The following is a 55552-nucleotide window of genomic DNA, read 5'->3' as shown; positions in this document are numbered from 1 at the left end:
CCAGCGGCGTCGAGGCGAAAGGTCCATGCCTTGTTTCGATCCTTGGTCGGGGAAACCGCGACGATAGCGATGGCCTCGGGGTGGGGCAATCTTTCTTTTCCCGTTGCAGGGGCCATTGCATTTCCGTTTCCGCGGTTGCATTATGCGCATTATGCAAAAACGCAACGTAGCCTCCGTACTCAGAGAACTGCTCGCCCGCCACGGCCTGTCCCCTACAGAGCTGCATCGGCGCACGGGTGTGCCTCAATCCACACTGTCGCGGATTCTCAGCGAGAAGATCGTCGATCCTTCGGACAAGCACGTCTCGAAGATCGCCGAGTACTTCGGCGTGAGCACCGACCAGTTGCGCGGCCGCGTCGAACTGGGCGAGTCCCGCGACGCGGCCCCGCTCGCCCAGGGCCACGCAGCCCTGAGCGATATCAGCCTGTGGGACGATGAAACCCCCGTCGAGGACGACGAGGTGTCCGTTCCTTTTCTTCGTGAGGTCGAGTTGGCAGCAGGATCAGGAAGATTCGTCATCGAGGAAAGCGAGAACGCTCGCTTGCGCTTCGGCAAACGCAGCCTGCGCCACAATGGCGTGCAGTTCGACAACGCCAAGTGCGTGACGGTGCGCGGCAACAGCATGCTGCCGGTACTGCGCGATGGCGCCACGGTCGGGGTCAATACCGGTAAAAGCACCATCGGCGATATCATCGACGGTGACCTTTATGCCATCAACCACAATGGCCAGTTGCGGGTGAAACAGGTGTACCGCCTGCCTACCGGCATTCGCCTGCGCAGCTTCAACCGCGACGAGCACCCCGACGAGGACTACAGCTTCCAGCAGATGCAGGAAGAACAGATCAGCCTCCTTGGCCACGTCTTCTGGTGGGGCATGTACGCCCGTTGATCCCCAGCCCTCGATAAAAACCCGCCTCGGCGGGTTTTTTTTCGCCCTCAGAAAACCCCTACAGCCACGTCAGATCAGGCCTCCATGCATAGAAGCAAAAGCTGATGCATAAAAATTTGAATTTGTGCATTGACTGCATATGCATGAATGCATAAAATGTATCCCAAGCCGGACGCAAACCGGTTGAGATACAGGCAGCGATGAACAGGCCTCGACTGTTCAGAGGGTTGGCAACTGGCCCGGGTGTGCAGCGTAAAGCACCACGATCAGTTATCCGGCGGGCAGGCGGCCGCGGTCGGAGTCACCAATTTGAAGCGCAACCGCACGGCGTCACCAGTCGTGGCCGGCGGTTACACCGCGCATTACTGAAAAGCCTGCAGGGCGGGCTTTTTGGAATGCCGAGTCAAGCCAATCACGATCCGCCGGCATGTCGCCGGCGGGCAACACACAGGAGGCAGGAACGTGACGAACGAGCAACAGGCGTTGCTGGAGATGCCGCTCTGGCTGGTGATCCTCCTGGCATTGCTGGGCGGGCTTTCCGGCGAGATGTGGCGCGCCGACAAGGCCGGCGCCCGCGGCTGGGGGCTGCTCAGGCGGCTGGCGCTGCGCTCCGGAGCCTGCATGGCCTGCGGGGTATCGACGGTCATGCTGCTGTACGCCAGCGGCATGTCGATCTGGAGTGCCAGTGCCTTTGGCTGCCTCACCGCCATGGCTGGCGCCGACGTGGCCATCGGTCTCTATGAGCGCTGGGCCGCGCGCCGGCTGGGGCTGGACGACCAGCCCGCAGTGGCGCGCCAGGACGAAGAATGAACGCGGTAACAAGGAAGAAAGCGGATGTTCAACGAGTTTCGCTGCGGTAAATGCAACCGCTTGCTGGCCCGCATCGGCGGGTCGGCGCTGGTCCAGATCAAGTGTTCGCGCTGCGCGACCTTGAACCACATGAAGGCCACGGGCCTCGACAACGTGCCACCGAGCGATCAGGACGGGCCGCAGAGCCCAGCTCCCCTTCAATCGATCCAGTAGGAGAAACACCATGGCAGGTCGTACCCGCATTCCTTTCAACGGCGTCGGCACTTCGGTGCTGCCCGCTTACCAGACCCTTTCGGCGGGCCAGTACCTGCTGTCGCCCAACCAGCGCTTCAAGCTGCTGCTGCAGGGCGATGGCAACCTGGTGATCCAGGACAACGGCGCCACCGTCTGGGTCGCCAATGAACAGCAACCCTTCAGTTCGAGCATTCCCCTGCGCAACAAGAAAGCCCCGCTGGCCTTCTACGTGCAGTACGGCGCATTCCTCGACGACTACTCGCGGCGCCGGGTGTGGCTGACCAACAACAGCACCTTCACCAGCAACGACCAGTGGAACCGCACGCACCTGGTGCTGCAGGACGACGGCAATATCGTGCTGGTCGACTCCCTGGCGTTGTGGAACGGCACGCCGGCCGTCCCGCTGGTGCCTGGCGCCGTCGACTCGCTGCTGCTGGCGCCTGGCTCCGAGCTGGTACAGGGCATGGTATACGGCGCGGGCGCCAGCAAGCTGGTGTTCCAGGGCGACGGCAATCTCGTGGCCTATGGCCCGAACGGCGCGGCCACCTGGAACGCCGGTACCCAAGGCAAGGGCGCCGTGCGCGCAGTGTTCCAGGGCGACGGCAACCTGGTGGTCTACGGTGCCGGCAACGCGGTGCTGTGGCATTCGCACACCGGCGGCCATGCCAGCGCGGTGCTGCGCCTGCAGGCCAACGGCAGCATCGCCATCCTCGACGAGAAACCGGTGTGGGCGCGCTTCGGCTTCCAGCCGACCTATCGCCATATCCGCAAGATCAACCCTGACCAGAAGCCAATCGACATCTGGACCTGGCACTTCTGAGCCGGGCGCCGGGCCTTCGCGGGCCCGGCCTTCGCCGAACCGAGCGTTCAAGGAGCACAAGCATGAGCGAACTGGCCCAGTTGTACACGGCCGTCACCTCCACCCTGCGGGCGGCGTTGCCGGCCTTCGCCACGGTCGCCACGGAGGGCGACGACATTCCCGAGCCGGCTCTGCCGGCCCTGGTGCATGGCGTGTTGCGCATGCGTGGCGACGAGGCGCTGCGTGATGGTCGCTCATTGCTGATGGCGACCTTCGAGGCCCGCGTCACCGCCCAGGGCACCCCCGCGCAGGCACGGACGCAGGCCGGTGTGCTGGCGGCGCAGCTGATCGATGTGCTGCGCCAGCAATCCTGGGGGCTCGATTATGTCGAGGGCGCACGGGACATCCTTGCCGAAGCCGAAGGCACCACCTGGCGGGTGCAATGGGAGCAACCGGTCCTGCTGGGGACTGTCCACTGGCCCTGGCCCGACCAGCCGGCGGGCAGCCTGATGCTGGGCTTCGCCCCGGACACCGGGCCCGGCAACCAGGACAAGTACCTGTCACCGGAGGACCTGGCATGAGCTACGCCAGCGCCATGCACGATCGCATGCTGGCCAGCCTGTTGATCCCCTGTCGGGTGGTCGCGGTCGACCTGGCCGCGGCCCGGGTGCGGGTGTCCGACGGCGGCGGTTGGACCAGCGCCTGGGTGCGCTGGCATGCCCAGGCTGCCGGCAAGGCCCGCCACTGGCGAGTGCCGAGCCTGGACGAGCAGGGCGTGCTGATCAGCCCCAGCGGCGAACCGGCCCTGGGCACCTTCGTCCCGGGGCTGTACGGCAATGCCGGGACGGCGCCGGACAACCGCGACCATGTCGAGGTCTGGCGCTTCGACGATGGCGGCTCGCTGGCCTACGACTGGCAGGCCAAACGCTATGACATCCAACTGCCCAGCGGCCAGGCCACGGTCAAGGTCGGCGCCAGCACCCTGGTGGTCAGCGACAACGCCATCACCCTCGACTCTGCGTCGATCACCCTGACCGGCACGGTTGCCATCAATGGTCCGCTGACGGTCAGCGGCGACATCAACGGCGGTGGCCGGATCATCGACACGGCCGGCAACACCGCCAACCACAAGCACTGAACAATGGCCTGGAGCCCAGCAAGATCGCCATTGAGCGACATGAACGCGGTGAGTGCCGCGCCCCCTCATTTCGACTCAAAAGGTAAAGCAACATGGAAGCAGTAAAAGTCGGCAAGCATTTCTTCAACGCCCACCCAACCGCCGTCAGCCAGGTTTTCAGCGCGGCGGACAACAAGGATGGCGTGTACCTGCGCACCGCCACCCTGTGCACCGGCGGCGGCATCCTCAACCTGTACACCGGCCCGAAGGCGCCGGCCTACATTGGCGACATGAGCGTCCACGCCATCATGGGCGGGATCAACGGCGGCATCGATTCGCAGTACACCCTGCCTTATCCGCTGTTCATCCCGGCGGGTTACGGCCTGTGGACCGTCGCCAACAACGCCACGGCGGCCATCGCCCTGACCTACGACTTCGTCTCCTGAAGCGGCTGCCCGGCTTGTCCGGGCAACTCACTCCTGCCTGCGAGGTGATAACCATGCGCTATCCGAACAGGCTACCTGGAGCCTCAATTCCAGGAGGTGCCCCATGATCGGCATGGACCGCCGCAGCGGCCAGCCCCTGTCGGGCGTGGCCCACCTGCGTCAATCCATCGAGGATATCCTCACCACGCCGCTGGGCAGCCGGTGCATGCGCCCGGAGTACGGCAGCCAGCTGCGCCGCTACGTCGACCTGCCGGTCAACGAAGGCTGGAAGAGTGCGGTGCAGGCCGAGGTGGCCCGAGCCCTGGGGCGTTGGGAGCCGCGTCTGAAGCTGGAGCGGGTCAAGGTCGTCGCCGTGCTCGACGGCCAGGTCAGCCTGGCCTTGAGCGGCCGTTATCTGGGGGATGACGCCCTGGTGGAGGTGACCGTATGAGCCAGGTCGACCTGTCGAAACTACCCGCTCCGCAACTGCTCGAAGACCTCGACTTCGAGGCGTTGTACCAGGAAGACCTGGCCAGCTTTCGCACCCAGTTGGGTGACGGCTGGGCCGCCAACCTGGAAAGCGACCCGGTGACCAAGCTGCTCGAGGTCGGCGCCTACCGCAAGCTGCTCAACCGGGCACGGATCAACGACGCAGCCAAGGCCCTGTTGCTGGCCTATGCCCAAGGCAACGACCTCGACCAGCTGGCGGCCAACGTCAGCCTGCAACGCCTGGTGATCCAGGCCGCGGACCCGGGCACGATCCCACCGACCGAGGCCGTGCTCGAATCCGACGACGCCCTGCGTGAGCGGGTGCAACTGGTCTACGAAGGCCTGACCACCGCCGGCCCGCGCAACAGCTACATCCTCCATGCCCGCAACGCTTCGGGGCGGGTCGCCGACGCGACCGCCGAAAGCCCTTCGCCGGCGGTGGTGGACGTCACTGTGCTGAGCCTGGACAACGACGGTGTGGCCAGCCCCGAGCTGCTGGCGCAAGTAAACGCGTACCTCAACGACGATGATATCCGTCCGGTCGCCGACCGGGTCAATGTGCGCAGCGCCGAGGTGTTGCCGTACCGCGTCGAGGCGGTGCTGCACATGGCCGACAACGGCCCGGAGTTCGAGGCGATCCTCAGCGAGTGCCGGCGCCGTCTCCAGGCCTGGGTCAATCCACGCCGACGCCTCGGCGTCGAGGTTGCCCGCTCGGGGATCGACGCACAGTTGCACATCGATGGCGTGAGCCGCGTCGAGCTGGTCGGCTGGAGCGACATTCGCCCGAGCAAGGCCCAGGCGGCCTGGTGCACCGGCATCGAACTGCGGCGGGGTGGCTGACATGCACAGCCTTCTGCCGCTCAACCGCACGCCGCTGGAGCGGGCCATCGAGGTGGCGGCCGACGAGGACCTTAAGGTCTCGTTGCGTAGCCTCTACAACCCCGACACCTGCCCGGCGCACCTGCTCTACCAGCTGGCCTGGGCCTGGTCGGTGGACCGCTGGGACGACAGCTGGAGCGAGGCGATCAAGCGCTCGGTGATCCGCTCGGCGTTCTTCGTCCATGCCCACAAGGGGACCCTCGGCGCCCTCCGGCGGGTGGTCGAGCCGTTCGGCTACCTGATCGAGGTGCAGGAATGGTGGCAGGCCCAGCCTGCCGGGGTGCCGGGAACGTTTGCCCTGAAGGTCGGGGTGGCGGACAGCGGCATCGACGAACAGACCTACCAAGAGTTGACCCGCCTGATCGAGGACGCCAAGCCGGTTAGCCGGCATCTGGTCGGCCTGGACATCAGCCTGGAAACCCTCATCCCCGCGTATCAGGCTGTCGCTCTCTATGAGGGTGAACTGCTGGAGGTGCATCCCTGGCAGGCATCGGACATCGATGTGCATGTGGGCGCCTACAACCTGGTAAACGACCAAACTCTGGACATACTGGACATCTACCTCAATGGCTAACTCAACCACGCAATTCGGTGGGTTCCTGACCAACGTGGGCATTGCCCAGCAGGCCAACACCGCCGTGCTGGGGCTGCCCTGGAACATCACCCACATGTTGATCGGTGATGCCGGTGGCGAGCCTTCGCAAACGCCGGACCCTACACCGAAACCTACCCAGACCGCGCTGGTGCGCCAGGTCTACCGGGCGCAACTGAACGCCCTCTATCAATCGCCTGCCGATCCCGGCGTGCTGGTCGCCGAGCTGGTCCTGCCGCCGGAAACCGGCGGCTGGTGGATCCGCGAGCTGGCGCTGGAGGATGCCAACGGCAACTTCATCGCCGTGGCCAAACCGGCGCCCAGCTACAAGCCACTGCTGGCGCAAGGTTCCGGACGTACCCAGACCATTCGCATGCACGTGGTGTTCGGCAACCTCGCCAATGTCACGCTGAAAGTCGACCCGAGCATCGTCCTTGCGACACGTGACTATGTGGACAAGGCCCGCGAAGCGGCCGAGCTCTACGCTCGCAACCAGCTCAAGGCGCACGTGGAGGCCGCCGACCCGCACCCGCAGTACCTGCGCCGCGCCGATGCGGCCAAGGACGTCGGGCCGCTGGCGTGGATGGGGGGCGCCACTGGCACCGCCGATGCCCTGACGCTGAAGCTCAAGAGCGGTGAGTCGGCCCTGGCGGCCTACGTCGCTGGCCAGCGCTTCCAGTTCCAGGCCAGCGCCACTAACACCGGCGCCGTGACGGTGCGTATCAATGGCTTGGCCGCCGTGGCAGTGAAGAAGTCCGGCAATGCCGGCCTGGTCGACCTGGTAGGCGGGGACATTCGTAGTGGCGTCCTGTACGACCTGAACTACGACGGGACCTGCTTCCAGCTCGGCGGTGGTGTCGGTGCCAGCAAGGCGTTCGAGCGTTTCTCGTTCGAGGCGTCGGTCGGCCAGACCGTCTTCAACCTGGCGCACACCGTCGGCAGCACCATCGTGCTGCGCAATGGCCGTGAGATCACCGACTACCTGTCCGACGGCCAGAAAATCACTTTCAAGGCGCCCTGCAGCCTGGGCGAGGCCGTGGAGATCCTGGCCTTCAGTTCGTTCTCAGCGGCCAACACCTACACCAAGGCCGAAATCCAGACGCTGCTGACTACTGCTTCGGCGCTGCCAGTGGGCAGTATGTTGCCGTTCCCCAAGGGCACGGTGCCGCCGGGGTTTCTGGAGGTTGACGGCAGCGTGCAGAGCGCGACGGTTTACCCAGACTTGGCCGCTTATCTGACCGGCTCGTTCAACAAAGGGGATGAGCCGGCGGGTTACTTCCGACTGCCGGACTCGCGGGGCGAGTTCCTGCGCGGCTGGGACCATGGGCGGGGGGTCGATCCGGGCAGGGGTGTAGGGAGCTGGGCAGCCGACTCTCTGCTCGACCACTACCATGCGGTGTATTCCGCCGAGCCAGGCTTTGGGAAGCTGCCGATTGACGCCAATGTCGTCGGAAGTGCGGGGGATCTGGGGTCGATCGTCAAGCCCGCTGGCAGCTCCGTTCTCGATGCGACTCTCACCTCGAACGTGTTCCTCCCAAATGCCGCGAAAGGCGGTAAGGAAACTCGCCCCCGCAGCCTGGCAGTCATGTGGTGTGTCAAGGCCTGGAACGCGCCGGTGAACCAGGGGCAGATCGATGTTTCAGCGCTCGCTACGCAGGTACAGGCACTTCGCCAGGAGCTTTCCGGCGCGTTGCCATTAGCCGCCCTGGACTATCCGACAGTCGGCACCACGGATGGTCGTCTCGCCGTTACCTCTGCTGCAGTCGCAGGAAGCGGCGGTACTGTGTCGATTCCTGCTGGAGTCGCGATTGCTTTGGTCGAGGCGGACGAACTCGTCGAACTGGGAAGGTCGCGCTCACTGAAGACATACGTCTGGACCAGTAGTCCGTTGGCTGTTAATACCACGCTGTACCTTCGCGCAACAATCAAAGGCAGCGCGCTGTACTTCTATGTTGCACCTGGCTCAGACGCTGACGTTGTGCCTCCCACCCTGCGTTCCGCATCTGGGCAGAATGCGTCAGGATTCGACTCAACCGTAATCGATGTGCTGTTGGCAAAAATCATGACTGGCGCGGCTGGTACTACCCCCAGTGTGTTGCCACTGGCTAATCGCAAGCGCCTGGAGGCTGTGGCGTTCTGGTCTGGAGCCGCTGGTACTTATACGCTCGCTCTCAATTGGGCGCGTGCCCCGCGTGCCTACATTGCCAGTTTTGCGGATTACGATGACAACACCAAATCCGACTATGGAATCTTTGCCGAGCCAGTCGGGAACAATTCCCGTGGAACTGTCATCGGGGGCGCCACAGGGTTCAGTGATCGCTACACCGGTAGAGTTGGGATTACCTCCTTTATACCAACCATTACAACAGGTGAAGGCAAGATCAACGCACGCGTACGCTGGGAGGCATGATGAAAGCATTGATTCACGACGGTGTTGTTGTCGGCTTTGTAAGCGGCGATGCGTTCGGCGAGTGTTTGCCCGATGCGCTACCTGTAAATGTTGGTTGGCGCTTTGAGAACGGCGAGTTCTTTGCGCCCGCAGAACTGACGGCATCTGATCTCATATCGAAGGAGCGAGCATGGCGCGACATCGAGCTGGCGAGGTTGGTCTGGTTACGTGACCGTCACCGCGACCAGTTGGAGGTCGGTATGGACACTCATTTCACTCAGACACAGTTCACTGAGCTTCTGCAATACCTTCAGGCACTGCGCGACTGGCCCCAGTCTGCCGTCTTCCCTGAAATTTCGGCGCGCCCCGTGCAGCCAGCATTTCTTTTGTCGGAGAGGGTTGAGCAATGAGTCGTGCGGACATTCTGGCGGCAAATGATAAGACCGTGCAGGACTTTGTATTGGAGGGTGAAGTCAGCGAGGCAGAAGTTTCCGCAAGCGTTGTTCAGACGCGCAAGTGGCTCAGTCTGCGGCGCCTGCGCCTAGGTTTTTCAGTAAGTTTTGCGGTCAACGGATATGTGATTTTCCCGGTTTGGTTGGGCGGAGTCATAATTCAATGGGGGCGCTTCAACGGTGGAGCTCATGATCCAGCCATCGCATTTCCGATTGCGTTCCCGTCTGCATGCTTGGTCGTGGTACCTGGTCCGAACGAAGACAATGGGTCGGTCGCGGTTTCCGCTGTGTCGGCAAATGGATTCAATGCCTCTCAACTCGATGGCAAGGCAGTATTGAACTCTTCATCTCCGTTCTACTGGTTAGCGCTAGGCCATTAAGGAGTAGCCATGCAACGCTTCTATTGTGAACGAACTCGTACTACCTATCTGGAAGGCATCCACAAGATTCCAGCAGATGCATTAACTATCAGCGATGAGTGCTATTTCAGCGTTATTGCCAACCCCGAGTCCGGCAAGATTCGCGTGCATGAAAAGGGTCTACCGATACTGATCGATCCACCTCCGGCATCGTCTGAAGAGCAGGCTAAACTGGAACGCAACTGGCGCGACAGTGAGTTAGATGCCGTCATCTGGTTACGTGATCGCCACCGGGACCAATTGGAGATTGGTGCTGATACCACGCTGACTCTCGAGCGTTTCAACGAGCTGTTGATCTATATGCAGGCACTGCGCGACTGGCCTCAGTCCGGAGACTTTCCTGATCTAGGGCACCGTCCCTCGGCGCCACTCTGGCTAGTCGAGCAAACTCAATAACGCCCCGCACCGTCGGGGCGATTTTCTGCACGCCCGAAACCTTACAAGGCCCCGCACTCGCGGGGCCTTTTCATATCTGAACCTGGAGTAGACCTACATGAGTGGATTCTTCCACGGCGTCACCGTGACCAACGTCGACACCGGCGCCCGCAGCATCGCACTGCCGTCGTCCTCGATCATCGGCCTGGTCGACACTTTCACCGAAGGCCCGGGCGTCACCGCCAAGGCCAATGACCTGATCCTGATCACCAGCGAGCGCGAAGCGGTCGTGGCCTTCGGCCAGGACGCGGCGATCACCAAGGCCTGCCGCGCCATCTACAGCCGCGCCAAGGCGGTCATCGTCGCCTGCGGCGTGGCCAAGCTCGAAGACGCCGCCGAGCAGACCTCGGCGATCATCGGCAACGTGCTGGCCGACGGCAAGCGCACCGGCCTGCAGGCGCTGCTCGACGGCAAGAGCCGTTTCAACGCCCAGCCGCGCCTGCTGGTCACCCCCAAGCACAGTGCCACCCAGGCCGTCGGCACCGCCCTGGTGGCCCTGGCCGACAAGCTGCGCGCCATCGCCATCATCGACGGCCCCAACACCACCGATGAAGCGGCCATCGCCTACGCCAAGAACTTCGGCGCCAAGCGCGCCTTCCTGGTCGATCCGGGCGTGCGCTACTGGGACAACGCCGAGGAGGCCACCATCGACGCGCCGGGTTCGGCCTGGGTCGCCGGCCTGTTCGCCTTCACCGACCGCGAGTACGGCTTCTGGGCCTCGCCTTCGAACAAGGAGTTCGTCGGCATCACCGGCACCACCCGCGCCGTGGAGTTCCTTGACGGCGACGACACCTGCCGCGCCAACCTGCTGAACAATGCCAACATCGCCACCATCATCCGCGACGACGGCTTCCGCCTGTGGGGCAACCGCACCCTGTCGAGCGACCCGAAATGGGCCTTCGTCACCCGCGTGCGCACCATGGACATCGTCATGGACGCGATCCTCTACGGCCACAAGTGGGCTGTCGACCGCTCCATCACCGCCACCTACGTCAAGGACGTCACCGAGGGCCTGCAGGCCTTCATGCGCGACCTGAAGAACCAGGGCGCGATCATCAACTTCGAGGTCTTCGCCGATCCGGAGCTGAACACCGCCAGCCAGCTGGAGCAGGGCAAGGTGTACTGGAACATCCGCTTCACCGATGTGCCGCCTGCCGAAAACCCCAATTTCCGCGTCGAAGTCACCAACCAGTGGCTGACCGAAGTCCTCGATTCCGCCGCTTAAGGAGCGCATCCACATGGCAATGATTCCCGAAACACTGGCCAACCTGAACCTGTTCGTCGATGGCGTCAGCTTCCAGGGCGACGTGCCCAGCCTGACCCTGCCCAAGCTCACCCTGAAGATGGAAGAGCACCGCCCCGGCGGCATGGACATGCCGGTCGAGATGGACCAGGGCATGGAGAAGCAGGAAGCCGCCTTCACCACCACCGGCGTGCGCCGCGAGTCGCTGAAGTTCTTCGGCCTGGCCGACGGCACCGCCTTCAACGGCACCTTCCGCGGCGCCTTCAAGGGCCTGAAGGGCAAGATCAATCCGGTCATCGTCACCCTGCGCGGTTCGCTGAAAGAGATCGACATGGGTGACTGGAAGTCCGGCGACAAGGCCGAGATCAAGCACAGCGTCGCCGTCACCTACTACAAGCTCGAAGTCGATGGCCGCCTGGTCTACGAAATCGACGCCCTGGGCATGAAGCGGGTGATCGACGGCGTCGACCAACTGGCCGCCCAGCGCGCCGCCCTGGGTCTTTAAGGAGAACGCTCGATGGCTCAAACGAAGAAACTTCCACAATGGCTGACCGTCGACGCCGAGCGCGTGACCGTGCGCCTGTCGCGCCCCAGCGAAGCCAACGGCGTGCAGGTCGACAGCCTGTCGCTGCGCGCACCGACCGTGCGTGACATCCGTAACGCCCAGGTCGGCGGCGTGGCTGACGACGAGCAGCGCGAACTGAACCTGTTCGCCTCGCTCGCCGAAGTTGGCGTCAAGGACCTCGAGGGCCTGGCCCTGAAGGACTACAGCCGCCTGCAGACCGGCTATTTTCGCCTGGTGCAGGACGACGAGGTTTGACCCTGCCCGGCAGAAGGCCGCCGCCAGGCGGCTGGCCAAGGAGCTGAACTTTTCCGCCAGCGAGATCATGACCATGTCGTACAGCGACATGGTCTGGTGGCTGGCTGAGTGACAAGGAGCAAGCCATGGCGAACACACAGGTGTTCACCCTCGGCGTCACCAGCGACCAGGCATTGGGCAGGTCCGTCGACAGCTTGCGTGGCCAGGTCGAGCGCCTGCGCAGGCAAGCGGACGGGACCCGGCTCGGGCGGTTGATCGGCGAGGTCATCCGCCTGGGGCTCGAGCTGGACAAGGTGGGCCAGGCCGAAAGGCAGCTGGATGACGACCAGGCGCGTGCCCATGAGGCGCAGATCGATCGATTGCGCCTTGAGGGGAACGAGGTCGAGCGCTTGCGCAGGTTGTACCTGTCCCTTGGGCGCAAGCCGTTGGAACTGCGTGCGATGGTGGTGGCCTCGAGTGCGGCCGCCGCCAAAAAATCACCAGTCCCCACGTTGGAGCAGCGCAAGGCGGCCTTGCTGGAGGGGACGAGCCCCGCGCCACGGCCGGCCCGGGGTGATCCGCCCGAGGCGCGCAGTGTGGAGCAGGGGCGTGTGCCTCTGGAGTCGGCTAATGCAGGTTTGGCGGTGCTCAAGGCTGGAGCGGTCGGCGTCGGTACTGTTGCTGTAGCCGCTGGCACTGCCTGGGGAGCACGTTCGTATTATCAAAGCCGAACGCCCGAAGGACAAAGCGAGATCACCAAGGGCCTGAAGGAGAACGGCGGCAAGGCTGCCGCCAAGGGTGTCACCAAGCTTGGCTTGGCCATGCTCAAGGACAAAGGCGAGGACAAGGCCGAGGCTGCAGGCGCAGCCCTTGGAGGCGTACTCGGCAACCTGGGAGCGGAGCTCCTGGGTGGCCTGACCAAGAACAAGCAGATCCAGAAGTACGGTGGTGAGATCGGCGAGATGATCGGCGAAGGTGTCGGCGGATTTATCGGCAAGACAGTCTTCGGCTGGTTCTCCGATACGCCCGCCGCCAACGACGCTTCAGGCAAGGACAAGGCTGCGGCTGACGCTTCAGCGCAACGTTCTGCCGATGCGCCCGAGGGGGCCGCCACGCCGCCTGGAGAGGCCCGAAGCGCCGCACCCGAGAGCGCTGCTGCAGTTCAAGAACGCCCCCCCGAGGGGCCCGCCAATGGCGCTCGGGAGATCATGAAGGGCGGATTGATCGCGGCAGGCGCGCTGGGTGGTACCGCGTTTGCCGCCTGGGGCGCGCGGAGCTACCAAGGACAATCTCCCGAGCGACGCACCGAGATCACCAGCGGTCTCAGGGAGAACGGTGGCAAGGCCGCCGCCAAGGGCGCCACCAAGCTTGGCCTGGCGGTGCTCAAGGACAAGAGCGAGGACCAGGCCGAGGCGGTGGGCGCCGCTTTCGGGAGCGTACTGGGGAGCCTTGGGGCGGAACTGCTTGGAGGTGTGACCAAGAACAAGCAGATCCAGAAGTACGGCGGTGAGATTGGCGAAATGATCGGTGAAGGTCTCGGCGGCCTAGCTGGCAAGACGCTCCATGGATTGTTCTCCGACAAGCCCGCCGCCAACGACGCTCCTGCCGACAAGGCCAAGACTTCCGCGACTGCCGCTCGCATGCCGAAAGCGGGTGACGATGACGAGGAGCCGGAGGAAGAGGAGGAGGAAGAAGAGGTCGACGAAGCCGAGGACGAGGCGGCCTTCTTCGAGGCCCAGGAAGCTGTCCAGGACAGCCCGCCAGCCGCCGCATCGGCAGCCAGCGCGGTCGGACTCGCCGGTACTGTATTCACGGGCCAGGTGGGTAGGGCGGTGGCCGGCAATACCGGCGCTTCGGTGGCAAGGCGAGTGTTCAGGCGCATTCCTGGTGCCAACTTGCTCGACACCGGTATGCAACTTGCCGAGACCTACAACAGCGATGCCACCCCCGAGCAGAAACTCGAGGGTTATGGCACCGCCGTCGGAGGCCTGGGGGGCGGCCTGGCCGGTGCTGCGGCAGGTGCCGCCATCGGGTCGGTGGTACCGGTGATCGGCACCGCGATTGGCGGCCTGATCGGTGGCGTGCTGGGCAGCATGGGAGGTGAAAGCATCGGTGGCTGGCTGGGCAAGGCGCTGGGGTCGGGCAAGGAAGAGCCCGCTGCCAAGCCAGGCCTGGGTGAAGCGGTGCGGGCAATGGATAGCCCCGCAGCACAGCCGCCGCTTCCCGCGCCATCGGTAGCGACGGCGACGCCAGCGCCAGCGGTCCCGCCCGCGCCGATCAACCAGCAATTTACCTTCACCGCCAACATGCCAGTCACGTTCAGCAACAGCCTCGATGACCCTTCGGTGCTGCAACAGCTGGAGGCCATCGCCCGTCGCCAGCTCGAGGAGCTGATGCGTCAGGCCCGTTCGGCGCAGTTGGCCGACACCCCACATATCGCACTTTAAGGAGGATCCATGACCTATCTGGAGCAGCTGCAAGCCACGCTGCACGCCCTGGTCAAGGCGGGAGAGGCAGGGCGTCGGCGTGCCGACGCCATGCTCGATCCGATGAACGACGCGATCGTCCATATACAGGGCGCGGTGGGTGAGCTGGAAGGTTTGCCGGTGGTCGGCCCAATCATCGGCGCCAAGCTCCAGCGAACCATGCGTGCGATCACCAATGCCCAAGCCCGGGTCGCCAAGGTGGTGGCCAAGTACGACCAGACGGTGGCGGTGGTGCGCCAGGTGCGCGATCGCATCGACGGTTTCGCCACCCACGCCGCCAAGGCTGGAGCAGCGATTCGCCGTGTGGTGGGGGAGGTGCGCTCGACCGTCAATGGCGTGCTGTCGACGCTGGGCTTCGCGCCCGAGGCGACGCCGGCCGCCGAAGCGGTCAAGCCGTTCCCGCACTTGCTGGTGCTGCAACCGCTCAAGGCGGGCGCGGCGCCGTACTACTTCAACCTCGACACCGCCGCCTTCGACCAGTTGCGTCGGCAGACGCGTTTTCGTTGGGCCGGGCAGGAGCGCTTGAGCCGCGAGAGCGCCCAGCAGGCGGTCAGCCTGGGCGAGGAGAGCATCAACATCCGTGGCGCGATCTTCCCCGGCTTCAAGGGCGGCCTCGGCCAGTTGCAGACGCTGCGCAGCATCGGTCGCCAGCTGCTGCCGCTGTCGTTGACCACAGGCTACGGCGAGGTGCTCGGCACCTGGTGCCTGACCAGCATCGAGGAAGAGCAGAGCGTCCTGCTGGCCGGCGGCATTCCGCGCAAACAAGGGTTTTCACTGGAGTTCGTGAGCTATGGCCAAGACCTGCACAACGTCTGAGGGTGATCTGCTCGACACCCTTTGCCAGCACTACTACGGCCATCTGTCCGGCACGGTCGAGGCCGTGCTGGATGCCAACCAGGGCCTGGCTGACGAGGCGCAGCCGTTTCGCGCCGGGGTGAGGATCCTGTTGCCGGAACTGCCGATGACGACCAGCACCAGCCTGCAGCTGTGGGATTGACCACTCGCCCCAGTACCGTGGGAGCGGGCTTGCCCCGCGATGGCGCCGTCGCGGGGCAAGCCCGCTCCCACGCCGTCCTCGCTACACCAATACAGCGGAGCCCCAACCATGCAACCTCAATTTCGAATCATCGCGGACGGCCATGACATCACCACGCTGCTTAACGACCGCCTGTTGCTGTTACGCACCACTGATAAACCAGGTATGGAGTCCGACGAGTTCGAACTGCGCCTCGATGCCCGCGACGGTGCCCTGGCCTTGCCAGCCAGGGGCGCAGTGGTCGAGGTGCACCTGGGTTACGCCGGGCAGCCGCTGAACCGCCTGGGCCGCTACACCGTGGACGAGGTCGAGCTGTCCGGCCCGCCGGACACCCTGGTAATCCGCGGCAAGGCCAGTGACCTGCGCGGCAGCGGCAAGACCATTCGCAGTGGCAGTTGGGAGAACGCTACGCTGCAGCACATCGTCGCCGAGATCGGTGCCCGCAATGGCTGGCAGGCCGTGTGCCCGTTGGCTGTGCAAGTGCCGCGGGTCGACCAGTACAGCGAGTCGGACTTCAACTTCATCACCCGCCTGGCGCGCCTGCATGACTGTACCGCCAAGCTCGCCAACGGCCAGTTGCTGGTGTTGCCGCGCCAGGGCGGCCAGAGCGCCAGCGGCAAGCCCCTGGGGGTGGTTGTCATTGCCCGCAACGAGGTCAGCCAGTGGCAGTTTCGCCTGGCCGACAAGAGTACCCACAAGGCCGTCAGGACCCGCCACCAGGACAGCGCCAGCGGGCGCCTGCAGGCGGTGGAACTGGTCAATGGCGATGCTCCGGACGGCCTGCAGCCGGTCTACACCGACCGCCACCTCTACCCCAACCGCGCGGCGGCGGAACAGGCCGCCCGCGCCCGGCTGGCCAGCTTCAACCGCGACACCGCCAGCGTGCGCCTGGACATGCCCGGGCGCACCGACCTGTTCGCCGAGCGCGCCATCGATGTCCAGGGCTTCCTGGCCGGGCTCGATGGGCACTACCTGATCGAGTCGGTCGAGCAGGTGTTCACCAGCAGCGGCTGGCGCACCACCGTGCAGTGCAACGGCGGCCGTCAGGGCAAGGCTAAGGCCAAGGGTTCCGCGCCTCGGCGGACGGGTTCGCTAAAGGCTTGAAACGGGGCGGTGAGGGTTTCCCGATGCCTGCCGGCGGCGGTGCTCCCTATAGTCGCTGCTTGCCGGTTCGCATCACCCTGTTTCCGAGCTCCAGATCAGGTGCGGCGCTCGCCACGCCTTGACTCCTGTGAAAGCCACGCGCTTCGAGCCATCGCCCATGAGCGAGCCACAGGCGGCACCGGCCGCCTTTCGATCAGACCGCAATGGAGAATGCACCGATGCCGCTCACCGAACAGCAACTCAAGCAGATCTACCCGCTCGCCGGCCAGCGCGCCGCCGCTTTCCTGCCGGCGTTGAACACGGCCATGGCCAACTGGGAAATCGACCACCCCAAACGCATTGCCGCGTTCCTGGCCCAGGTCGGCCATGAGTCCGGTCAGCTGCGCTACGTCAAGGAACTGGGCGGCGACCGCTACCTGGCCCGCTACGACACCGGCAGCCTGGCCCTGCGCCTGGGCAACACGCCTGAAGCCGACGGTGATGGCCAGCGCTATTGCGGCCGTGGCCTGATCCAGGTGACCGGGCGCAACAACTACCAGGCCTGCAGCCGTGCGCTGTTCGGCGACGAACGCCTGCTGGCGCAACCGCAGATGCTCGAGCAGCCGCGCTGGGCCTGCGAATCGGCGGCCTGGTTCTGGCACTCGCGCGGGCTCAACGCCCTGGCCGACCAGGGGGAATTCAACCGCATCACCCGGCATATCAACGGCGGCCTGAACGGCTTGTCGGAGCGCCTCGAACTGTGGGCGCGAGCGCGGGAGGTGCTGTGCTGAGCCGCCTGCAACTGGCGCTGTGCCTCGGGCTGATGGCGTTGTCCGCGGTGCTGGCCTGGCAGCTGCAAGGCTGGCGCCTCGGGCGTCAGCTGGCCGAGCAGGAGCAGGCGCTGGTGCAGCAGCGCCTTGACCAGGCCGAGGCGCTGTACGGCCTGCTGCTCGCCGAACGCGATCAGCGCCAGGGCCTCGAACAACGCCTGCACGACAGTGAAACGAAGCATTTCCAGGAGCTGACCGATGCCCAACAGACTCAGGCTCGCCTGCGTGACCGCCTTGCTACTGCCGATCTGCGCCTGTCGGTCCTGGTCGAGCGCGACCCCACCTGTGCCCCAGTGCCTGCCGCCGCCGGCACCGGCGGCGTGGATCATGGCCCCGTACGCGCCCGACTTGACCCGGCGCATGCTCGACGAATTATCGCCATCACCGACGACGGCGACCGCGGACTGATCGCCTTGCGGGCGTGCCAGGCCTATGTGCGTGCGCTGTCGCGCTGATCTGTATTTCTTATCTTTTGTCCATGGCCGGCCTCACTTTCGTGGGGCCGGCCATTTTTCAAGCAAGCCAATTCAAGGAGTAGAGAATGGGCGAAAAGAACATCATCGTGGACCGTGGCATTCCCCCTTCGGGTTCCTCAGGTGGAGGGGGACGCGGTGGAAGTTCAACGGGAGGCATCACTATCCCTTTGGGTGTCAATGGTGAACCCTCCCACCATGCACTCAACGTTGCCGCGCTGATGAACGGCGCAGTACTGGAAGCGGTGCTGGAGGGGCAGGGTTGGCCAAGCCCGGATGCCTACTATGACCTGGGCGTCGATATGTGGGGCATGTTGCCCTATCAGATCTTCGAGATGCGTAATGAACTGAGTGACAGCTACCTCAGAAAGGAGCGTAACCTGCCGGCCAGTCTCAATGCCGAGTTGGCTGCGGCTGAAGCCGCCGCAGGTAGCACTGCGGCGCTGCCGGACTCGAAGAAAGCCGAGCGCTCCATTGGGATCATCAAGTCGTTGATGGCCACCCGCGACCAGCAGATCGCATTCAATCGCGGGCGACTGGCCACGGAGCAGGGCGGTCGTTTCGATGACCGCGATATCAAGGAACTGATCGACGAATTGCGCAAGCTGGACGATTACGACGTGCCGGCGGCATTGGATGTCGAGCTTTCCCTCTATACGGCAGCCCTGGCCTTGTATGTCGATCTGAAGGCTCAGGAGCAGTTGCGCGAAAAGCTCGATGCCCTGGAGAAGGCGCGCCGCGATGCGCTGGAGAAAGAGTCCTACAAGGACGCGGCCACCTACGCCAGTGACACTGGCAAGGAAATCGCCAATCGCTTTGGCAACCAGGTGGCGCAGGCCGCCAACGACATGCAGAAGGGCATCGCGGGCAAGCGCATAGGCAGCTACCAGGAGGCCTTGAAGGCCTTCGAAAAGCTGTCGCAAAACCCCGGCTTGCGGCTGAACGCCAAGGACTCGGCGGCGGTTGCCCAGGCACTTGAGGCGCTGGACAAGGCCACGCTTGGCGATAACATGCTGCGTTTGGGCAAGGCCTTCGGTGTGACCGGTGGCGTCATTCAGGCTGCCGGGCTGGTTGACTCGGCAGTGAGCGGTTTCAAGACCGGTGACTGGAAACCCTTTCTTCTGGAACTGGAAAGCGCTGTCGTCGGCAAGGTGGCGGGCAGTCTGGCGGGCGCCATGGCTGGCATCGCCCTGGGCTTGCTGGTTTCCGCCCCCGCTGCCGCAGTAGCGGGAACCGTTGTGGCGGCCGTCTTCATCGGGGCTGCCAGCGCATACTTCGATACCGAGAAGGTCGACCAGATCAATCAGTGGGTCATGGGCGCAGTAGCACCCTGATACCCTTGCACCGGGAGCGCACAACGTTGCTCTCGGTGCTTAGGCTCTGTACGAAATGTATCTGCACTCGCCCATACTGCGTTGAAACGGGGCTCGGAATGCTCATGTACTCCAGTACACTGCGCTTGCTCCCCCCGTTTCGCCTTGTCTGGCCTTCGCGCAGACACATTTCGTACAGGCCCTAGCAACCTGTCTGTGCAAGGAGTTGTGACGTTGAACGCGAAGCACACGGCCAGTCACTGGCCGTTGTATCTGATCACGGTCTCGAGCCTGGTGCCGGTGTTCCTGCTGGCCTGTTGGGTGCCGACGCTGAGTCAGGAACAAGCCTTGGTCCTGGATCGCCTGCTTGACCAGCATCTGCTGGGGCAGGTGGGTGTCTGGTCGTCCAATTTTGCGCTGATGTCCAAGGCGGTCGCCAACTATGTCGCGATCGCCGCGCCGTTGTGTTCAATCGGCCTGGCGCTGCTGGTATGCCGCCATCATCTACGTCCCTTGGAGCAACTGCCGGTGCTGTCATTGCGCCGCCAGTTGTTTTTCCATGTCGGTTGGGTGGTGGTGGTTGGGGTGCTACTTGCCCAGAACTACTTCGGTTACACAGATTTCGCCCACCATCGTGCGAAGTTTCGCTGGGTGGGCAATCACCCAGGTTTGTATCCCTTTTTTGCCAGCATGATGTTGCTTGCGCTCGAATTCGCGTTCGTCTTCAGCTATGTCGTGCTGGTGCATTACCCATTGCTGCGCCTGGCCCGTCGGCGCAAGGCGAGACAGGACTGAGCCTGGCTTGAGTGGTAGGGTATGGCGGTCGCAACGAGGAGCCGCCATGGACCCGATCACCGTACTTTCCACTCGCCTGGGCGAACACCTGCGGCGCTTCAACGCCCAGGTGAGCACCGCTGAATCCTGCACCGGTGGCGGCATCGCCGAGGCCATCACCCGCATCCCCGGCAGTTCGGCCTGGTTCGAGGCAGGATACGTCACCTATTCCAATGCCCAGAAAACCCGCCAGTTGGGCGTCCCCGAGGCGTTGTTCGCCCAGGTGGGGGCGGTCAGCCAGGAAGTGGTCGAGGCCATGGTGCGGGGCGCCCAGGCCGCCAGCGGAGCGCGCTTCGCGGTGGCGGTCAGCGGCGTGGCCGGGCCAGACGGCGGTTCGCCGGCCAAGCCGGTGGGCACGGTGTGGCTGGCCTGGGCTGACGGAACCCACGTGAGCAGCGAGCGCCGGCACTTCGACGGCGACCGCGAAGCGGTGCGCCGACAGACGGTGATCGCCGCGTTAGACGGCTTGTTACAGCTTGGCGCGGAGTAATTCGCCCGACGGGGGTTTGCGGAAACGAATCGCTGTGGAATAATACTGGCTACTTATACAGTTATTCCGGCCGTCAGGGCCAAGTCGAACACGTGAGGATTTCAATGGACGACAACAAGAAGCGCGCCTTGGCTGCGGCCCTGGGTCAAATCGAACGCCAATTCGGCAAGGGCGCGGTCATGCGCATGGGCGACCACGAGCGCCAGGCCATCCCTGCCATTTCCACCGGTTCCCTGGGCCTGGACATCGCCCTGGGCATCGGCGGCCTGCCGAAAGGCCGTATCGTCGAGATCTACGGCCCGGAATCCTCGGGTAAAACCACGCTGACCTTGTCGGTCATCGCCGAAGCCCAGAAGAACGGCGCCACCTGCGCCTTCGTCGACGCCGAGCACGCCCTCGACCCTGAATACGCCGGCAAGCTGGGCGTCAACGTCGACGACCTGCTGGTCTCGCAGCCGGACACCGGCGAGCAGGCCCTGGAAATCACCGACATGCTGGTGCGCTCCAACGCCGTCGACGTGATCATCGTCGACTCCGTGGCCGCCCTGGTCCCGAAGGCCGAGATCGAAGGCGAGATGGGCGACATGCACGTCGGCCTGCAGGCTCGCCTGATGTCCCAGGCACTGCGCAAGATCACCGGTAACATCAAGAACGCCAACTGCCTGGTCATCTTCATCAACCAGATCCGTATGAAGATCGGCGTAATGTTCGGTAGCCCGGAAACCACCACCGGTGGTAACGCCCTGAAGTTCTACGCCTCGGTGCGCCTGGACATCCGCCGTACCGGCGCGGTCAAGGAAGGCGACGAAGTGGTCGGCAGCGAAACCCGCGTCAAGATCGTCAAGAACAAGGTTTCGCCACCGTTCCGTCAGGCCGAGTTCCAGATCCTCTACGGCAAGGGCATCTACCGCAACGGCGAAATCATCGACCTGGGTGTGTCCCAAGGCCTGGTGGAAAAATCCGGTGCCTGGTACAGCTACCAAGGCAACAAGATCGGTCAAGGCAAGGCCAACGCCGCCAAGTACCTGCAAGAGAATCCGGCCATTGGCAGCGAGATCGAGAAGCAGATTCGCGACAAGCTGCTGACCGCTGGTGCTGCCGCCGCTGCAGCAGCGGCCGCCAAGGCTGGTGCAGCCGAAGCCGATGCCGACGACCTGGCTGACGCCGACGCCGGTTATTGATTGGCCCCATGTCCGTCGTACTCGACACCCCCGTCGCCGTTCGGCGGACAGCCATGGACCTGCTCGCACGCCGCGAGCATGGTCGCGTCGAGCTGACGCGCAAGCTGCGTCAGCGTGGCGCACCGGACGAGCTGATCGAGCCTGCGCTCGATCGGCTGGCCGAAGAAGGGCTGCTCAGTGAAGCCCGCTATCTGGAAAGCTTCATTCGCTACCGGTCCAGTGCCGGCTACGGCCCCGCGCGAATTCGCGAGGAGCTCGGCCAACGCGGCTTGAACCGCGGCGATATCGACCAGGCCCTGCGCGACAGCGAAGTGGACTGGGCGACGCAACTGCGTGATGTCTGGCAGCGCAAGTTCGCCGGGCAACGCCCGCAAGACCCACGCAGTCGGGCGCAGCAGACGCGTTTTCTCGCCTACCGTGGTTTCCCCATGGACATGATCGGCCGGCTGCTCAGCGGTCGCGACCTGGATGACTATTGATGCCCTGTACGGCTGACGCCCATGCGTGTCAGCTGTACAGGGCATTTTGCGTTCAGCTGACCCGCAAGGCTTCCCGGGCTCGCTGGGTGGTGTGCATCGGCTGGGGCTTGGCCCAGTTTTCCGGCAGGTTGATGAAGTCCACCAGTTCGCGCAGACGGCCCTGGTCGCGCCCGTTGAAGGCGAAGGTCAGGCGTGTCAGGTGGCTGAAGTTGCCTTCCTCGTGTTCGGCGCCACTGTCCGCTTGCTGGTGGTACCTACCGCTCAGGCGCAGGTCGGCGAAGCCTTCCTCCACATCATGCAGGGCTGCCTCGCTCAAGGGGTGGTGCATGCGGATCACGAACTGGTTCTTCAACCAGCGGCTGGAGTGGTAGTTGCTGTAGAACTGGTTGATCTCCTCGACCGCTTCGTCGGCATTGTGCACCAGGCGCACCAGCTTGAGGTCGCTGGGCAGGATGTAGCGGTTCTCTTCTAGCTGGCGACTGATGAAGGCCAGGGCGTCCTGCCAGAAGCTGCCGCCGGGTGAGTCGAGCAGCACCACCGGTACCAGCGGGCTCTTGCCGGTCTGGATCAGCGTCAGCACCTCCAGCGCCTCGTCGAGGGTGCCAAAACCACCAGGGCAGAGCACCAGCGCGTCGGCCTCTTTGACGAAGAACAGCTTGCGGATGAAGAAAAAGTGGAACGGCAGCAGCTTGTCGGTGCCATTGACCGTGGCATTGGCGTGCTGTTCGAACGGCAAAGTGATGTTGAAACCCAGGCTGTGATCGCTACCGGCGCCTTCGTGTGCGGCGGCCATGATGCCGCCGCCGGCGCCGGTGATGACCATCAGGTCCGAACGTGCCAGCGTCGCACCCAACTCCCGGGCCAACGCGTACATGGGGTGTTCCAGTGGTGTGCGTGCCGAGCCGAACACGGTGACCTTGCGCCGCCCCTTGTAGCGCTCGAGGGTACGGAACGAGTGGTCAAGCTCGCGCAGGGCCTGCAGGGTGATCTTGGCGTTCCAGCGGTTGCGGTCGTCGTGGGCCATGCGCAGCACAGTCAGCAGCATGTCGCGATACAACGGCAGGTTGGGGCTGTTCGGCGCGACCAGTTGCAGTTGCTCATCGATCTTGCTCAGGTCGATGCCGTTGTCCCTGAAATGGTTGAACAGCAGCTCGTTCGATTGGTAAGGCATTCAACGTCTCCTTCTGCAGCAAAACCTCTGACCGGGTCGATGGCGTGTCCCGGCCGCGACACTGCGTGTGTCGCTGGCTGCTGTGGCTCGAGTGTGCCCCCCGAGCGTTGCAGTGGGCCTTCAAGGCCATGTTGCAGTGGCAATTCCATCGCGTTGTCGTTGTTATGGGTACTCGATATCAATCTAGACCCTGGCGCGGTTTCGTGCCGCCACAGGCGCGCGCTACCGCCGGTCAGACGGGATACAGGAATGACCGGGCTTTGGTTAACTGGGGGCAGAAGGGCAAGGCAGCGAGGTGGCGGTATGCACCGGCTGGAGATCGAAGTGGATGGGCAACTGTTGCAGTTGCTCGAGCACGAGGCCAAGGTTCATCACCTGAGCCTGGAAGGGGAGTGCCTGCGCCGCCTGCAGGGGGCCGAGGCGCATTCGCGTTACCTGCAGGCCCTGCTGGCCGAATTGCGCGCCGATGATGAGCAGCGGCGCGCCAGAAACAGCGATCAGTTGGCCTGAATCACTTCTTCTTGTTGCCGGCCGCGCAGCTGGCTGCGTCGAAGGCCTGGTCCATGACCGGCTGGTTGGTCTTGTAGACAGTGAAGCGGTAGACCATCACGGCGCCCTTGGACATCAGCTGGCGGTAGCCGTTATTACGGCACACGCTGTCGCCCAGCTGGCTGCGGACCTGCGCGGGATTGCCCTGCATGCGCTGGGCATGCTCCTGGCGTACGCTCAGGTGATTGACCAGTGCCTTGCCTTCGACGGTGTAGCCCTGGTCGAGAATGTCTTCGTTGATGGCCCGCGGGGTACCGACGCTGCTTTCCTTGGCGACCTTCTGCAGCATCTGGTTCAGCTCGTACTCCTGCTTGGACGCGGCCTGGGCGGCCAGCGGCAGGGCGAGCAGCAGGCTCAGGGTCGGGACGATAAGACGCAGCATGGATCTCTCCTGGTTCGATGACTGGCGCTTTGACCAGCGCCGGCGGGCGGCGTTCCATGAAACCGCAGGGTTTCCAGGCCGCCAGAAACTACGATTATAAAGGAGCGGCGTCGTTGGCTGCACGGCAAATGACGTGGGCTCTGGTAGACTGGGCACCTTGTTTTCATCGAGTTGTCGCCGTGCCCCTCCCACTTCCCTGCCAAGGCCTGCTGCCATGAGCCACGCGGTAGCGCGCCTGCGCGCCGAGCGCCTCGCGCGCAGCATCAAACCCTTTGTCGCCCGAGGCTCGCGCGCCGAGCGCTGCCCGGATTGCCGGGTGATCGCCACGCACTGCCTGTGCGCCTGGAAACCCCGGGTGCCGGCCGAGTCCGGCATGTGCCTGCTGATGCACGACACCGAGCCGTTGAAACCGACCAACACCGGCTGGCTGATCGCCGATGTGATCGAGGACACCTCGGCCTTCGGCTGGCTGCGCACCTCGGTGGACGAGGGGCTGCTGGCGCTGCTGGACGACCCTCGCTGGCAGCCCTACATCGTCTTTCCGGGCGAGTTCGTCAAGGAGGAGCGCGTGGTCAGCGAAGTCGCGCGCGAGCCGGGCAAGCGCCCGTTGTTCATCCTGCTCGACGCCACCTGGACCGAAGCGCGCAAGATGTTCCGCAAGAGTCCCTACCTCGATCGCTTTCCGGTGCTGAGCCTGCAACCCGAGCAGATGTCGCGCTACCGCCTGCGCCGCTCCAAGCGTGATGACCACTTCTGCACCGCCGAAGTGGCCGCCATGTGCCTGGAACTGGCCGGTGACGGGCAGGCCTCGCAGGCTCTGGACGCCTACCTGGACGTCTTCAGCCTGCACTACCTGAGCGGCAAGCGGCGCCTGCCGCTGGACGAGCAGGATGAGGTCCACCAGCGTTTGCATACCTTCCTATAGTCCAAGGGGCAGGCGCGACGGTTTGGTTCATACTGTCGGGGCTGGCAGCCGGGGTAGGCGGGTTCGACCGGGCAATTGGCTTGACCACCCGGGGCGTGCTCGGCATCCTTGGCGCCGCTTCGGGCACGACGAAGCTGCTGTTACCCCGGACTTCGCCGTGCCATCCCGGCCGGCGGCCCTGCCGTTCGCGCCATGAGTTGCCCGCCAGGCGTCTCCCGTATCCCCTGCGCCTGGCACAGAACAGGATCCATAGATCGATGGCCACATACGAAATCCTGATTGCCGATGACCACCCGCTGTTTCGCAGCGCACTGCGCCAGGCCGTTACCCTCGGCCTGGGCCCGGACGTGCGCCTGGTCGAGGTGGCGAGCATCGCCGAACTGGAAACCAGCCTCACCGAGAAAGCCGACTGGGACCTGGTCCTGCTGGACCTGAACATGCCCGGCGCCTACGGTTTCTCTGGTTTGGTCCTGCTGCGCGGCCAGTACCCGCAGATCCCGGTGGTGATGGTTTCGGCCCAGGAGGAGGCGGCCGTCGTGGTCAAGTCCCGCGAATTCGGCGCCAGCGGCTTCATTCCCAAGTCCAGCGAGCTGAGCAAGATCCAGGAAGCAGTGCGCAACGTGCTCGACGGCGATGTCTGGTGGCCGCCGCAGGCGTTCGACAAGGTTGATGTGTCGGCCGAGGCCAAGGCCGCCAGCGAAGGCCTGGCCAGCCTCACCCCGCAGCAGTTCCGCGTGCTGACCATGGTCTGCGAAGGACTGCTGAACAAGCAGATCGCCTATGAACTGAGTGTTTCCGAGGCGACCATCAAGGCCCACGTGACGGCGATCTTCCGCAAGCTGGGGGTGCGCACGCGAACCCAGGCGGCGCTGCTGCTGCAACAACTTGAATCGGTTTCGGCCAGCTAAGTACCCGTGCATTCACGCTTTTTTGACTCCGACTGGACTAGTGTCCTGTCTCGGAAATAGGCTGTTCACTTTTGGCGGCGTCTTGGGCGCCCGGCCGGCGTTGCCACTCCTCGCCATAGCCCTGCTATGACTCGTCGCGGCGCCTTGGCCGGACACCCAAGCCACTCGCCAAAAGAGAACGTATTTCCGAGACAGGGCACTAGCCTGCCGACCTTATCTCCGGTGAAGTGACGGACACACATGTCGCCATTCAAAGGCCAGACCGGCCTCAAACGTATCGTCAACGCCGCCGGCTATTCGCTGGACGGCCTGCGCACCGCCTTCAAGGGCGAGGCCGCCTTCCGCCAGCTGGTGCTGCTCAACGTGCTGCTGGTGCCGCTGGCCTTCTGGCTGCCGGTCAGCCGCGCTGAGCGGGCGATCCTCATTGCCGTGTGCCTGCTGGGGCTGATCGTCGAGTTGCTCAATTCGGCGGTGGAGGCGGCCATCGACCGCATCTCGCTCGACCGCCACCCGCTGTCGAAGAACGCCAAGGATATGGGCAGCGCCGCGCAGCTGGTGGCCATGAGCATGGTCGCGGTGGTCTGGGGCGTGATCCTGCTCGGTTGAGCGCTCAGGCGATCGGCGGCAGCACGATCTCGTCGCTGCGCCGCACGCCGGCGGTGAAGCTGCGGCACAGCTCGAGGAACTCGCGCATGGCCGAGGTCTGGTACTTCTGCTTGTGCCAGATGAAGTAGAACTGCCGCGCCAGATCCAGGGCCGGAGTTTCCACCGGCACCAGGCTGCCGCGGCGGAAGGCATCGCGCAGGGCCAGGCGTGAGATGCAGCCGATGCCCAGGCCCGACTCCACGGCGCGCTTGATCGCTTCGGTGTGTTCCAGCTCCAGACGGATATTCAGGTTGGCGCGGTGATGGCGCATGGCCTGGTCGAAGGTCAGGCGCGTGCCCGAGCCCTGCTCGCGCAGGATCCAGGCTTCATGGGACAACTGCTCGATACCGGCATGACCGACCTTGGCCAGGGGATGCTGGGGCGCGCAGAACACCACCAGTTCATCCTCCACCCAGGGTTGCACCTCGAGATCGGGGTGGTTGCAGTCGCCTTCGATTAGACCCAGGTCAATTTCATAGTGGGCGACCTGTTGCACGATATGCGCAGTGTTCTGCACGTGCAGCTTGACCTGGCTTTCCGGGTGCACCTGCATGAAGCTGCCGATCAGCAGGGTGGCCAGGTAGTTGCCGATGGTCAGCGTGGCGCCGACGGCCAGCGAGCCGAAGCCCGACTTGCCGTTGAGCAGGTCTTCGATTTCCTTGGCCTGGTCGAGCAGGGCCACGGCCTGGGGCAGCAACTGGTGGCCCAGAGCGTTGAGGCTCAGGCGCTTGCCGGCACGGTCGAACAGCTGGCAGCTGGACTGGCGCTCCAGTTCGGTGATCGATGTACTTGCCGCAGATTGCGACAAGGCGAGGACGCCGGCGGCCCGCGACACGCTCTGGTGCTGGGCGACGGCGACGAATACCTGGAGCTGACGGAGTGTGAATCGCATATCTATATAACCGATAACACATATCTTGATAATTCAGTTAACAGATATTGTCGCTGCCCCTAAACTATCGCGCAACTGCGCGTCTTGCGCGCGCCGCGTTTTCCTTCAGGAGCCCCATCGATGAGCAACATGAACCACGAACGTGTCCTCAGTGTGCACCACTGGAATGACACCCTGTTCAGCTTCAAGTGCACCCGCGACCCGGGCCTGCGCTTCGAGAACGGTCAGTTCGTGATGATCGGCCTGCAGCAGGACAGCGGCCGTCCGCTCATGCGCGCCTACTCCATCGCCTCGCCGAACTGGGAAGAGCACCTGGAGTTCTTCAGCATCAAGGTGCCGGACGGCCCGCTGACCTCGCAGTTGCAGCACCTGAAGGAAGGCGACGAGATCATCATCAGCAAGAAGCCTACCGGTACCCTGGTGCTCGACGACCTGAACCCGGGCAAGCACCTGTACCTGCTGAGCACCGGCACCGGCCTGGCGCCGTTCATGAGCGTCATCCAGGACCCGGAGACCTACGAGCGCTTCGAGAAAGTGATCCTGGTTCACGGCGTGCGCTACGTCAACGAAGTGGCCTACCGCGAGTTCATTACCGAGCACCTGCCGCAGAACGAGTTCTTCGGTGAGTCCGTACGTGACAAGCTGATCTACTACCCGACCGTGACCCGCGAGCCGTTCGAGAACCAGGGCCGCCTGACCGACCTGATGCGCAGCGGCAAGCTGTTCAGCGACATCGGCCTGCCACCGATCAACCCGCAGGACGACCGCGCGATGATCTGCGGCAGCCCGAGCATGCTCGACGAGACCAGCGAAGTGCTGGACAGCTTCGGCCTGAAGATCTCCGCGCGCATGCGCGAGCCGGGTGACTACCTGATCGAGCGTGCGTTCGTCGAGAAGTAAGGCGAATCGTAGTAACGAAAAACGCAGACCTGAGTCTGCGTTTTTTTATGCCTGCAGGATCGAGATTGCCAGTGCCGGCCTCTTCGCGGGTAAACCCGCTCCCACAGAGTTTGCGAAGCCTGTGGGAGCGGGTTTACCCGCGAAGAGGCCTGGCCTGAAAACGAAAGAGCTTCAGCTTTCCCGCACCACTTCCAGCACCCGGATCCGATCCGGTTGCGGGTAGTGCCACCTGACTTGCACATCCCAGAACTTTACCCCGTAGACCCGCTCCGCAGGCGGTACCTGGTAGGCCGGTCGCGGGTCCTGCGCAAGACACTGTTCGATCAGCTCCACCAGTGGCTGATCCAGGCGCAGTGCATGGTCGCGGGCTTGGGGCAGGGCGCTTTCGCTCCATTCGACGGCAATCGCCTCTGGTGCATCATTGGCCATCAGGTTGCTCGCGCCGGCAATGCTGTCCGCATAGGGCACATAAGGCTTGATATCCAGCACCGGGGTGCCGTCCAGCAGGTCGATCCCCGACAGCAGCAGACGCCCCGGCTCGACGCCTTCCAGGCGCACCACCGACTGACCGATGCCATTGGGCCGGTGGGTGGCCCGGGTGGCGAACACTCCCATGCTCTTGTTGCCGCCCAGGCGCGGTGGACGCACTTTCAGGCGTGGCTTGTCTTCCAGTGCCTGGTGGAACAGGAACAGCAGCCACACATGGCTGACCTGCTCCAGCCCTTCGACGGCATCGCCCTGGTCAAAGGGCGGCAGCAGCTCCAGCACGCCACGGGCGGCCGGCGCCAGCTGGGGCTGGCGCGGGATGGCGAACTTCTCCTTGAAACAGGAGCGGACAATGCCGACCGGCGAGACGGTATGCTGCATCCTGGCTCAGCCGCGCACGCGAAGGGTCAGGCCCTTGAGGAAGTTGCGCAGCAACTGGTCGCCGCAGGGGCGGTAGTTGTCGTGGCCGACCTTGCGGAACAATGCGCTGAGCTCAGGTTTGGACACCGGGAAGTTGACTGACTTGAGCACCGCGTGCAGGTCGTCTTCCTTCAGCTCGAAGGCCACCCGCAGCTTCTTGAGCACGGTGTTGTTGGTCACCGGCACTTCGATCGGCTGCGCTGGACGGCTGTCGTCACGGCCGCGACGGTGGATTACCAGGCCGTCGAGGAAGTGCGCCATGACCTTCTCCGGGCAGAGCACGAAGCCGGGTTCCTCTTCCTTCTTGACGTAGCCGGCGATGGCCTCGACCGAAACCTCCAGGCCCGAGAGCTTGATGATCTCGGCCAGCTTCTGGTCGTTGGCCTTGAGCATGTAGCGCAGGCTGCGCAGTACATCGTTGTGGTTCATTGCAGCGAATCCTGTTCTGTTGCCGTGTCAGTCATTGCGCGGCGGTAATGCTAGGCTCTGTACGAAATGTATCTGCACTCGCCCATACTGCGTTGAAACGGGGCTCGGAATGCTCATGTACTCCAGTACACTCCGCTTCCTCCCCCCGTTTCGCCTTGTCTGGCCTTCGCGCAGACACATTTCGTACCGACCCTAGAAACGTTCGGTGGCGGCCACATAGCGCCACTGGCCCAGCGGCAGCTTGCCCATCGACACGCCACCCAGGCGAATGCGGCGCATCGCCAGGACCTTGAGGCCGGCGGTCTCGCACAGTTGTTCGATCAACCCGGGCTGCGGGTTCTTCAGGACCATGCGCAGGTGTTGCTCGTTCTGCCAGCTGGCCTTGGCCTTCGGCAGTTCGACGCCCTTGCGCTCGACACCGCGGGCCAGGCGCTCGAGAGCCCCCGGCTTGGCCTGGCCGCTGACCTGGACAATGTATTCCTGCTCCATGCGGCGCAGGTCGGCGTCGAGCTTGCGGGTCACCCTCCAGTCCTGGGTGAACAGCTGCAGGCCGCTGGCGCCGGGCAGTAGCGGAGCGACACAGGCCTGGCGGACGAAGTGCCCGTGCAGCGCGCGCACGCCTTCGCGGTGCGCTTCACTGAGGCTGGCCATGCTCATGCCCGCCTGGGCGCTGGCGGTGTCCTGCCCAAGCGGCTGGTTGAGCAGCAGGGTCACTGGCTCCAGCGCTTCGGCGCGAGCACCCGGGAGCAGTTCGACGCGTTGCCCGGCGATCTTGAACTGCGGCTGCTCGACCACCTCGCCATCGACCGTGACCCAGCCTCCTTCAATGTACAGTTCGGCCTCTCGGCGAGAGCAGCCAAGCTGTTCGATGAGGTGTTTGGAAAGACGAATGGGTTCGGACATGGACACGGGCATCACGCGGCAGGGAAAGCTTTCATTGTACCTGCCTGCGCGGGGCAGCGGCTGCAAATCGATGTCATTTCCGCCATTTCGGAGCGGGGTGGTGGTTTCCTTGGCTTGCGTCCTAGGACGTTGTACGAACAAGCCTCATGTGCAGTAGGGGATAGGGCTGTCCCAGGCCGTCGGTTTCCGAGCGCCCGTACACCTCGAAGCCTTCGTGCAGATAGAAGCCCAGGGCCTGCGGGTTCTGTTCGTTGACGTCCAGGCGTTCGGCATTGAGCTCGCTTACCGCATGCCGCAGCAGGCGCTGGCCGATACCCTGGCCACGGTACTGCGGCGCGACGAAGAGCATGTCGACACGGCCGCTGGCCACGCCGGCGAAGCCGAGGATGCGTCGCCTGGCATCCTTGCAGCAGACCAGCATCACCGCGTCGAGGTACTTGTGCAGCACATGCTCGCGCAGCAGCACGATGTAGCCGTCGGGCAGGAAGTCGTGGGTGGCGCGCACCGACGCCTCCCACACCCGCACCAGTTCGGGGTAGTCGCTCAGGTGGGGCGTTTGCAGCGTGACGGTGGGCGACATCCTGTGATCCTCGGGGTCATTGAGGAAAACATAGATGTAAAAGGCTGCCCCGCCAGTGGGCTAATGCCAGTCAGTTAGCGCTTCATCGCACTTATTGGGGCTGCTTTGCAGCCCTTCGCGGGTAAACCCGCTCCCACAGGATCGCGCAAACGCTGAATCGAGCGCTGTACTTGTGGGAGCGGGTTTACCCGCGAAGGGTCGCGCAGTGACCCCTATTGGCTTAACTGACTGGCATTAGCCAGTAGGCGGGGTATCTTCAGGCGAGCATCGATCAGAGGGGCTCGGCCCACATGTCGTACTCGTCGGCATCGACGATGCGGCAGCGGACCTTGTCGCCCGGCTTGAAGCCGTGGTCGCCGTCGATGAACACGCTGCCGTCGATTTCCGGCGCGTCGAAGAAACTGCGGCCGACCGAGCCCTGCTCCTCGACTTCGTCGATCAGCACCTCGATCTCCTTGCCGATACGCTGCTGCAGGCGCGCGGCGCTGATCGCCTGCTGGTGCGCCATGAAGCGATCCCAGCGCTCCTGCTTGACGTCGTCCGGCACTTCATCGAGGCCCAGGTCGTTGGCCGGGGCGCCTTCGACCGGCGAGTACTGGAAGCAGCCGACGCGGTCGAGCTGGGCTTCGCTCAGCCAGTCGAGCAGGTACTGGAAGTCCTCTTCGGTCTCGCCGGGGAAGCCGACGATGAAGGTCGAGCGGATCACCAGCTCAGGGCACTGCTCGCGCCAGCTCTTGATGCGCGCCAGGGTGCGGTCTTCGAAGGCCGGGCGCTTCATCGCCTTGAGCACCTTGGGGCTGGCGTGCTGGAACGGGATGTCCAGGTACGGCAGGATCTTGCCGGCGGCCATCAGCGGAATCACGTCGTCGACGTTCGGGTACGGATAGACATAGTGCAGACGCACCCAGGCACCCAGGCTGCTCAGGGCCTCGCACAGCTCGAGCATGCGGGTCTTGACCGGGCGGCCGTTCCAGAAGTCGGTCTTGTACTTGACGTCGACGCCGTAGGCGCTGGTGTCCTGGGAGATCACCAGGATCTCCTTGACGCCGGCCTTGACCAGACGCTCGGCCTCGCTCAGCACTTCACCGACCGGGCGGCTGACCAGCTTGCCGCGCATCGACGGGATGATGCAGAAGCTGCAGCTGTGGTTGCAGCCTTCGGAAATCTTCAAGTAGGCGTAGTGGCGCGGGGTCAGCTTGATGCCCTGGGGCGGTACCAGGTCGATCAACGGGTTGTGATCCTGGCGTGGCGGTACCACCTCGTGCACGGCGTTGACCACCTGCTCGTACTGCTGGGGGCCGCTGACCGACAACACACTCGGGTGTACGTCGCGGATATTGCCTTCCTCGACACCCATGCAGCCGGTGACGATGACCTTGCCGTTCTCCTTGATCGCCTCGCCGATCACTTCCAGCGACTCGGCCTTGGCGCTGTCGATGAAGCCGCAGGTGTTGACCACCACCACGTCGGCGCCATCGTAGGTAGGCACGACTTCATAGCCTTCCATGCGCAGCTGGGTCAGGATGCGCTCGGAATCGACCAGGGCCTTTGGGCAACCCAGGGAAACGAAGCCGACCTTTGGGGTGGCGGGAGTGGTGGACATGGCTAACCTCGGTATTGAATACAGGTCGCCCGGCTGGAAACGGGGGCGATCCTGGCGGACGCTTTTGGCGCCTCTGATCAAAAAGTGCGCAATTCTAGCGAGCACAAGGTCGCTTTACCAGTAGAAAAGCGACGAACGCTGCGGCGCCGGGAGGGAAATCCCGATCTCGTGCGGCACGGTTACGGTGAGGTGCTCAATCCTGGGGGCCGTTGGCCAGCCGGGGCGTGACCTTGACGCCGCACCAGCGCTCGACGATGTCCTGGAGCTTGGCAAACCGGATGGGTTTGCTCGTGACCCCATCCATGCCTGCATCGATGCAGCGTTGCGCATGTTCGCTTCCGGTGGAGGCGGAGATTGCGATGATGGGGCAGGCAGGCAAGCCGTTTTCCGCTTCGTAGGCGCGCAATGCCCGCGCCAGCTGGTAGCCATCGGCACCGGGCAGGTCGCAGTCCATCAGCACCAGGTCATGGCGGCCGAGGTGGAACTCACGCAAGGCCTGCTCACTGTCACCTGCAACGACAACGTCACATCCCAGCCTTTGCAGCTGGCTCTGAAGCACGTACTGGTTCGCGGGAATGTCCTCTACCAGCAGGACTGCCAGGCGCACCTCGTTTCCGGGATTCGCGACCATTCTGCCCGGCTCGCTGGTCAACGCTGGGGTGTGGATGTCGACAGGCAGCTCCAGGGTGACGGCCGTTCCCTGGCCCGGCGCGCTGCGCAGGTTGATGGTGCCTCCCATGCTGGAGACCAGTTCCCGGCAAATCAGCAAGCCCAGGCCTGTGCCTGTCGACGGTGTTCTGGAACCATGCGCGGCTTGGGCATAGGGTTGAAACAGGGTTTGTTGGGCACGTTCCGTGATTCCGACGCCGGTATCGATCACGCTGATCTGCAGCAGGCCCCAGTTTGCGCAAGCCCCATCACGTGAAAAATCAACCTGGATGTCGACATGGCCACTGTCGGTGAATTTGAGCGCATTGGAGATCAGGTTGTGCAGGATCTGATTGATCCTCGTTGCGTCCAGCATCAACCTGGTGCAGGTTTGCGGTACCTTCAGCATCAGGTCGACTCCTTTCTCCGCTGCCGTCAATTCATGAAGGGCAAGTACTTCGCGCGCCAAGGCCGGGACGTCTGTCGGCTCAGGTTCCAGGACGAACTTCCCGGCCTCGAGCTTGGACAAATCGAGCACATTGTCGAGCAGGCGCAACAGGGCACCGCCGCAGCTGTTCGCCAGCCCGACAAGGTGCCGTTGCCGTTCATCCAGTGGGGTGTCCTGGAGCAGCTCCAGCGAGGCCAGCACCGCGTTCATCGGTGAGCGTATCTCATGGCTCATCACCGAAAGAAACATCGCCTTCTCCCGTTCGCTCTTCAAGGCGCGCAGGTAGTCGCGACGGGTGGTGTAGACCAGGTACCCCAGCATGAGGAGTGTCGCCAGAATCAACGCGCCCTGGATGCCATAATGCTGGATCAGGACCCTGACCGGCGGCGCGCCGAGGTCGATGGAGTTGATCCAGGAGCGGCGCATCTGGGCTGTCTGTCGAGCGTGAAGGGAGTGCAGCGATTTTTCCAGGATAGCGTGCAGGACGGGCCGCTTGTCACTGACCGCCATGGCGATTTCCACGGTCATTTTCGGCATGGAGCCAGAGAGTCGCAGCATGCCTTCGTAGCGCCGCTGATAATAGGGCAGGATGAACACGTCAGAACCCACTGCGGCATCCGCCTTGCCCTGCGCTACCAGCTCAAGGGCAGCCTGGGCACTGCGCCTGAAAATCAGCTTGGCGGTAGGCACTTGCTGCTGCACCTGCTGGGTAAATGGCCCATCTTTTGGCATCACGACGGTCTTGCCGGCCAAGTGCTCCCATTCCCGGATGATCCGTTCCTTGGCGCGAGTGACCACCAGCGTCACCCCGGTTTGATAGGGGCTGGTGAACAACATCCCTGGGGTCTTGGTGAAAAGTTCGGAATTGCGGGGAATCATGGACAACATGTCCACGGTGCCATCCTGCAACCAGGCAATGCGCGTCTGAGTATCCGGTGCCGGCTTGAAGCTGAACTTCAGCCCCGTACGACGCGAGATTTCCGTCAGAAACTCGATGGAAAGGCCATGCAGGTCACCGTGATCGATGTATTCGATGGGCCTGGTGTCCTGCATCACACCCACGGCCACGACTGGGTGCGCGACGATCCAGGCACGCTCTTCATCGGTCAGGTCCAGGTCCAGGGACTGAGTGACTTCTGGCGGTTGCGACGAGGCGAGTATGCCTGTCGTAAACAGTGCGCAGAAAAGCGTGGTCGAGAGGCTGACCAGCCAGCTGCGCAGTGTGGGCCGCAAACAAATCGAGCCAGCCAAACTGCGTAGGGTCATTGATGCTTTAACGGGCCAGTACATGAGGGGGTCATCCGTCGAGCATCATCGAGGATGACACCTGCCGATTGAACGCCTGGGTCAAGGCTTCAAGCAGCCGATTCGCCTCGTCGATGTCCATGTTGTCCTGTGCGCTCGCCAGTGTCTCGAGGTCGGCGCAGTACTGTTCCAGAGGCATCAAGCCAAGGGTGATGCTCGCTCCGCGCAGTCGATGGGCGAAATGACGAGTTTCTCGAGCATCTCTTTTTTCAACGGCTGCATGCAACGCCCGCAAGTCTTCCAGCAAAGATTCGCGTACGAAATCCGAGGTAATGGAGGGCGCCTGCGCGATGCCACAGGGGTGTTCGTCATCCTGTTCGATCAACGTCGTCACGCACCAGGTTTCTATGGTGTCCTGCAGTTTCGCAAGCCCGATGGGTTTGCTGATAACGCCGTCCATGCCCGCGTCCAGGCAGCGAAAGGTATGTTCGCTGCCGCTGGTCGCCGAGATCGCGATGATCGGGCAGGGGGCAAGGCCATGCTCGATTTCATGGGCGCGGAACTCTCGCGTCAGCTGGTAGCCGTCCTTGTCGGGCAGGTCGCAATCCATCAGCACGAGATCGTAGCTGGCGTTCAGGAACGCCTGCCACGCTTGCAGGCCATCGCCCGCCAAGTGCGTATCGCAGCCCAGACTGCTCAATTGCTCCTTGATCACGTACTGGTTGGCCGGTGTGTCTTCCACCAGCAATATGGATAAACGTGGGCCACCTGGTTGAAGCTTGGGCACTTCCTTTTGTCGTGTGGCAGCCGGTGCCTCGTCAGTCGCCTTCGTCACAGGCAGCGACAAGGTCACTGTCGTGCCGATACCCAGGGTGCTGCGCAAGGTGATGTCGCCGTGCATATGCGTCACCAGTCCTCGGCAGATCAGCAAGCCCAGTCCTGTACCGCGTACACCCTTTCTCGCGGACTCAGACACTTGTGAATAGGGTTGGAACAGGGCGCCTTGCGCTTCATCGGCGATACCGATGCCGGTATCCGCCACCGCGATCTCCAATATGCCGTCGACTGCGGACGTCTTGCCCGGCAGCAATCCAACCGTCACGGAAACGCTACCTTCGGGGGTGAACTTGATGGCGTTGCTCAGTAGATTGTGCAGGATCTGGCGCATGCGTATCGGATCCAGCATCAACCGGCCGCAGTCGGCGACCGTGGCGGACAATCCGAGGCCCTTGGCCTGTGCCTGTGGCAGATAGAGATCGATCATCTCTGCGATCAAGGCCGAGATATCGGTCGGCTGGCAATCCAGGGTGAACTTCCCCGATTCCAGCTTGGACATGTCCAGCACGTCATTGACCAGGCGCAGCAGCGTGTTGGAGCCGTCATAGGACAGCGTGGTGAGGCGCTGTTGTGCTTCATTCAAGGGCGTTCGCTGCAGCAATTCCACCGAGGCGAGGACGGCGTTCATGGGCGATCGGATTTCATGGCTCATCACCGCGAGAAACATGGCCTTTTCCCGCTCACTCCTGACTGCCCGCCGGTGTGCGCGGCGTGAGCTGTACGCCAGCAAGGCCAGCAACAGCAGCGTTGTTCCCAGCAGCAGGCCATGCGTGGTGAAGTACCGAACCAGGACCTTCAGCGAAGGCGAGCCGAATTGCGCATCGGTCAGCCAGCCCTGATTCATCTTGTGGGCCTCATCGGCAGTGATGCTCTGGAGTGCTTTCTGGACGATCGCGTACAACATCGGTTGTCTGGCCGAAACCGCCATCGACAACTCTGCGGTTGCCGAGCTGATCACACCACAGATCTGCAGGGTTCCCTCATAGCGACTGGTCACGTAGGGACGATAGAAACCGTCCAGGCCAACAGCCGCGTCTGCTTTTCCCGACGCCACCAGGTCGAGAGTGTTCTGTGCGCTGTCTCCATAAAGGATGCGAATGTTCGGCACCTTCTCCCGCAACACCCGCTCGATCAGGTTGTACTGAGACATGGCAACGGTCTTGCCGTCCAGCTCGGCCAACTCGTCCATGAAGGACGCGCCGTCGGGGCTGATGATGACGGTCGTGTTGAGGTAGTACGGCAAGGTGAAGAGTATCCCGCGCGCGTCGGACAGCGGACCGATATTGCGGATCGCCATTGGATAAAGATCGACAGTCCCATCCTGTAGCCAGCCGGACTCGGAGAGCATGTTGTCCTTGGCCTGCTTTATCACGAACTTGAGACCGGTCAATCGTGCGACAGCCCTCAGATACTCTCCGGCCAGTCCTTTTACCTTGCCATCCTCGACGAATTCGAATGGTCGCAGATCCGACCTGACACCGACCGCGACGACCGGGTTGGCGGTGATCCAGGCGCGTTCCTGCTCGGTCAGCTCCAGTGGCCCGGCTGCGTGGGCGAGGTGAGCAATACCCGCCAAGCCCAAGCCAAGGCACAACGAACCGAGCCGACGCATCCAGCCAGGCAGGGTGGTCATAACGAATCGATGAGGTTCCGGATCTTGAACAGGCCGTTGTTCGATGTGACGCCGAGCTTGCGGAAGGCAGCGGCTTTCTGGCTACTGATGGTCTTCAGGCTTCGATTGAACTTCAGCGCGATTTGCGTCACGGTCATGCCATCCAGGAAGCAGCGGATGACCTCACGTTCCCGCGCCGATAAGGCGCTGCCTTGGCCAGCCCTCCCGGTAGCGTCATCCGGCGCTGTCTGCAAATGTGCCGTGGCGTCGGAAACGCGAAACATCATTTCGGACTCCAGATAGACCGCTCCACGGTCGACGACCCGTATGGCCCGCGCAACCTCTGCGATATCCTGCGTTTTCGACACGAAACCCCTCGCGCCGGCGCGAAGGGTCAACGCCACCGTGGCCGGATCGCCGTGGGCGGAGAGGACGACGATACGCGAGTCCGGAAATTTGACCCGCAACGCGCGAATCAGAGAAACGCCATCGATCTCGTCGGGGCCCAGTGCGTAGTCGATCAGCAAGATATCCGCAGGCTTGCTGGCAAGGCCCGCGACCATCGCCTTGCCGCTGCCGTATACCCCGACAATGTCGAAGCCGCCCTCGGCATGCAGGTGTGCCACCAGACCGTTACGAACGACCGCATGGTCATCCAGGATCGCCACGCTGATGGAATGAACATGATTGCTAACCATGGTGTTGGCACTCACATGTAAACGATGGCATTCCAAGGAAACAGGGAAATCGTTCTGGCACTCGGATCATAGTTACTACCTGCTTACATTCAAATCAATTTTGTTCAGAAATGCGAGGGTGGTCATGACACCCGGCTGGCGCAGGCCAGTCGAACGATCCGGTCATTGGCCGAGGGGTGCTTTTTCGTCGATGGGCTGGTGAACGCTTCGATTCCGTTTATGTTGAGTTCGAAACGTAGGGCGTAGCAGGCGATCTGATAAGACTTCGCTAGAACTGGACTCTATAGAGGGTGTATCCCTGACGGAATAGGAGTGCTCCTAAAGGCGTGGGCGGTCGCTGGGAGCATCCCCGATATCCTGTGTCTGCCCCATACCAAGTGGATCCATTGTGCTGCCTGGTGTGCCAACCCTGCCGGTGATGCGCTGTCGGATGTTCAGGACTTTTCGTCCCAATCCGATTTCTCTGCTCTGGGGACTTTTCTAGAGTCCGGGCCTCAGCGTTCATCTTGGAAAGTCGTGTTGAAAACTATAGAGATGGAAAATAGCCCGGTTGCGGATTTGAAGTTGCTACGTCTCGCACTGATGGAAAGTCACCCTGGCCGCGATCGCAGTGTAGTGGGCACCTTGAGTGCCTTGGGTATCGAGCACCTGCAGCGGGTCAGCACGTTGGTCGAGATGGAATGCCTGCTCAGGCGCGAAGCCGTGGATATCGTGGTGTGTAACATTCAGCCCGGAAACGATGCCGGATTCATGTTGCCCAGCCTGTTGCAAACGCTTAACAGGGAGCGTAACGGCATCGCCATCGCGCGAATACTGTGGATGGGGGAGGCACTGACAGATACACCTGCTCTGCCTCTTCATGCCGCTTCGCAACGCTATGAGCCGCTTGTCGACGGCGCCGGGCTGACAAGCATCGGGGGCATTCCCCTGAGTGCGTTGGAATCCCACGCGCGATTGGCACGACGAGCCGGCATCATCGTGGATATTGCGCGGAGCAACGATGCGATGGGCGTTGCCGAGGCACTCCGTGCGCTCATGTATGCGCAGGCACACCTGCTCGAGGCCCCCGTGCCTCAGGACGAGCTCCCGCTGGAAGATGACTTGATTGCCGCAGTGACGGGCAGCCAGGGTCTACGCATTGTCTTGCAGCCGCAGTTCGACTTGTGCAGCCGCAAGATAGTGGGGGCGGAGGCGCTGGTCCGCTGGGTTCATGCCGTGCACGGCAATATTTCGCCCACGGTGTTCATTCCGATGGTCAATCGATTGGATCTGAACCTCATGTTGTTCAGCTTCGTGAAAAAGAGGGTGATCGATACCCTGGTCGAGTTGACCCGTCGAGACATACATATACCCATCGCCGTCAATGCCTCGGTGAGAACGGTCTGTACCAAAGGGCTGACTCGCCTGCTGGCCGAGAAGATGGAGGCGGCCGGCCTGCCAACCAACCTGTTGAAAATCGAACTGACCGAGGAACTGCCGGTAGACGATCCCCTGCTGTTGTCTGCCTCTCTGAACGCGCTGCGGGCGCAAGGCTTTCAGACGTCCCTGGACGACTTCGGCTCCGGTTCAGCGACCATGAACCTGCTGGCGACTATGCCGTTCGACGAAGTGAAGATCGACGGCTCCTTCGTGCGGGAAATTGATCAGAAATCACCCTCACGCGGTGTAATTGCCACGGTTGCGGCGCTGGCCAGCCTTCTCAACATGAGTCTGGTGGCTGAAGGCATAGAAGATGAAACCAGCATCGCGACATTGCGCCGGCTGGGATGCGAGAAAGGACAGGGCTATGCGTTGTCGGTGCCCTTGGAGGTCGAGCACTTCCTTGATCTTTGTGTGATGGCTGGCACCGCAGGCGCGAAGGGCGAGTAAGCTGACGTGGCCGTCTCTTGCGAGTGCGCGTGGTCGGGCACTGATCGATTGGCGGCCTGTTGGCCACTTAGCGTAACTCTTGCTCCGGCTGATTAACGAAAATCAACGCACCAAGGATGATGCCACTGAACATGAAGGAAGTGGCTTGTCCATTCCAGTGCTCCGATTGCCATAGCAAAAAGCGCTCGGTACCGATTACCAGGAACCCGATAATCCAGATCACGAACCCCAGGGTAGCGCCGGTGATCATCCATTTTTTGGCTGCGTCGAACTGCGCTGCCGAGGCGCCGCGCGCTGCCCACATCGATCGGGCACCACAGAGCAGCAAGATGCCGGTCAGTCCCTTGCCTGCAATAATCAACCAATAACTCGCATGCCAAAACGTGGGCCAGGTGAGTGTGCGATACAGGACGTGGTCGGTGTTATAGACCGTGTCCATGCTGAGAAAACTCTGGCTGTATGCGAAATTAGAAAGGTAGTCCGTGATATTGTTATAGGTTGCAAGGAGTGCCGAGCACGCGATCATGAGTGTGACAGCCAGCTTTGCAGTGCGCACGGTTAGCATTGAGCGTGTGTCCGTTTATTGGGTTTGATATTGGTCTGAAGGCAGCATGAGGGAGCCCGTTGCAATAACACTCCCGCTGGCGTGCAGTTGCATTCCGAATCAGGTTGGTGATATTTCCTGATTGTTTGCAAGTATTGAGAGGGGCTCCGCACAGGTTGATAAGGGTTGACGCGAACCAATGATTATCGAGATCTGATAGGCCTCTTCAGGGGGCTGTTTCAAATGACTTGTTAATATTGCCTACTGATAGGTCATGATGAACATCAGCGCCGAACTTGCACTACCGGCTGTCACGCTGGCAGCGGTCTGGTACAGCGCGGCCGTCAACGGAATCGTGTATGAACCTCCTGTCGAACCGTTGTAATTGCCCAGCGTGTACTGCGAGTTGTATTTCAACGCAGTACCGTTTTTGTCCATGAGTTGTACGCCAATCCCATCGGCGGTAGATCCCGCGGAAAGCCCCACTACGCCATTGCTCTCGTCGACCATGCCAGTGATCGGGGTGAACTGGTACTGGATGGACTTCAGGCCTGCAGGGCAATTGTTTAAGCCGATGTTGAATGCCACGGCGGGGGAGGTCGAGCCGATACCTGTGAAGCGTGACTGTCTGTGCGAACCCAGATCGACGGTCACGTTCGGGGTGCTGCACGACGCTACGTTGATGGCCGTGCTGCTTAGCGAGAATGACACGCGGCCTGAAGTGGCGGCGGTGTAGGTGGAGCTGCCAAGGTCTCTCATCATCGCAGTAGCCTCCAGCAATAGGCCGCCTGTTACGGTGCCGGCGTTTACAGGGCCTGTCTTCACCAGTGCGGCCTCCACTTGCCCGCCATTGAGGACCGGTCCAGTCTGGCTGCAGGCTTGGCCAACCCAAGGGCTTGGAAAGAAGCTCGACCCTGTACCAAGGTCGGCCCAAGCCACCCAGCCGCATCCGGTTAAAAACGTCCTTACACCGATGGCTATGCCCACGCCGGGCACGTTGGTGTTCCAGACTGTATAGGAAGCGCCACGAGGGCTGGTTACTCGCAGACCCGCGACACGGCTCAGCGACAACGGTTGGAATCCGCTGCCAGATGCCCCGTTTGCCGGCACTGTGCAGTTGAAATAGTTGGTGGCTGCCGCTGAGGATACCCACGTGCTCAGCACCGTGCCGTTCACTGCATCGCGCGGTATCGTGATCGATGGCGGCATCGAGATCGGAATGGTTTGTGCCGTGCTCTGGCAATAGTTGTTTTGTGCAAACGCCGTATGCACACCGATAACAGGCATTGGCAGCACGCACAGCCTGAGCCAGAGCGAAATATGTCGGTGTGCGGCGCGGGCGTCTTTGTACTTGTCGGATTTTTTCATTTGTATCTTCCGCTCCAGGTCCACATCGCTGTGGTGGGGCTCCATGGTCGCTTGCTCGCAGGATTTCGAATGTAGGTTCGAGTCAGCGACATCCGGTCGATGGCAATTACTGATAGGTCATGGTGAACGTCAGCACTGCGTTCGCGCTGCCGGCGGTCACGGTGCTGGAAGTCTGGTAGTACGCTGCCGTCAACGGGATCGTGTATGAGCCACCTGTCGCGCCGTTGTAGTTGCTTAGCGTGTACTGCGTGTTGTACTTCAACGCGGTGCCGTTTCTGTCTTTGAGCTGTACGCCGATACCCTTGGCGGTCGAACCGCCCGACAGCCCCAGTACGCCATTGCTCCCGCCGACCAGGCTGGTGACCGGATTGAACTGGTACTGGATTGAATTCAGGCCTGCGGGGCAGTTGTTGACGTTGACGCTGAACGAGACAGCAGGGGAGGTCGAGCCAACGCCGGTAAAGCGAGACTGTTTGTGCGAGCCCAGGTCTACCGTCACATCGGGTGTGCGGCAGGACGCCACATTGATGATCGTGCTGCTCAGCGAGAACGACTGTCGGCCCGAGGTGGCTATGGCATAGGTGCCATTGAGACTCATGGCGGTGATCGAGGTGCCCTCGAGCAGTACACCGCCCGTCACTGTGCCGGTCGCTATGGAACCGGTCTTCACCAGCGCCATCTGCACCTGCGCACCGTTGGTGATGGGCGGATTCGACGCGTTGCAGGCGCTGCCTCTCCACGGGCTGCCCAGGAAACCTGACGGTGTGCCAAGGTCCGCCCAGGGTTGCCAACCACAGCCATTCGCATGGACACGAACCCCCACAGCGAGGCCGATACCCGGCACATTGGTGTTCCAGACCGTATAGGAGGCACCGTTCGGTCCTGGCACGTTCAGGCCGGCCTTGGTCAGGGACAGCGGCTGAAAAGCCATCCCCGTGGAGGGCTGTACGCCATTCGCTGCAGTTACGGAGCATTGGTAATAGTTGTTTTTTTGCGCCGAGGTTACCCAGGAAGTCAGAACCGTACCGTTGGCCGCGTCTCGTGGAATGGTGATTGAGGCCGGCATCGAGACCGGGGTGGTCGATGCCTGCAACTGGCAATTCGCGCCAGGGTTTTGCGCAAACGCTACGGGCGAGCCGATACCCAGCATCCCCAGTATGACCAGTTTGAACCAGAGCGCGCTGCATTTCAGGCAGCTACCCTGGAGCATCACTGACTTTCCGATTACTTCGTGCATACCGACTCCGCGTTGATCCACCGTTCATTGCTGGCCTTGTTCGCAATTGGCAACGCATAGGGCATCGAGCAGGCCTCGCCGGTCGACTCGCCCCACGTCGCGTGCAGCGTGCCGGTATCGGTCTTGAGCCCGCGCAGCACGATGCGGCCTTCCTGGGCCACGGTGCCGACGTTCTGCCCCTGCCCATCGCTTACCTGGGCGCCAAAGGGCAGCGGTTGGCCGTTTGCCAGGCGTGCCCGCAGGATCACCGAGCGCCCGCCGCCTTCGGTCTCGAATCTCAATCGGACCACCGCACCTGCCGTGGGCGCCACGTGCTGGGTGCTGGACTTGAGCTCGACACTCATCGGCAACCCCTTCGGATCGATCTCCACCTCGTTGGTCGAGAACGGCGTCAGGTTCGACACCAGTGCGCGACCAAACGGGTCGATGCGCAGGCCGCTACCGGCCGTCACGCGGGCCCCGCTGGCGTTCTTGGCTTCGACGATTGCCACGGTCTCGCCCATGGTCGGTGTGAAGGCCACACCATCCGCATACGCCACCATGCCGCCGGAAATGCCGCCGCCGTACTGGGTCGTGCCGCTGCTCTTCGACGCGTTGGCGGTGACGGTCGCGTAAGGCGACTTGTAGGCCACATTGCCACCCACGCTGCGGGTCGCGTCCGTACCGTTGCTGCTGGTACGGCCGACGTTGACGCCGTAGCTGAATGCGTTGTCGACGCCCTCCGAGCCGGTAAGCGACTGCTGCATCACGCTCGAACCGTTGCTATCGCGCTGCAGGCTGGTCGATGAATACACCGTGCGTGAGCCGAAATTCAGCGGGATCGAGAGGTTGAGCATGAAGCGGTTGTCCCAGCGGTTCTGCGTTACGTCGAATTGGCGGGAAACCGACACCCCGTAGTTGAGGTGCTTGAAGTTGTTGTTGTAACCGGCCTGGAACTGCGTGTCGTTACTGGAGCGATTCCAGTAATTGACGGTCGAGCCGGAGAGGTAGAACGAGCCCCAGCCCTGTGGCAGGCCCTGGTTCAGGGTGACCTGGAACTGTCCGCGGCGTATCGCGCTTGCCAGCAGACCGTTGACACCCCCCTCCTGGGTGTCTCTCAGGCGCATCGCGTCAGGGAGCCCGAGATAACCGCTGCTCGAGTAGCGGTAGGCCGCTACCGTGACATTGGTGTTGGTCGGGTCGATCAACTTGCTGTAGGAGATCTTTGCACTCTGGCCGTTGCGTCTGCCCTTGTCCGGCAGTTCGGTACTGGCTGCGGTGACGTCGAACGCGAATGCTCCAAGCCCGGTATTGAGTGCCGTGCCAATGACCCCGGCCTGGTAGCCGCGGGCGGCGGTCACCCCGCTGTAGCCGGTGAGCAGATTGGTGAAGCCGTGCCGGAGGGTGGATTGGAACAGGGGCGGCTCGCTCGAGAGCAGCGGGTTGCGGTATTGCCCGGCGGTCACGCTGAAGCGTGTGATACCAGGGCGCAGCGAACCGACCGCCGAAGCGTAGGGCACCTTGAAAGTATGGACCTTGCCGTTGGCCTCGGTCACCGTGACGTCCAGGTCGCCGCCATATCCGGTCGGGTAGAGGTCGTTGATTTCGAAGGGGCCCGCCGCGATGTTGGCGCTGTAGATGATGTTGCCGTTCTGGCGAACCTGCACCAGCGCGTTGCTGTTGGCGATGCCGCGGATGGTCGGCGCGTAGCCACGCTGTGACTCCGGATACATGCGCTCGTCGCTGGCGAGTTGGATACCGCGAAAGCCGACGCTGTCGAACATCAGGCCCTCGGTGAACCCGTCGCCAAGAACCAGCTGCGATTGTCAGGGGGCGATCGAGCGCTGCAGGTTGGTCTGTACGCCTTGATAATCACGGCCACCCAATGAGTCATAGGTGTAGTTGCCGTTGTGGCGAAAGCGCCAGGGGCCGAGGTTGAGACCAGCGTTCAATCCCAGGTAGGCCTGCGTCGACGAGGCACCCTCGTAGTCGGCGCGGTAGACGTTGCCGTTATAGGACAGCAGTGCGGCCGGAACGCCATCGTCCCAGAAGCGTGGATTGACGTAACCGCGTGCGTCGCGGCTCAGCGAGGCCTGGGGGATGCTGACGTCCAGGCGCTGCTCACCGTTGTCGAAAGTCGCGAACGCCTCGGGAATCAGGGCATCGATGGTTGTACAAGCCTGGCGCTCGCCAGCCAGCCGCTCTGTCGCTTCAGGCGACAGCTTCATGATGTCGACGCCGACCTGTTGCAGCAGCTCGCGATCGAAACAGGCCTGAACGTTGTTTGCATCGCCTTGTATCTGGCGCAACGTGACCTGTGCGCGGCCAATCCAGTTGGTGTTGACGAACAGGTCGGCGCGATAGGTGCCTGGCAGCGCCACGTTACCCTTGTCGAAACGGCTCACATCCACACGTGCCTTCCCGGGGCGTTGCAGGAACAGGTCGTTGAACTCTACCTGAGCTACTTGCCGGGTATCCGGAGGGGCTGCCATTACACTTGTCGAGGCGAACACCGACAACGCGAGCAGGCAACATGGGCGTTGCGGCCACGGTGTCGGCGGCGGGGGGCTTGAGGTGCGTTGGGTCACGATAGATTGCCAGGGCATGGGCAAAGTCGTGCCCTGCCCTGATAACGAGCATGCCCGACCTTACGGTTGTAGATGCGTGGCGCGTAACGCGTATCTCGCGCAACGGGAGAGGTTCAGTTGCCTGTCTCGGTGCTAGGGCGCCGTTCTGCCGACGTCCAGTGGCGCCTTGTTGGCGACGGCGCCGCCGTAGTCGCTGAGCGACGTGTAGTGCACGCTGGCGCCTGGCAGGGTGGGGACTTCGCCCTCGAGCGTGAAGGCTTGCGTCTGGCCAGGGCCAACCATGCCGCCGGTGTCGAAAGTTGCGCTGCGGCCGCCCGACTGAACGCGGATTTCGGTCAGCGATACGTGGAACGGGGTCGGGTTGTGTGCCTCGATGGCGAGCTTGCCGTCGAGTCGGGTAAGGCGCCAGGCAAGCTGAGCCGGCGCTTCGGCGGCGGAGCCCTTGAGACCTTCCGGGCGAAAGAACAGTTTGATGCGCGAACGGAACGCGAGCTGGATCCGGTTCATGTCCGCCTCGTTGGTGCCTGGCTTGGGTGGGACTTCCAGCACGTTGAGCCAGAATACGGACTCGCGATTCTGCGGCAGGGGTTCGCCGGTATAGACGATGCGCAGGGTCTGCGCCTTGGTCGGATCGATACGCGAAATCGGTGGCGTGATGGTAAACGGCACCGCGATATCGGACGGCGCGCCACGCACGTCACCGTCATCGACCCACGATTGCACCAAGGCGGGTGCCGGTCCTTCGTTTGACAGCTTGAGGGTGACTTCGGATTCGTTCGATCCATAGATCACGCGTGTGCTGCCAATGACCACTGCGGCGTTGGCGGTTGCCACAGACAGGCCTATCCATGCAGCACAGGTGGCGGCTGTTGCCAGAGCTTTTCGAAACTTCATGGTAATGATCGATGCAGGTAACGTACGGGCGAGGAGGGGCGCACCTGAGTCCGCCCGTTCCGTGTCGGATGGGATACCAGTGTTACTGGTACGCGAGCGTATACATGACGCTCGAGTTAGCAACGCCAGCCGTTGCGGTACCGGTCGCAAAGTACTGCGCGTAGAACGGCAGGGTGGCGGCTCCGGTAGCGCTGATCGCCACCGACTTCGAGTTCTGCGAGGCGTCCGCGGCGCCGAGCTTGATCGCCGTCAGATCGGCGTTGAGCAAGCCGATCTGAACGTTGCTGGCGCCGCCGCTGGCCAGTATCAGGTTGCCGGTGCTGGTATCCACGGTCGGGCCCGGTTCGAAGTAGACACGGACGTTGCCCGATGCCGGCGTGCACGCTGTCAGCGCGATGTTGAACGGCGTGCGACCGGCGGTTTGGCCGGCGCTCGCCAAGGCGCTGGTCGATACTGTCGGCAGCGTGACCGTGAAGTTGTTCGAGCTGCTGCCGTTGCCGTTGATCGTGCAAGTCTGCGCGGTGACATTACCGGAGAAGGTGATGGTGCCGTCGGCGGCGGAGGCGAATTGCGTGGCCGTGGCTGCGCCAGCAAGTACCAGGGTGTAAATAAGCTTGGTTTGCATGTTGACTGATCTCAAATACTTTTCAAGGAGTACATGGGCGACAACTACAGACACTTCGATACTGTCGCCCTGTTCCAGTTGGGAACTCAGGCTGCCGTGCTGGGGCACTGGCGGTTGTTACCTGGACCTGACTGGATGTCATTAGGCTACCCAGCAGTAAATAAGGGGCAAATAGGCGCACTCCTATTTTCGGGGCGCCGAGGGCTGTCGGAATGCCCCATGCCTGTTGCGTCAGGGTATTGTCATCAGTGGGCTCGTTGAGGTGCACTCCCAGATGGACCTGCTTACGCTGGATGGCGAGCGGGGCGAATGAGCTGAAGTACACAGCGTTTAACTCTATGTTTTTCCTAATTATTAAGTTCATCGATGACTGGCCAGAGCGAGTGCATTTCAGAGACAGATCACTCGACATGCCGTTTGATGCCCGTTGAAGTGTTTGAAAGCCAGGTGGCTTCAAGAATCGCTCTCGAGGAGGCGGGCGCGCCGTACATGGCTAACCTCAATACACATCGTGCGATCCGTGATCGAAGGGTTTAGATGGGGATACGGCGCCATGGAGCGCACTGTCGCTCTACCAGCAGAAATACAATCAGCGCTGCGCTATGCTTCGCGCCGATGCGCCGGGAGATCCGCGATGGTCTGGCGCGGGTAGGAATTCAACCGGTCTAGATGGCCTTCTGCGGGAGTGGTCGATGGTTCAGGCAAGCAGTCACGCCGAAGGCGGGCACGAGGGCAAGCAGGGGGCGGCGAAGTCGCTGGGGCTGCTCGTGGCAGCTGTTGGGGTGGTCTATGGCGATATCGGCACCAGTCCGCTGTACACCCTCAAAGAGGTCTTCACCGGTGGTTACGGCGTGCAGGTCAATCACGACGGGGTGCTGGGCATCCTGTCGTTGATCCTCTGGTCGCTGCTCTGGGTGGTGTCGTTCAAGTACGTGATGTTCATCCTGCGCGCCGACAACCAGGGCGAGGGCGGGACCATGGCGCTCACCGCGCTGGCGCGGCGCGCCACGGCTGAATACCCGAAACTGCGGGCACTGATGGTCGGCTGTGGCCTGGTCGGTGCCTCGCTGTTCTATGGCGACAGCATGATCACCCCGGCGGTGTCGGTGCTGTCGGCGGTGGAGGGCATGGGCCTGGCCTTCGAAGGCATCGACCACTGGGTGGTGCCGATCTCGCTGGTGGTGCTGGTGGCGCTGTTCCTGGTGCAGAAGCACGGTACCGAGAAGATCGGCAAGCTGTTCGGCCCGATCATGGTCACCTGGTTCGTGGTGCTGGGGGCGCTGGGGGTACACGGCATCTCGCAGAGCCCGGAAGTGCTCAAGGCCTTCAACCCAGGCTGGGCGCTGAATTTCTTCATCGTTCATCCGGGCATGGGCGTGGCCATTCTCGGCGCCGTGGTGCTGGCGCTGACCGGTGCCGAGGCCCTGTACGCCGACATGGGCCACTTCGGCCGCAAGCCCATCGCCCGCGCCTGGTTCGCCCTGGTGCTGCCGGCGCTGGTGCTCAACTACTTCGGCCAGGGCGCGATACTGCTGCAGAACCCCGAGGCCGCGCGCAATCCGTTCTACTTGCTGGCGCCGAGTTGGGCGCTGCTGCCGCTGGTCGGCCTGGCAACCATGGCCACGGTGATCGCTTCCCAGGCGGTGATCTCGGGTGCCTTCTCCCTGACCCGCCAGGCCATCCAGCTGGGCTACGTGCCGCGTATGCAGATCCAGCACACCTCCAGCGACGAGCAGGGGCAGATCTACATCGGCGCGGTGAACTGGACGCTGATGGTCGGCGTGGTGCTGCTGGTGATCGGCTTCGAGTCGTCCGGCGCCCTGGCGGCGGCTTACGGCGTGGCGGTGACCGGCACCATGCTGATGACCACCATCCTGGTCTCGGCGGTCATGCTGCTGCTGTGGAAGTGGCCACCGGTGCTGGCGGTACCGCTGCTGGTGGGCTTCCTGTTCGTCGACGGGCTGTTCTTCGCCGCCAACGTGCCGAAGATCGTCCAGGGCGGTGCCTTCCCGGTGTTGGCGGGGATCGTGCTGTTCGTGCTGATGAGCACCTGGAAGCGTGGCAAGCAGATCCTGGTCGAGCGCATCGACGAGGGCGGGTTGCCGTTGCCGGTGTTCATCGGCAGCATCCGCGTGCAGCCGCCGCACCGGGTCGAGGGCACCGCGGTGTTCCTCACCGCCCGGCCTGATGCCGTGCCTCACGCGCTGTTGCACAACATGCTGCACAACCAGGTACTGCACAGCCAGGTGGTGCTGCTGACGGTGGTCAGCGAAGACCGGCCGCGGGTGCCGGAGCAGGAGCGGTTCGAAGTGGAGGCCTATGGCGACGGGTTCTTCCGGGTGCTGTTGCACTTCGGCTTCATGGACGAGCCGGACGTGCCGGCGGCGCTGAAGCTGTGCCATCTGGACGAGCTGGACTTCAGCCCGATGCGCACCACCTACTTCCTCAGCCGGGAAACGGTGATCGCCTCGCGCCTTGAAGGCATGTCGCGCTGGCGCGGGAACCTGTTCGCGTTCCTGCTGAAGAATGCCAACGGCAACCTGCGATTCTTCAACCTGCCGCTCAATCGGGTGATCGAGTTGGGGACGCAGGTCGAGATTTGAGGGGCACCCCTTTCAAGGTTCTTGCGTTTTTTGGGGGTATGACCGCTCCAGTTCAAGATTGCCGGGGCTGCTTTGCAGCCCATTCGCGGCACAAGGCCGCTCCTACAGAGGGACGAGGTCGCCTGTAGGAGCGGGCTTGTCCCTTTTCCTATCATTTCTCAGCGACGTTGGCCTTTCCCTGGCGGGTCTCGATCTCGCCGATCAGGCGCTTGGCCAGCGCCGGGTAGTTCTCGTCGAAGTGATGGCCGCCCGGCAGCTTCATGCGCTCGCCCACGGCGGTCTTGTCGGTGCAGCCGCTTTCGTCGGTCTCTTCCACACCGTAGATGCACACCACCTTCGCTGCCGGCAGCCTGGCCATCTCCGGCCCGGTCGGCGCCTCCTGACCTTCCTTGCCCAGCCAGCCCTCGACCTCGATCTCGAAGCTGCCGCTGCGGGCGAAGGCCAGCAGGATCACCGCGTCGATGCGCTTCTGGTCTTCCTCGGAGAGGCGGTTGTAGATGGCCGGCAGCACGTCGGCGCCGAACGAGTAACCGGTCAGCACGAAGCGCTTGGTGCCCCATTTCTGGCGGTAGTGCTGCATCAGTTCAGAGAGGTCGGCGGCGCTCTGTTCCGGAGTCTTGTGCTGCCAGTAGTAGCGCAGGGTGTCGATGCCGACCACCGGGTAGCCGAGTTTGGCCATCTCGCCGGCCACGTCGCGGTCCAGGTCGCGCCAGCCACCGTCGCCGGAAAGGAACAGGGTCACGGTGTCGGTGGTCTGCCCAGCCGGGACTTCCACCACCGGAATCGCCAAGGCGTTGCCGTCGTGGCCGACCAGGGCCTGGGTCAGCTGGGCCTTGAGCACCTGGGGCAGGTGGATGTCGTAGTCGGCGATGCTGGTCTCGGCGTTGGCCTGGTCGCGCACGAAGGCGGCGCTGGCGTCATCCGGGTTGTCGTTCCAGGCCACGTTCCAGTGGCCGTGGGCGGCGGACTTGGGCAGGGCGGCCTGGCAGCCGGGTTGCTCGAGGGTGAAGTCCACCGAGATCGCCCGGGCCTTGTCGTCGCCCTGCGCGGCCAGCCAGCGCCAGGCCTGGGCTGCGCCCGGGCCGATGCCGGCGACCAGGGTCGGCTTGTCGGCCAGGCGGGTGAGGGCCTGGTCCATCGCCGCCTGCTGCTTGGCGCAGTCGGCGGGCGGCAGGATCACCTGCACCAGCTGGGCCTCGCCGGCCTGGCTCAGGTCGAGCAGCTGCTTGTCGGTCAGGGCCTGGTCCTGGGGCACGCCGATGGCCACCCGGGCCTTGGCATGCACGCCGGGGGTGGCGCGGGTCAGGGCGCTGCCGTCGTCGAGGGTGAGGTGTTCCAGGCGCGCCTCGGGCGCCGGCCGGGTCCACAGCCAGAAGGCCGCGCCGCCGGCCAGCACGGCCAGCAGCAGGGGAATCAGTACGTACAGCCAATAGCGTCGGATCATCAACGTTTCACCAATCCAGTCAGGCCGCCAGCGATCAGGGCGGCGGTGTCAGCCAGTGCCACCAGCGGGTCGAGCCCGGCCGGCACGGCCATGTAGCGGGGTTCCCAGTCCGGCTGGAACTTGTCCTTGAAGCGCCGCAGGCCCTGGAAGTTGTAGAGCTGCTCGCCGCGCTGGAACACCATCGAGCCCAGGCGCTGGGTCAAGGGGGCGCCACGGCGCGGCTGCAGCCCGGAGAGGGGGACCATCCCCAGGCTGAAACGGCCATAGTCATGGCTCTTGTAGTGCAGGATCAGGCCGACCATCATGAATTCCATGGTCAGTTTCGGCGCCTCCGGGTGCGCGCGCATCAGGTCGAGACTGGCCAGCTCGTTGCTGTGGGTTTCCAGCAGGTTGGCGAAGGCCACCGGACGGCCCTGGAAGCGGATCAGCGCGATGCGGAAATGCTGCAGGTATTCGGGGCTGAAGCGGCCAAGGGAGAAACCTTTCTCGCGCACGTTCTTGCCGCCGAGCCAGGCGTCGGAGATTTCCTTGAGCTCGGCCAGTGGCGCCTGGCCGGGTTCATGGATCTCCAGGCTCAGGCCGTCGCGTCCGCCTCGGTTCCAGGTGTAGCGCAGGTCCTTCATCTCCTTGCCCTTGGCATCGATGTCGAAGCGCCGCAGGTCGACCCGGGCCTCTTCGCCGAGCTTGATCGCGGTCAGGCCGATGTCCATGTAGAACGGCAGGTTCTCCGCGCGCACCTGGTAGAACACCGGGCGCGCATGGTGCAGGTCGCACAGGTCGCGGAACTGCCAGATCATCTCGGCGCGCTCCTGGGCCGGGCCGATCGGATCGTACAGGGCCACCAGACTACGACCGCGGCGGGCATACATGAGGAAGGCGTTGTCGTTGGGGTGGAACAGCAGCGCCTTGTCGCCGGTCAGGGCCAGGCCGCCATCGGGCTGGTCGGAGGCCAGCAGGATGCGGTTGGCGCGTTGCAACTCGTCCTCGGTCGGCAGGTGGATGACCGGGCGGGCGGTGCGCAGTAGCCAGGTCAGGGCGACGATCACCAACAGCACGGCGCTGCCGAGGGCGGCACGCAGGCCGCGCGGCGCGTCGGCGTCGAGGGTGAACTGCCACCACAGCTTGTGGGTATAGGGCACGTCCTGGTAGGCGAACAACAGCAACCACACCGAGGCGCCGACCACGCAGGCGCTGGCCACCAGGTACACCGGCGAGAACGGCAGCTCCAGCAGGCGGCTGGGGCGGTAGAACGAGCGGCGGAACAGGGCGAGCAGGGCAGCGGTGAAGCACATCAGGCTGGCTTCTTCCCAGTCGAAGCCCTTGAGCAGCGACAGCACCGCGCCCACCAGCAGCAACACCGTGGTCAGCAGCCAGGCGGCCGACAGGCGCCGACGCAGACCCTGGGCGAGCAGCAGGCAGAGCACGCCGATCAGGCTGGCGCCGAAGTGCGAGGCATCGATCAGGCGGTGCGGAATCAGGAAGCCCATGTGTTCCAGGCGGCTGTCGATTTCCGGGGTGGCGCCGGAGAACAGCAGCACCACGCCGGAGAGGAACACCAGGATCGCCAGCACCGGCGCGGCCAGCCCCGAGGCGGCGCGGATCGCCTGTTGGGTGACCATCAGGCGGCGGGCCTCGTTGGCCAGCAGCAGCACACAGGCCACCAGCAGCGGCATGACCACATAGATCAGCCGGTACAGTAACAGTGCGGCCGCCAGCGGCGCGGCACCCAGCTGGTTAGCGAAGGCTGCCAGCAGGATCGCCTCGAACACGCCGACGCCGCCCGGCACATGGCTGAGCACGCCGGCGGCGAGGGCGAGCAGGTAGACCAGCACGAAGGCGCCGAACGGCGGCGCTTCTGGCAGCAGCAGGTAGAGCACGGTGGCGGCGGCGGCGACATCCAGCGCGGTGATCAGCAGTTGCAGCGCGGTCAGGCGCGCACCCGGCAGGCGCAGGGTGCGTCGGCCGAATTGCACCATCAGGTTGTCGGCCAGCGGTTGTTCAGGCAGGCGCCGGCGATACAGGCCCATCACCAAGGCGGCGGCGGCGACCAGCACGGCGATCGCGATACCGCCCAGCAGCGGAGCGGGCAGACGCAGCGCGGTCGCCGCCGCAGACAGGTCGCTCAACGTGGCCAGTGCCGCCAGTGGCGGGAGCGCGCAGCCCAGCGAGAGGCTGGCGAATACGGTCATGCGCGCGACTTCCGCGGCGCCCAGACCCTGGCGCGCATAGAGGCGATAACGGACCGATCCGCCCGACAGCATCGACAGGCCAATGGCGTTGCCGATGGCGAAGGCGCTGAAGCCGCCCAGCACCAGGGTGCGGGGCGGCAGTTGCACGGCCGCGTAGCGACTGGCCGACCATTCATAGCCCAGCAGGATCACGAAACCGACCACGGTGGCCAGGACCGCGCCGAGCAGTGCATTGGCCGGCACGCTGAGCATGGCCTCGTGCAGGGCATAGATGTCCAGTTCGCTCAGCAGGTGGCGACAGGCGATCAGGCCCATGGCGAACAGCACCAGGGTCACTGCCAGCCCCAGTGGTTGGCGGTACTTGCTCAGGCGCTCCAGCCAGGGCAGGCGCTGGGCAGCCGTGGGCAGGGCCGCCGTCAGCGGTGCCTGGGTTTCGGGAGTGGGGGCGGTCATGGGGTGCCTCGTGCGGTCAGCGCGAGGTGCAGGCAAGGTACGGCCAAGTGAAAGTCCCTTTGGAAAAACGTATCCGAATATTACTCCGGGCCGACGGCTTAATCTGTTTCAGGATAGTTAAAGATAGTTCATTCAGCCGCAGGGGCGCGGCAAGGGAGGCAGGTAGCGGGGAAGGGGCAATTGGCTTTTACGGGGCCGGAATGCAACAAACCCCGCACTATCTTGCGATAGGCGGGGCTTGTTCTGACGAATATGGTTGCGGGAGCCGGATTTGAACCGACGACCTTCGGGTTATGAGCCCGACGAGCTACCAGGCTGCTCCATCCCGCGTCAGAGGGGCGCATTCTACGGATTCACCGTACGTTGTCAAGTGTTTATGATGATTTCGTAACCATTTGGCTGAACAGCAGGCAATAAAAAAGGCCACTGTCGAAACAGTGGCCTTTTTTTGAATCTGGTTGCGGGAGCCGGATTTGAACCGACGACCTTCGGGTTATGAGCCCGACGAGCTACCAGGCTGCTCCATCCCGCGCCTGTGGGATCGAATTCTACGGATTTCGTACTGAGTGTCAAGCGTTACTATTTGATTTCTCGAAAGTTTTTACTGATCGAGAATCTAAAGGCAATAAAAAAGGCCACTGTCGAAACAGTGGCCTTTTCTTGAATCTGGTTGCGGGAGCCGGATTTGAACCGACGACCTTCGGGTTATGAGCCCGACGAGCTACCAGGCTGCTCCATCCCGCGCCTGTGAGATCGAATTCTACGGATTTCCTTCGTGGTGTCAAGTATTTAGTTCAAAAAAACCTTTTTTGTTCAAACCCTTAGCGCTTCAGATCGGGGTGCGCCTCAGTCGCGACGGGGCTTTCAGGCCGATCGTCCTGCACAGACTGTTTAGTGGTGGGGGCATGGGATACTATCTGTATGAATTTACAGTAGTGGCTGTCGTCCATGTCCCTGCGCAAGATCATCCATATTGATTGTGACTGTTTCTACGCCGCCATCGAGATGCGTGACGACCCGCGCCTGGTCGGTCGCCCCATGGCGGTGGGTGGCCAGCCGGGGCAGCGCGGGGTGATCGCCACCTGTAACTATGAAGCGCGTGCCTATGGCGTGCGTTCGGCGATGGCGTCCGGACATGCCATGAAATTGTGCCCGGACCTTGAGATCGTCAAGCCGCGCTTCGAGGCCTATCGCGAGGCGTCGCGGGAGATCCACACGATCTTTCGCGATTACACCGAGTTGATCGAGCCGTTGTCCCTGGATGAAGCGTACCTGGATGTCAGTGACAGCCAGTGGTTTGCC

General features: G+C 63.1%; 57 protein-coding genes and 3 tRNA genes (2 of these 60 only partly in view). 36 read left to right on the top strand and 24 right to left on the bottom strand.

Annotated features, from left to right (window positions below; all coding sequences use genetic code 11):
• Positions 1 to 27, bottom strand: the beginning of a protein-coding gene (locus PRtIB026_RS23545) for a hypothetical protein (protein ID WP_203652730.1). The gene continues 177 nt to the left of window position 1, outside the view; 27 of the gene's 204 nt are visible here — the first part of the coding sequence; the start codon lies at positions 25 to 27; its stop codon lies beyond the left edge, outside the window.
• A 115-nt stretch (positions 28 to 142) separates the two neighbouring features.
• On the opposite strand from PRtIB026_RS23545, the gene PRtIB026_RS23540 reads away from it, so the two are divergent.
• From PRtIB026_RS23540 to recX, 28 genes are all read left to right on the top strand, one after another.
• Entirely contained in the window at positions 143 to 889 is a 747-nt protein-coding gene (locus PRtIB026_RS23540) for a LexA family transcriptional regulator (RefSeq protein WP_082337656.1), read from the top strand.
• 462 nt (positions 890 to 1351) lie between these two features.
• Positions 1352 to 1699: a phage holin family protein gene (locus tag PRtIB026_RS23535; protein ID WP_203651175.1), complete on the top strand. Its 348-nt coding sequence runs from the start codon at positions 1352 to 1354 to the stop codon at positions 1697 to 1699.
• A gap of 24 nt (positions 1700 to 1723) precedes the next feature.
• Entirely contained in the window at positions 1724 to 1912 is a 189-nt protein-coding gene (locus PRtIB026_RS23530) for a Com family DNA-binding transcriptional regulator (RefSeq protein WP_203651177.1), read from the top strand.
• A gap of 10 nt (positions 1913 to 1922) precedes the next feature.
• A complete protein-coding gene (locus PRtIB026_RS23525; RefSeq protein ID WP_203651179.1) occupies positions 1923 to 2753 on the top strand; it encodes a putidacin L1 family lectin-like bacteriocin in 831 nt (276 codons plus the stop codon).
• A 62-nt stretch (positions 2754 to 2815) separates the two neighbouring features.
• Positions 2816 to 3313 (top strand): hypothetical protein, encoded by a 498-nt coding sequence (locus PRtIB026_RS23520; RefSeq protein WP_203651181.1) that lies wholly within the window; start codon positions 2816 to 2818, stop codon positions 3311 to 3313.
• Positions 3310 to 3870, top strand: a complete 561-nt coding sequence (locus tag PRtIB026_RS23515) for a phage baseplate assembly protein V (RefSeq protein WP_203651183.1) — start codon at positions 3310 to 3312, stop codon at positions 3868 to 3870. The genes PRtIB026_RS23520 and PRtIB026_RS23515 overlap by 4 nt, the downstream gene beginning before the upstream one ends.
• 92 nt (positions 3871 to 3962) lie before the next feature.
• Positions 3963 to 4295, top strand: a complete 333-nt coding sequence (locus PRtIB026_RS23510) for a hypothetical protein (RefSeq protein ID WP_110738424.1) — start codon at positions 3963 to 3965, stop codon at positions 4293 to 4295.
• Positions 4296 to 4398: 103 nt separating this feature from the next.
• Complete coding sequence (locus tag PRtIB026_RS23505; RefSeq protein WP_203651185.1) at positions 4399 to 4725, top strand: GPW/gp25 family protein; 327 nt, start codon at positions 4399 to 4401, stop codon at positions 4723 to 4725.
• Positions 4722 to 5603 carry a baseplate assembly protein gene (locus tag PRtIB026_RS23500; protein ID WP_203651187.1) on the top strand — a complete coding sequence of 294 codons (882 nt, stop codon included), beginning with the start codon at positions 4722 to 4724 and terminating at the stop codon, positions 5601 to 5603. Before PRtIB026_RS23505 ends, PRtIB026_RS23500 begins: the two co-directional genes overlap by 4 nt.
• A gap of 1 nt (position 5604) precedes the next feature.
• Entirely contained in the window at positions 5605 to 6216 is a 612-nt protein-coding gene (locus tag PRtIB026_RS23495) for a phage tail protein I (RefSeq protein ID WP_203651189.1), read from the top strand.
• Positions 6209 to 8644: a phage tail protein gene (locus PRtIB026_RS23490; protein WP_244670965.1), complete on the top strand. Its 2436-nt coding sequence runs from the start codon at positions 6209 to 6211 to the stop codon at positions 8642 to 8644. Before PRtIB026_RS23495 ends, PRtIB026_RS23490 begins: the two co-directional genes overlap by 8 nt.
• Positions 8644 to 9033 carry a phage tail assembly chaperone gene (locus PRtIB026_RS23485; protein ID WP_203651191.1) on the top strand — a complete coding sequence of 130 codons (390 nt, stop codon included), beginning with the start codon at positions 8644 to 8646 and terminating at the stop codon, positions 9031 to 9033. The genes PRtIB026_RS23490 and PRtIB026_RS23485 overlap by 1 nt, the downstream gene beginning before the upstream one ends.
• Positions 9030 to 9455 carry a gp53-like domain-containing protein gene (locus tag PRtIB026_RS23480; RefSeq protein ID WP_203651193.1) on the top strand — a complete coding sequence of 142 codons (426 nt, stop codon included), beginning with the start codon at positions 9030 to 9032 and terminating at the stop codon, positions 9453 to 9455. Before PRtIB026_RS23485 ends, PRtIB026_RS23480 begins: the two co-directional genes overlap by 4 nt.
• 9 nt (positions 9456 to 9464) lie before the next feature.
• Positions 9465 to 9890, top strand: a complete 426-nt coding sequence (locus tag PRtIB026_RS23475) for a phage tail assembly chaperone (protein ID WP_203651195.1) — start codon at positions 9465 to 9467, stop codon at positions 9888 to 9890.
• A 97-nt stretch (positions 9891 to 9987) separates the two neighbouring features.
• Positions 9988 to 11154 (top strand): phage tail sheath family protein, encoded by a 1167-nt coding sequence (locus PRtIB026_RS23470; RefSeq protein ID WP_203651196.1) that lies wholly within the window; start codon positions 9988 to 9990, stop codon positions 11152 to 11154.
• A gap of 13 nt (positions 11155 to 11167) precedes the next feature.
• Positions 11168 to 11677: a phage major tail tube protein gene (locus PRtIB026_RS23465; protein ID WP_023628885.1), complete on the top strand. Its 510-nt coding sequence runs from the start codon at positions 11168 to 11170 to the stop codon at positions 11675 to 11677.
• 12 nt (positions 11678 to 11689) lie between these two features.
• Complete coding sequence (locus tag PRtIB026_RS23460) at positions 11690 to 11992, top strand: phage tail assembly protein (RefSeq protein ID WP_203651197.1); 303 nt, start codon at positions 11690 to 11692, stop codon at positions 11990 to 11992.
• 125 nt (positions 11993 to 12117) lie between these two features.
• Positions 12118 to 14418: a hypothetical protein gene (locus PRtIB026_RS23455; protein WP_203651198.1), complete on the top strand. Its 2301-nt coding sequence runs from the start codon at positions 12118 to 12120 to the stop codon at positions 14416 to 14418.
• Positions 14419 to 14427: 9 nt separating this feature from the next.
• A complete protein-coding gene (locus PRtIB026_RS23450; RefSeq protein WP_203651199.1) occupies positions 14428 to 15273 on the top strand; it encodes a phage tail protein in 846 nt (281 codons plus the stop codon).
• Entirely contained in the window at positions 15248 to 15454 is a 207-nt protein-coding gene (locus PRtIB026_RS23445) for a tail protein X (RefSeq protein WP_203651200.1), read from the top strand. Before PRtIB026_RS23450 ends, PRtIB026_RS23445 begins: the two co-directional genes overlap by 26 nt.
• A 108-nt stretch (positions 15455 to 15562) precedes the next feature.
• A complete protein-coding gene (locus PRtIB026_RS23440) occupies positions 15563 to 16597 on the top strand; it encodes a phage late control D family protein (protein ID WP_203651201.1) in 1035 nt (344 codons plus the stop codon).
• Between the two features lie 218 nt (positions 16598 to 16815).
• Positions 16816 to 17367, top strand: coding sequence for a glycoside hydrolase family 19 protein (locus tag PRtIB026_RS23435; RefSeq protein ID WP_203651203.1), 552 nt, complete (start codon positions 16816 to 16818; stop codon positions 17365 to 17367).
• A gap of 237 nt (positions 17368 to 17604) precedes the next feature.
• Positions 17605 to 17814, top strand: a complete 210-nt coding sequence (rz1, locus tag PRtIB026_RS26760; protein ID WP_420713595.1) for a lysis system o-spanin lipoprotein Rz1 — start codon at positions 17605 to 17607, stop codon at positions 17812 to 17814.
• Between the two features lie 133 nt (positions 17815 to 17947).
• Positions 17948 to 19213 carry a colicin-like pore-forming protein gene (locus tag PRtIB026_RS23425; protein WP_203651204.1) on the top strand — a complete coding sequence of 422 codons (1266 nt, stop codon included), beginning with the start codon at positions 17948 to 17950 and terminating at the stop codon, positions 19211 to 19213.
• A 213-nt stretch (positions 19214 to 19426) separates the two neighbouring features.
• A complete protein-coding gene (locus tag PRtIB026_RS23420) occupies positions 19427 to 19987 on the top strand; it encodes a hypothetical protein (RefSeq protein ID WP_203651205.1) in 561 nt (186 codons plus the stop codon).
• Positions 19988 to 20033: 46 nt separating this feature from the next.
• The gene (locus PRtIB026_RS23415; protein WP_028690617.1) at positions 20034 to 20516 is read left to right on the top strand and encodes a CinA family protein; all 483 of its coding nucleotides are present in this window, start codon (positions 20034 to 20036) and stop codon (positions 20514 to 20516) included.
• 104 nt (positions 20517 to 20620) lie between these two features.
• Positions 20621 to 21697, top strand: a complete 1077-nt coding sequence (recA, locus tag PRtIB026_RS23410) for a recombinase RecA (RefSeq protein WP_028690616.1) — start codon at positions 20621 to 20623, stop codon at positions 21695 to 21697.
• An 8-nt stretch (positions 21698 to 21705) separates the two neighbouring features.
• Positions 21706 to 22176 (top strand): recombination regulator RecX, encoded by a 471-nt coding sequence (gene recX, locus PRtIB026_RS23405; RefSeq protein WP_028690615.1) that lies wholly within the window; start codon positions 21706 to 21708, stop codon positions 22174 to 22176.
• Between the two features lie 52 nt (positions 22177 to 22228).
• Here the strand turns inward: recX and PRtIB026_RS23400 are convergent, their stop codons facing one another.
• Positions 22229 to 23347 (bottom strand): LOG family protein, encoded by a 1119-nt coding sequence (locus PRtIB026_RS23400; RefSeq protein WP_203651206.1) that lies wholly within the window; start codon positions 23345 to 23347, stop codon positions 22229 to 22231.
• Positions 23348 to 23650: 303 nt separating this feature from the next.
• Between PRtIB026_RS23400 and PRtIB026_RS23395 the strand changes: the two genes are divergently transcribed.
• Positions 23651 to 23857, top strand: a complete 207-nt coding sequence (locus PRtIB026_RS23395; protein WP_203651207.1) for a hypothetical protein — start codon at positions 23651 to 23653, stop codon at positions 23855 to 23857.
• Between the two features lies 1 nt (position 23858).
• Here PRtIB026_RS23395 and PRtIB026_RS23390 read toward each other — a convergent pair whose 3' ends face one another.
• A complete protein-coding gene (locus tag PRtIB026_RS23390) occupies positions 23859 to 24278 on the bottom strand; it encodes a quorum-sensing-regulated virulence factor family protein (protein ID WP_110738441.1) in 420 nt (139 codons plus the stop codon).
• Between the two features lie 214 nt (positions 24279 to 24492).
• On the opposite strand from PRtIB026_RS23390, the gene PRtIB026_RS23385 reads away from it, so the two are divergent.
• The 3 genes from PRtIB026_RS23385 (at position 24493) to PRtIB026_RS23375 (ending at position 26717) form a co-directional block, all read left to right on the top strand.
• Positions 24493 to 25203 carry a tRNA-uridine aminocarboxypropyltransferase gene (locus PRtIB026_RS23385; protein ID WP_050704454.1) on the top strand — a complete coding sequence of 237 codons (711 nt, stop codon included), beginning with the start codon at positions 24493 to 24495 and terminating at the stop codon, positions 25201 to 25203.
• 257 nt (positions 25204 to 25460) lie between these two features.
• Positions 25461 to 26111, top strand: a complete 651-nt coding sequence (gene erdR, locus PRtIB026_RS23380) for a response regulator transcription factor ErdR (RefSeq protein ID WP_203651208.1) — start codon at positions 25461 to 25463, stop codon at positions 26109 to 26111.
• A gap of 240 nt (positions 26112 to 26351) precedes the next feature.
• On the top strand, positions 26352 to 26717 hold the full coding sequence (locus tag PRtIB026_RS23375) for a diacylglycerol kinase (protein ID WP_198744388.1): 366 nt from the start codon (positions 26352 to 26354) through the stop codon (positions 26715 to 26717).
• Positions 26718 to 26721: 4 nt separating this feature from the next.
• On the opposite strand, the gene finR is transcribed toward PRtIB026_RS23375, so the two are convergent.
• Positions 26722 to 27648, bottom strand: a complete 927-nt coding sequence (finR, locus tag PRtIB026_RS23370; RefSeq protein WP_110738445.1) for a LysR family transcriptional regulator FinR — start codon at positions 27646 to 27648, stop codon at positions 26722 to 26724.
• 120 nt (positions 27649 to 27768) lie between these two features.
• Between finR and fpr the strand changes: the two genes are divergently transcribed.
• Complete coding sequence (gene fpr, locus PRtIB026_RS23365) at positions 27769 to 28548, top strand: ferredoxin-NADP reductase (RefSeq protein ID WP_046856781.1); 780 nt, start codon at positions 27769 to 27771, stop codon at positions 28546 to 28548.
• A 171-nt stretch (positions 28549 to 28719) separates the two neighbouring features.
• Here the strand turns inward: fpr and tsaA are convergent, their stop codons facing one another.
• From tsaA to PRtIB026_RS23325, 8 genes are all read right to left on the bottom strand, one after another.
• Entirely contained in the window at positions 28720 to 29415 is a 696-nt protein-coding gene (tsaA, locus tag PRtIB026_RS23360; RefSeq protein ID WP_110738447.1) for a tRNA (N6-threonylcarbamoyladenosine(37)-N6)-methyltransferase TrmO, read from the bottom strand.
• A gap of 6 nt (positions 29416 to 29421) precedes the next feature.
• On the bottom strand, positions 29422 to 29883 hold the full coding sequence (locus tag PRtIB026_RS23355) for a DUF1456 family protein (protein ID WP_203651209.1): 462 nt from the start codon (positions 29881 to 29883) through the stop codon (positions 29422 to 29424).
• Between the two features lie 192 nt (positions 29884 to 30075).
• Positions 30076 to 30786: an rRNA pseudouridine synthase gene (locus tag PRtIB026_RS23350; RefSeq protein ID WP_203651210.1), complete on the bottom strand. Its 711-nt coding sequence runs from the start codon at positions 30784 to 30786 to the stop codon at positions 30076 to 30078.
• A gap of 121 nt (positions 30787 to 30907) precedes the next feature.
• Entirely contained in the window at positions 30908 to 31366 is a 459-nt protein-coding gene (locus PRtIB026_RS23345; protein WP_203651213.1) for a GNAT family N-acetyltransferase, read from the bottom strand.
• A gap of 271 nt (positions 31367 to 31637) precedes the next feature.
• A complete protein-coding gene (rimO, locus tag PRtIB026_RS23340; protein WP_203651219.1) occupies positions 31638 to 32969 on the bottom strand; it encodes a 30S ribosomal protein S12 methylthiotransferase RimO in 1332 nt (443 codons plus the stop codon).
• Positions 32970 to 33162: 193 nt separating this feature from the next.
• Positions 33163 to 35355, bottom strand: a complete 2193-nt coding sequence (locus PRtIB026_RS23335; RefSeq protein WP_203651220.1) for an ATP-binding protein — start codon at positions 35353 to 35355, stop codon at positions 33163 to 33165.
• Positions 35356 to 35362: 7 nt separating this feature from the next.
• Positions 35363 to 37780: an ATP-binding protein gene (locus tag PRtIB026_RS23330; RefSeq protein ID WP_203651221.1), complete on the bottom strand. Its 2418-nt coding sequence runs from the start codon at positions 37778 to 37780 to the stop codon at positions 35363 to 35365.
• On the bottom strand, positions 37777 to 38472 hold the full coding sequence (locus PRtIB026_RS23325) for a response regulator transcription factor (protein WP_244670966.1): 696 nt from the start codon (positions 38470 to 38472) through the stop codon (positions 37777 to 37779). Before PRtIB026_RS23325 ends, PRtIB026_RS23330 begins: the two co-directional genes overlap by 4 nt.
• A gap of 504 nt (positions 38473 to 38976) precedes the next feature.
• On the opposite strand from PRtIB026_RS23325, the gene PRtIB026_RS23320 reads away from it, so the two are divergent.
• On the top strand, positions 38977 to 40326 hold the full coding sequence (locus PRtIB026_RS23320) for an EAL domain-containing protein (RefSeq protein ID WP_203651223.1): 1350 nt from the start codon (positions 38977 to 38979) through the stop codon (positions 40324 to 40326).
• Positions 40327 to 40393: 67 nt separating this feature from the next.
• Here the strand turns inward: PRtIB026_RS23320 and PRtIB026_RS23315 are convergent, their stop codons facing one another.
• From PRtIB026_RS23315 to PRtIB026_RS23285, 7 genes are all read right to left on the bottom strand, one after another.
• Positions 40394 to 40891 carry a DUF2165 family protein gene (locus PRtIB026_RS23315; protein ID WP_203651226.1) on the bottom strand — a complete coding sequence of 166 codons (498 nt, stop codon included), beginning with the start codon at positions 40889 to 40891 and terminating at the stop codon, positions 40394 to 40396.
• 240 nt (positions 40892 to 41131) lie between these two features.
• The gene (locus PRtIB026_RS23310; protein ID WP_203651228.1) at positions 41132 to 42238 is read right to left on the bottom strand and encodes a fimbrial protein; all 1107 of its coding nucleotides are present in this window, start codon (positions 42236 to 42238) and stop codon (positions 41132 to 41134) included.
• Between the two features lie 106 nt (positions 42239 to 42344).
• Complete coding sequence (locus PRtIB026_RS23305; protein ID WP_203651230.1) at positions 42345 to 43475, bottom strand: fimbrial protein; 1131 nt, start codon at positions 43473 to 43475, stop codon at positions 42345 to 42347.
• Positions 43463 to 45238, bottom strand: a complete 1776-nt coding sequence (locus PRtIB026_RS23300; protein ID WP_203651232.1) for a fimbria/pilus outer membrane usher protein — start codon at positions 45236 to 45238, stop codon at positions 43463 to 43465. The genes PRtIB026_RS23305 and PRtIB026_RS23300 overlap by 13 nt, the downstream gene beginning before the upstream one ends.
• A gap of 42 nt (positions 45239 to 45280) precedes the next feature.
• A complete protein-coding gene (locus PRtIB026_RS23295; protein ID WP_203651234.1) occupies positions 45281 to 45946 on the bottom strand; it encodes a FimD/PapC N-terminal domain-containing protein in 666 nt (221 codons plus the stop codon).
• A gap of 228 nt (positions 45947 to 46174) precedes the next feature.
• Entirely contained in the window at positions 46175 to 46936 is a 762-nt protein-coding gene (locus PRtIB026_RS23290; RefSeq protein ID WP_203651236.1) for a fimbria/pilus periplasmic chaperone, read from the bottom strand.
• Between the two features lie 82 nt (positions 46937 to 47018).
• Positions 47019 to 47669, bottom strand: a complete 651-nt coding sequence (locus PRtIB026_RS23285; protein ID WP_324256555.1) for a fimbrial protein — start codon at positions 47667 to 47669, stop codon at positions 47019 to 47021.
• Positions 47670 to 48253: 584 nt separating this feature from the next.
• Here PRtIB026_RS23285 and PRtIB026_RS23280 point away from each other — a divergent pair.
• On the top strand, positions 48254 to 50164 hold the full coding sequence (locus PRtIB026_RS23280) for a potassium transporter Kup (protein WP_203651237.1): 1911 nt from the start codon (positions 48254 to 48256) through the stop codon (positions 50162 to 50164).
• Between the two features lie 151 nt (positions 50165 to 50315).
• Here the strand turns inward: PRtIB026_RS23280 and PRtIB026_RS23275 are convergent, their stop codons facing one another.
• The 5 genes from PRtIB026_RS23275 to PRtIB026_RS23255 form a co-directional block, all read right to left on the bottom strand.
• Positions 50316 to 51608 carry a virulence factor family protein gene (locus PRtIB026_RS23275; RefSeq protein WP_186714639.1) on the bottom strand — a complete coding sequence of 431 codons (1293 nt, stop codon included), beginning with the start codon at positions 51606 to 51608 and terminating at the stop codon, positions 50316 to 50318.
• Positions 51608 to 54250, bottom strand: coding sequence for a bifunctional lysylphosphatidylglycerol flippase/synthetase MprF (mprF, locus tag PRtIB026_RS23270; protein WP_203651238.1), 2643 nt, complete (start codon positions 54248 to 54250; stop codon positions 51608 to 51610). Before mprF ends, PRtIB026_RS23275 begins: the two co-directional genes overlap by 1 nt.
• Before the next feature lie 253 nt (positions 54251 to 54503).
• Positions 54504 to 54580 (bottom strand) — tRNA-Met (locus PRtIB026_RS23265).
• A gap of 125 nt (positions 54581 to 54705) precedes the next feature.
• Positions 54706 to 54782 (bottom strand) — tRNA-Met (locus PRtIB026_RS23260).
• A 135-nt stretch (positions 54783 to 54917) separates the two neighbouring features.
• Positions 54918 to 54994: transfer RNA gene (locus PRtIB026_RS23255), tRNA-Met, on the bottom strand.
• 210 nt (positions 54995 to 55204) lie between these two features.
• Between PRtIB026_RS23255 and dinB the strand changes: the two genes are divergently transcribed.
• Positions 55205 to 55552, top strand: partial view of a DNA polymerase IV gene (gene dinB, locus PRtIB026_RS23250; protein ID WP_203652607.1) — the start only. 711 nt of this gene lie beyond the right edge of the window; only the first 348 of its 1059 coding nucleotides appear in the window; it begins with the start codon at positions 55205 to 55207; the stop codon falls past the right edge of the window.

This window comes from Pseudomonas sp. RtIB026, assembly GCF_016861355.2.
Lineage (GTDB): Bacteria > Pseudomonadota > Gammaproteobacteria > Pseudomonadales > Pseudomonadaceae > Aquipseudomonas > Aquipseudomonas peradeniyensis.
Note: the sequence above shows the minus strand (reverse complement) of the source record. Positions and strands in the feature narration are given on the sequence as shown.

Excerpts from the sequence above, each read along its gene's own strand:
- PRtIB026_RS23470 (WP_203651196.1), top strand. The coding sequence starts at position 9,988 with ATGAGTGGATTCTTCCACGGCGTCACCGTGACCAACGTCGACACCGGC.
- PRtIB026_RS23440 (WP_203651201.1), top strand. The coding sequence starts at position 15,563 with ATGCAACCTCAATTTCGAATCATCGCGGACGGCCATGACATCACCACG.
- recA (WP_028690616.1), top strand. The coding sequence starts at position 20,621 with ATGGACGACAACAAGAAGCGCGCCTTGGCTGCGGCCCTGGGTCAAATC.
- PRtIB026_RS23280 (WP_203651237.1), top strand. The coding sequence starts at position 48,254 with ATGGTTCAGGCAAGCAGTCACGCCGAAGGCGGGCACGAGGGCAAGCAG.
- PRtIB026_RS23305 (WP_203651230.1), bottom strand. The coding sequence starts at position 43,475 with ATGCACGAAGTAATCGGAAAGTCAGTGATGCTCCAGGGTAGCTGCCTG.
- finR (WP_110738445.1), bottom strand. The coding sequence starts at position 27,648 with ATGCGATTCACACTCCGTCAGCTCCAGGTATTCGTCGCCGTCGCCCAG.
- PRtIB026_RS23310 (WP_203651228.1), bottom strand. The coding sequence starts at position 42,238 with ATGAAAAAATCCGACAAGTACAAAGACGCCCGCGCCGCACACCGACAT.
- PRtIB026_RS23475 (WP_203651195.1), top strand. The coding sequence starts at position 9,465 with ATGCAACGCTTCTATTGTGAACGAACTCGTACTACCTATCTGGAAGGC.
- PRtIB026_RS23390 (WP_110738441.1), bottom strand. The coding sequence starts at position 24,278 with ATGCTGCGTCTTATCGTCCCGACCCTGAGCCTGCTGCTCGCCCTGCCG.
- PRtIB026_RS23425 (WP_203651204.1), top strand. The coding sequence starts at position 17,948 with ATGGGCGAAAAGAACATCATCGTGGACCGTGGCATTCCCCCTTCGGGT.
- PRtIB026_RS23300 (WP_203651232.1), bottom strand. The coding sequence starts at position 45,238 with ATGTTCGACAGCGTCGGCTTTCGCGGTATCCAACTCGCCAGCGACGAG.
- PRtIB026_RS23290 (WP_203651236.1), bottom strand. The coding sequence starts at position 46,936 with ATGAAGTTTCGAAAAGCTCTGGCAACAGCCGCCACCTGTGCTGCATGG.
- PRtIB026_RS23315 (WP_203651226.1), bottom strand. The coding sequence starts at position 40,891 with ATGCTAACCGTGCGCACTGCAAAGCTGGCTGTCACACTCATGATCGCG.
- PRtIB026_RS23330 (WP_203651221.1), bottom strand. The coding sequence starts at position 37,780 with ATGACCACCCTGCCTGGCTGGATGCGTCGGCTCGGTTCGTTGTGCCTT.
- PRtIB026_RS23335 (WP_203651220.1), bottom strand. The coding sequence starts at position 35,355 with ATGTACTGGCCCGTTAAAGCATCAATGACCCTACGCAGTTTGGCTGGC.
- PRtIB026_RS23395 (WP_203651207.1), top strand. The coding sequence starts at position 23,651 with ATGCACCGGCTGGAGATCGAAGTGGATGGGCAACTGTTGCAGTTGCTC.
- PRtIB026_RS23385 (WP_050704454.1), top strand. The coding sequence starts at position 24,493 with ATGAGCCACGCGGTAGCGCGCCTGCGCGCCGAGCGCCTCGCGCGCAGC.
- PRtIB026_RS23435 (WP_203651203.1), top strand. The coding sequence starts at position 16,816 with ATGCCGCTCACCGAACAGCAACTCAAGCAGATCTACCCGCTCGCCGGC.
- PRtIB026_RS23295 (WP_203651234.1), bottom strand. The coding sequence starts at position 45,946 with ATGGCAGCCCCTCCGGATACCCGGCAAGTAGCTCAGGTAGAGTTCAAC.
- PRtIB026_RS23480 (WP_203651193.1), top strand. The coding sequence starts at position 9,030 with ATGAGTCGTGCGGACATTCTGGCGGCAAATGATAAGACCGTGCAGGAC.
- PRtIB026_RS23355 (WP_203651209.1), bottom strand. The coding sequence starts at position 29,883 with ATGAACCACAACGATGTACTGCGCAGCCTGCGCTACATGCTCAAGGCC.
- recX (WP_028690615.1), top strand. The coding sequence starts at position 21,706 with ATGTCCGTCGTACTCGACACCCCCGTCGCCGTTCGGCGGACAGCCATG.
- PRtIB026_RS23455 (WP_203651198.1), top strand. The coding sequence starts at position 12,118 with ATGGCGAACACACAGGTGTTCACCCTCGGCGTCACCAGCGACCAGGCA.
- PRtIB026_RS23450 (WP_203651199.1), top strand. The coding sequence starts at position 14,428 with ATGACCTATCTGGAGCAGCTGCAAGCCACGCTGCACGCCCTGGTCAAG.
- PRtIB026_RS23540 (WP_082337656.1), top strand. The coding sequence starts at position 143 with ATGCGCATTATGCAAAAACGCAACGTAGCCTCCGTACTCAGAGAACTG.
- erdR (WP_203651208.1), top strand. The coding sequence starts at position 25,461 with ATGGCCACATACGAAATCCTGATTGCCGATGACCACCCGCTGTTTCGC.
- PRtIB026_RS23500 (WP_203651187.1), top strand. The coding sequence starts at position 4,722 with ATGAGCCAGGTCGACCTGTCGAAACTACCCGCTCCGCAACTGCTCGAA.
- PRtIB026_RS23520 (WP_203651181.1), top strand. The coding sequence starts at position 2,816 with ATGAGCGAACTGGCCCAGTTGTACACGGCCGTCACCTCCACCCTGCGG.
- PRtIB026_RS23460 (WP_203651197.1), top strand. The coding sequence starts at position 11,690 with ATGGCTCAAACGAAGAAACTTCCACAATGGCTGACCGTCGACGCCGAG.
- tsaA (WP_110738447.1), bottom strand. The coding sequence starts at position 29,415 with ATGCAGCATACCGTCTCGCCGGTCGGCATTGTCCGCTCCTGTTTCAAG.
- PRtIB026_RS23515 (WP_203651183.1), top strand. The coding sequence starts at position 3,310 with ATGAGCTACGCCAGCGCCATGCACGATCGCATGCTGGCCAGCCTGTTG.
- PRtIB026_RS23350 (WP_203651210.1), bottom strand. The coding sequence starts at position 30,786 with ATGTCCGAACCCATTCGTCTTTCCAAACACCTCATCGAACAGCTTGGC.
- PRtIB026_RS23490 (WP_244670965.1), top strand. The coding sequence starts at position 6,209 with ATGGCTAACTCAACCACGCAATTCGGTGGGTTCCTGACCAACGTGGGC.
- mprF (WP_203651238.1), bottom strand. The coding sequence starts at position 54,250 with ATGACCGCCCCCACTCCCGAAACCCAGGCACCGCTGACGGCGGCCCTG.
- PRtIB026_RS23465 (WP_023628885.1), top strand. The coding sequence starts at position 11,168 with ATGGCAATGATTCCCGAAACACTGGCCAACCTGAACCTGTTCGTCGAT.
- PRtIB026_RS23345 (WP_203651213.1), bottom strand. The coding sequence starts at position 31,366 with ATGTCGCCCACCGTCACGCTGCAAACGCCCCACCTGAGCGACTACCCC.
- PRtIB026_RS23485 (WP_203651191.1), top strand. The coding sequence starts at position 8,644 with ATGAAAGCATTGATTCACGACGGTGTTGTTGTCGGCTTTGTAAGCGGC.
- rz1 (WP_420713595.1), top strand. The coding sequence starts at position 17,605 with ATGCCCAACAGACTCAGGCTCGCCTGCGTGACCGCCTTGCTACTGCCG.
- PRtIB026_RS23510 (WP_110738424.1), top strand. The coding sequence starts at position 3,963 with ATGGAAGCAGTAAAAGTCGGCAAGCATTTCTTCAACGCCCACCCAACC.
- PRtIB026_RS23400 (WP_203651206.1), bottom strand. The coding sequence starts at position 23,347 with ATGCCTTACCAATCGAACGAGCTGCTGTTCAACCATTTCAGGGACAAC.
- PRtIB026_RS23445 (WP_203651200.1), top strand. The coding sequence starts at position 15,248 with ATGGCCAAGACCTGCACAACGTCTGAGGGTGATCTGCTCGACACCCTT.
- fpr (WP_046856781.1), top strand. The coding sequence starts at position 27,769 with ATGAGCAACATGAACCACGAACGTGTCCTCAGTGTGCACCACTGGAAT.
- PRtIB026_RS23495 (WP_203651189.1), top strand. The coding sequence starts at position 5,605 with ATGCACAGCCTTCTGCCGCTCAACCGCACGCCGCTGGAGCGGGCCATC.
- PRtIB026_RS23505 (WP_203651185.1), top strand. The coding sequence starts at position 4,399 with ATGATCGGCATGGACCGCCGCAGCGGCCAGCCCCTGTCGGGCGTGGCC.
- PRtIB026_RS23530 (WP_203651177.1), top strand. The coding sequence starts at position 1,724 with ATGTTCAACGAGTTTCGCTGCGGTAAATGCAACCGCTTGCTGGCCCGC.
- PRtIB026_RS23415 (WP_028690617.1), top strand. The coding sequence starts at position 20,034 with ATGGACCCGATCACCGTACTTTCCACTCGCCTGGGCGAACACCTGCGG.
- PRtIB026_RS23275 (WP_186714639.1), bottom strand. The coding sequence starts at position 51,608 with ATGATCCGACGCTATTGGCTGTACGTACTGATTCCCCTGCTGCTGGCC.
- PRtIB026_RS23525 (WP_203651179.1), top strand. The coding sequence starts at position 1,923 with ATGGCAGGTCGTACCCGCATTCCTTTCAACGGCGTCGGCACTTCGGTG.
- rimO (WP_203651219.1), bottom strand. The coding sequence starts at position 32,969 with ATGTCCACCACTCCCGCCACCCCAAAGGTCGGCTTCGTTTCCCTGGGT.
- PRtIB026_RS23375 (WP_198744388.1), top strand. The coding sequence starts at position 26,352 with ATGTCGCCATTCAAAGGCCAGACCGGCCTCAAACGTATCGTCAACGCC.